Consider the following 57,671-nt stretch of genomic DNA (forward strand, 5'->3'; position numbering starts at 1 on the left):
CTCCTCAAAGAAGCTGTACCGGTTTCAACAGCAAAAGACTCAATATGCTGCTGGCGGTTCTCGAGAAAAGAGCCGGTTTCAGACTGGGTGCAAAAGATGTATTCCTGAATATTACCGGAGGGATCAATGTCGACGACCCTGCCATTGACCTGGCAGTGGTAGCTGCGGTGCTTTCATCTAATGAAGACACTCCCATTCCACGTGATATCTGCTTTGCCGGGGAGGTCGGGCTGGCAGGAGAAATTCGTCCGGTGCAACGTATCGACCAACGGATCAGTGAATCTGAAAAGCTCGGATTCTCAACGATCATCATTTCCAAACAAAGCAAGGTTAGTCTGAACAAACCGGGTATCAATATTCGCAAGGTCTCCCGTATAGAAGATGTCGTTCACTATCTTTTTGAATAAGTACCGGATCAGGGAGCCGGATTTGGAATCTCGTTATGAATCACACTTATCTCCTTAAGAATTTCAGGATCTAACTCTATATCTATACTAGCTATATTTTCCTTTAGTTGTTCCATCGAGGTGGCTCCAATGATATTGCTGGTCATAAAAGGTTGTTGATTGACAAAGGCCAAAGCAAGGTGAGTCAGGGAAAGTCCATGTTCCCTTGCCAGCTTATCATAGCGCTCTGTAGCCGCCACGCCCTGAGGTTTGCTGTAACGATTGTAATTAGGGAAAAGCTTGATACGTGATCCTTCCGGCATTCTCCCTCCCAGGTATTTTCCGCTGAGCGTCCCGAATCCAAGAGGTGAGTAAGCCAGCAAACCGATATTCTCTCTCATGGCTACCTCAGCATTACCCGTTTCAAACAACCTGTTTAACAGGTTATAGGGATTCTGAATGGTGATCATTCTCGGTAAATCATGATTCCTGCTTTCCTCAAGGAATCTCATCACGCCCCATGGATTTTCATTCGACAGCCCCACATGTCTGATCTTCCCGGCCTTTACCAATTCCTGCAGACTCTCTAGAACGCTCCTGAAATTATCATTCCAGCTCTCTTCCGGATCGTGAACATAGCCTCGCTGCCCAAAATAATTTGTATTTCTTTCCGGCCAGTGTAATTGATACAGGTCGATATAATCTGTCTGCATTCTTTGCAGGCTTTTATCTACAGCATCGAAAAGTTCTTCCCGTTTAAAGCCACCTGTTCTTATATGCTTTGTCATGGGAGCAGGACCTGCGATCTTCGAGGCGAGGATAATATCTTTTCGCTTTCCTGTCTTTTTGAACCAGCTTCCTATGATTCGTTCTGTCTCTCCCTGGGTTTCAGCCCGTGCAGGAACAGGGTATAATTCTGCCGTATCAAAAAAATTGATTCCCTGATCCACAGCATAATCCATCTGTTGATGACCTTCCTCCTCATTATTCTGCTGTCCCCAGGTCATGGTTCCAAGACAGATCTTGCTTACAGATATATCAGTATGTGGTAATTTCGTGTATTTCATATTTCAATTATGCGTTTAATCTAACTCCACTAAAACGGGACAATGATCACTGTGTCTGGCCTCAGGCATCATAACGGCCCTGCTAAGGCGATCTTTGAGAGAATCGGCGACCAGATTATAATCGATGCGCCATCCTTTATTATTATTGCGGGCATTAGCTCTGTAACTCCACCATGAATACTGGTGAGGTTCCTCATTAAAGAACCTGAAGCTATCGACAAAACCACTCTTTATAAAATCATCGAGCCATGCTCTCTCTTCCGGCAGGAAACCAGAAACCTTTGCATTTCTAACCGGGTCGTGAATATCGATAGCCCTGTGACAGATATTATAGTCACCCGAGATGATCAGATTGGGCACTTCCTGCTTAAGAGCGTCTATGTAATCCCTGAAATCATCCATATAACTGAACTTACGATCCAGTCTTTCGATATTGGTACCTGAAGGCAAATACATACTCATCACAGAGACATCATCAAAATCGGCCCTGATGTTTCTCCCTTCCTCATCCATATAACCGATCCCTGTGCCATACACTACACGATCAGGCTCTGTCTTTGAAAGAATAGCCACCCCACTATACCCTTTTTTCTCTGCGCTGTACCAGTAATGATACGGGTACCCGGCCTCCTCAAAGATATTCAGATCCAGCTGTTCAGGCCTGGCTTTGGTTTCCTGGATACATACCACATCAGGAGATGCGGCTTCCAGCCATTCAATAAAGCCCTTTCTAACCGCTGCTCTTATTCCGTTTACATTGTAGGAGATTATTTTCATAGCAATCAAGATTGAGTTCGCTAAAATAAGGATTATTAATGGCTTTCCCCACAGCCATCAACACCCCTGCGCCCCACAGGCTTTGAATTAAATATGTGTATTTTTATCTCATGAAAAAACTTTGCCTGCTACTTCTTTTTGCCGGGTTCCTGACCTGTGCCTGGTCGCAACAAACCACCGATACCCTGTCTGCCGTAATTCTGGAATCTGAAAAGCTGGAACGCCCCAGGCAATTAGTGCCGATGGCAGAAATATCGACTGCTTCATTTCAGCGCTATAATCCGGCCGATCTGATCAACCCATTAAATGAAACCCCGGGTGTATATGTTTTTTCGGGAAGCTTAAACACCAACCGACTAACCATAAGAGGAATCGGGTCCCGCACCCCCTTTGGAACCAACAAAGTAAAGGCATACATCAACCAGATACCCGTTACTAACGGCGTAGGTGAAACCTCCTTTGGAATTTTCGATCCCGAAGCCCTGCGATCAATCGAGGTAATCAGGGGGCCGGCATCAACCGTTTACGGGGCTAATCTTGGCGGTACCCTTTTGTTAAACCCTTTTCTCCCCGCCAAAGGAAGTTCTTTTATCAGCAGCAGCCAGACACTTGGCTCTTTCGATCAATATAAACAAAACACCCAGGCAGGGATTTATGAGAATGATATGGCCATACTGTTTTCCTATGATCACCTGCAGCAACGCGGGTACAGAGATAACAACCGGTATAACCGAAACGGCTACCTTCTCAATATCAGGAAATCATTCAGTGAAACCTTTAACCTGAAGCTGCTGATCAACCATATCGATTATTTTTCAGAAATACCCAGCTCATTAAACCGTGATGACTACCTGAATAACCCTACAAAGGCGGCAGACAACTGGGCGGCAGCTCAGGGATACGAAGATGATAACACCACCCTCGCAGGAATTACGGCTGAAACACGAATCGCTCCACGACTACTGAATACCACCAGCCTGTTTATGACCTACAACGATCATTACGAACCCCGCCCTTTTAATATCCTGGATGAAACTACACTGGGATCAGGATTCAGAACTCTTTGGCAATATGCGCTCTCCAACAGCTTACAAATCAATGCCGGTGCTGAATACCTGAAAGATCGTTATGAATGGAACACCTATGAAAATCTTTTCGAAACAGATAACAATGAAGGAAGCGTACAAGGCTCTCTTCTGAGTCAAAACCGGGAGTACAGGAGGTTCTTCAATACCTTTGCAGAGCTCAAATGGGAGCTGGAACGCTTTAGAGTGCAAGCCGGTATCAATTACAACAACACCCTCTTTGAATTCAATGATCTCCAGTCAGCAGGGCCTGACTCAATGATCGAACGAGATTTCAGCGGGGTTTGGTCACCTAACCTTACCATCGCCTATCAGATCACCTCGCATCTCAGTCTGTTCGCCAATACAGCGCACGGTTACTCATACCCCAGTCTCGAAGAGACACTTAACCCGGAAGGCACCATCAATCCCGAGATCAAGCCCGAATCGGGATGGAATCATGAGATCGGCTTTACACTGGAGGACTACGGATTCAACCTGAAGTCATCACTTTACTACATGAGAGTGAGCAACCTCCTGGTGGCAGAGCGCACGGCTGAAGATCAGTTCATAGGCCGTAATGCCGGAAAAACCGATCATGTCGGACTGGAATATTCACTTTTGAAAAGCCTTCTCTCACAACCGGGCTATAAGTTGGATGTCTTTATCAACGGGAGCCACAACTGGCACCGATTCAGCCAATTCGTCGACGATGGAAATGATTTTTCTGGCAATAACCTGACAGGGGTGCCTTCGTATGTTGTTGTTCCGGGCCTAATGGCTAACCTGGCGAATCACTACTACCTAAATATAACCGGTCAGTTCGTAGGTGAGGTACCCATTACTGATGCCAATGATCTGTACAGCGAGTCATACGGCATCATCAATTTGAGGGGCGGTTATACCACTTCGGTGCTTGAGAATTTATCTATAGTTATAAACGGAGGCATCAATAATCTGTTTGACAAGAAATATGCCTCTTCCGTACTCATAAATGCCACAGGATTTTCAGGCGCTGCTCCCAGGTACTACTATCCCGGACTGCCGCTGAACTACTTCATCAACTTAAGACTTCGATGGAACCTATAAAAAAACCCCGGGGTAACCGGGGTTTCTGAATTTACTTTGACTTACTGAATTCGCTTCAGCCAGCTGCTCATAGCTGTTTCTTCATCGATTATTCCTTTCAGGTCTGAAATAGGAACCCTTTTCTGCTCCATACTGTCACGGTGTCTGATAGTAACCGTTTCATTATCCAGAGTTTCATGGTCTACAGTAATACAGAAAGGCGTACCTGCAGCATCCTGTCTTCTGTAACGCCTTCCCACGGCATCCTTTTCGTCGTAGTCAACGTTGAAATCCCATTTCAGTTCATCAAATATCTTTCTCGCTATCTCAGGAAGGCCGTCTTTCTTAACAAGCGGTAAAATGGCCGCCTTGTAAGGAGCCAGTACAGCCGGAAGCCTCAGTACCGTGCGGCTTGTGCCATTCTCCAGTTCTTCTTCCTGAAGAGCACTGGAAAATACAGCCAGAAACATACGGTCAAGACCAATAGACGTTTCGAGCACGTAAGGTATATAGCTCTTATTTTCTTCAGGATCGAAATATTGCAGCTTTTTCCCACTGAATCTCTCATGGCTGGCAAGATCGAAATCGGTACGGGAGTGGATCCCTTCCAGTTCTTTAAACCCAAAAGGAAAACGGAATTCGATATCAGAAGCAGCATCGGCATAATGAGCCAGCTTTTCATGATCGTGATAGCGGTAATTCTCCTTATCGATTCCTAGTGACAAGTGCCATTTCATACGATGTTCCTTCCAGTACTCGTACCATTCCTGCTGAGTGCCCGGCTTGATAAAGAACTGCATCTCCATCTGTTCGAACTCCCGCATTCTGAAAATGAACTGACGCGCTACGATTTCATTTCTGAAGGCCTTACCTATCTGGGCGATACCGAAAGGAATTTTCATCCTCCCTGTTTTCTGCACATTGAGGTAATTCACAAAAATACCCTGGGCTGTTTCAGGCCTTAAATAAAGATCCATTGCCGACTCGGCGGTTGCTCCGAGCTTTGTACCGAACATAAGGTTAAACTGCTTGACATCTGTCCAGTTTTTACTACCTGTATCAGGATCAGCAATACCCAACTCTTCGATGAGAGCCTTAACGTCTGCCAGATCTTCCTTCTCTAGGGATCTTCCCAGTCGCTTTAAAATGGTATCGATCTCTTCCTGGTACCTGAGCACTCTTGGGTTGGTAGAGAGAAACTGCTCCTTGTCGAAATCAGCTCCGAAACGCTTTTCGGCCTTCTTCACTTCCTTTTCGATCTTAGCTTCGATCTTGGCTGCATGATCTTCTACCAAAACATCGGCCCTGTAACGCTTCTTGGAATCTTTGTTATCTATCAAAGGGTCATTAAAAGCATCAACGTGCCCTGATGCCTTCCATGTGGTAGGATGCATAAAGATCGCAGAATCAACGCCCACGATATTTTCATGCATTTGTACCATGGCCTTCCACCAGTATTCCTTGATATTTTTTTTCAGTTCAGCACCGTTCTGACCGTAGTCATAAACAGCGCTTAGACCATCATATATTTCACTTGAAGGAAAAATATACCCATACTCCTTGGCATGGGATATTACTTTCTTGAATGATTCTTGTTCGTTTGCCATGCCGCAAAAATATGGTTTTTAACAAAAAAGGAATCCTATTTAAGGGTAAAAACTGAAGAAGCAATCAGGTTTTCACCATAAAAGAGATTAACGCGATATTCCCCGGCATCCTGCAGATCATCAACAATGATATAATCGCAGATACCCATAGGCTTATTCTCATAATCGACCACGATCTTTTTGCTGTAGATCAGCTTCTTATTACCGATCATATTGAAATCCTTCTTACCCAGAATACGTTTTTTAGGGTCGATGAACTGAAGATAAAATTCTCTTTCTCCGGGTTTGATGAGGGTAGTGGGAGCAAGGTTGAAGCAAGCTCTGAGCCTTTCGGTTTTTGCAACCCGATCGGTCTCCAGGACTTTTCCGTTTGACCGAACCTTATAGGCTGTCCCCTCAAGAGAACTTACATTCAGCAGGTTTCCCCCCTTAACCCTGGCCGCCAGTTGTATATTCTCATTGATGAGTGAATCTGTAAACTGGGTAAGGTCTTCGTTCTCCGACTTCAGGGCATTACTGTAGCGTTCGAGTTCAATATACCGGAGATTGGTGCTGTCGATCTCACGGCTCAGCAGGTAATTCTGCCTTTGAATACTGTCTGTTAACCGCTTCAATTGCTTATTCTCTTCTCTCATTGCAGCCAATTCCCTCCTGTATCGCCCCAATATCTGGTAATCGACCTCCATATGCTCTATAGAGTCAAGAAGCAGGGCAATGCGTCGTCTGCTGTAATCGATCTCTTCGATATGCGACTCGTTCTCCCTGGCAAGGGTCTCAAGATCGGTCTCGATCTCTTTAAGATCTTCAACGATCATACCCTTGGCATTCTCCAAAAAGGATACCTTTTCTTCAGTCTCGATGTAGTTCAGATAGGAAAAAGCGGTCAGAGCGGCAATACAAACCAGCAACACCCCTAAGATCAATTTCTGGCCTAACTGCTTTCTTTGTACACTCATTAAAAAAATAAGTAGATTTGAGAGTAAGTTATTCCCTGACTCCGTGATTGATTCGGTAAATATAATAAATGATCTTCAATATCTGTTTTTCCCTGATTGCTGTCTGGGTTGCGAAAAGATCATCACCAAAAAAGCCTACCCCCTTTGTGTGCATTGCCGGCATGAATTACCCCTTACCTCGTATAATCGTCTCACCGAAAACCATACAGATCGTATTCTCTACGGGAGGGTACGACTGAGGCACGCCTACTCCCTTTTGTGGTATCACAGAAACAGCCTGGTTCAGCGAATCATCCATCAAATAAAATACAGGCATCAGGAAGCAGCGGGAGCGTTTTTCGGACGGTGGATCGGCCACCAATTACTGGAATACCCGGAACTGACTTCTGTCGATATGGTCATACCCGTTCCTTTACACCCTGAAAAGAAACGCAAACGAGGGTATAATCAGACCGAGAAGATGGCCTGGGCCATGGCTGAAGTATTGCAAGCAGAATTCAGGAAAGACATTCTGAAAAGAACCGCAGGCAAACGCACACAGACGAAAGTCAATCGCATCAACAGGAATTTCAATGAAGACAACCCTTTTATGGCCGAACCCCGCGTTGACCTGAGAGGAAAGCATATCCTGTTAACAGACGATGTGATTACAACCGGAGCGACACTCGAATTCTGTGCCCATGCACTCGCTTCACATCCCGAAGTCACCCTGAGTATTGCGACCCTTGCAATTACTGCCTGAATTGTGTTTCTGGAGAAAAATATCGTTATTTTGCAGCTCTAAATACATCTGATGAATTACAGTCGAGCCATACGAATACTGGCTGCATTAATGCTTTTTATAGGGGTCACCAATTGTGCCAAGAGAGGAAACCCAACCGGCGGCCCGAAAGACGAAACTCCGCCTGAAATCATTTCAGCACGACCTGAAAATGGTTCAACGAATTTTCAAGGGGATGAGTTTCGTATCAACTTTGACGAGTTCATCAAACTCCAGGACCTGCAGAAGAACCTGGTGGTATCACCTCCCCTTGCCTACCAGCCTATCATCTATCCGCAAAGCGGTGCAGGTAAATATCTCAATGTTGAGATCATAGACACTCTGAAAGAAAATACCACCTATGTTTTTAATTTCGGACAAGCCATCGTAGATAACAATGAGGGAAATCCCTACCCCTTCTTCACATATGTATTCTCGACTGGTGATTATATCGACTCTTTAACTCTCGAAGGGTTTGTATCTGATGTACAACTGAAACAACCCGACCCTTATATTTCAGTGATGCTCTGGGAGATGGACTCGACTTACACAGATTCGGTCATTTATAAAAACCCGCCAAAATACATCACTAACACCCTTGACAGTTCTGTCACTTTCAGGCTTACCAACTTAAAGGCCGGTCGGTATAAGATGATCGCACTGCTCGATGAAGCCAATAATTATGTTTTCGACCCGAAAACCGACAAGATCGGATTTGTAGAAGAGCCGATTACCCTTCCAAACGACACCCTTTATGAGATCGAATTGTTTATGGAAGAGACCGAATTCAAGGCACTGCGACCTTCCCTGCTAAAAAAGAACAAGATTGCATTTGGCTACGAAGGAGACCCTGAAAAAATGGCTGTCAACATACTTTCAGAAGTCCCCGATGATTTCAGAAGTAAAACCATCAAAAGCATCAAGTCAGATTCGCTGTATTATTTCTTTACTCCTTTTGAGACCGACTCTCTTGTTTTTGAAGTATCACGGGAAGTACCTGTCGACACTTTTACGGTACGAATCAGAGACCTCTATCCCGATTCATTGAATATCTCACAATACGAACAACAGAAGTTCGGAGTGAACAATCCCTTCCAGCTCCACGCCAGTATACCTGTGATAAAGGTTGAAGACAGCCTTATCGGCCTGATCGACCAGGATTCAACACAACTGGAGTTCACTTATACCCTTGACAGCCTGAAAAACCTGCTCATCTTCAACTGGAATAAGGAGCCTTCGCGTAAGTATAATATTTCGCTTAATCCGGGAGCCATCACAGATTTCTTTGGCAACACCAACGATTCACTCTCTTATCTTGTGAGCACCAAGAGTCTGGCTGACCTCGGAAGTATCACGGTTAACATCGGTAATGCAGATCAGTTCCCCCTGATACTGCAACTCACAGATGATAAAGGAGAGGTAAAGTATGAAGCGACCATTAGAGAAGAAAACCCGTCGCATTCTTTCAGAAACATTTCTCCGGGAAATTATCTTATCAGGGTCATACACGACACCAATGGTAACGGGAAATGGGATACAGGAAGTTTTTTAGAAAACCGTCAACCTGAAAAGATCAGTTACATGGCACAACCCGTCGAGTTGCGACCAAACTGGGAGATCGATCAGACCTTTACTTTAGAGTAAATTCATCGCGATCATTAAGGAATCGCAATTTCTTTCGTGTTTTCATCATTTTCTCATGATCGAGAGTTACCCTGAAAACACCCTCCTGCTCTGTATAAACCAGTGCATTTCCAAGCGGATCAATAGCGGCAGAATGCCCGGTATACAAATGTTTGTTGGGATCTTTTCCAATACGATTTACACCCACACAATACGCCATGTTCTCAATGGCACGAGCTCTTAGCAGGATATCCCAAGCCTGTACTCTCTTATCCGGCCAATTAGCCACATAGATACAGAGATCATAATCACAGGTGTTTCTTGACCATACCGGAAATCTCAGGTCATAACACACTTGTGGTAATATCTTCCACCCTCTGAGTTCGAGGACATTGTTGGATGCTCCGGGTTCATATACCTTTTCCTCACCAGCAAGGGTAAAAAGATGTTTTTTATCATAATAACCTCTGATCCCCTCTTCCTCGACCATTAAAAATCGATTGTAATACTTGCTATCTTCGGTGATTACCAGGCTTCCTGCTATAGCCATATCATAATCAGCAGCCATCCTGATAAGCCACTGTACTGTTTCGCCATCCATCTCTTCAGCCACCTCAGCAGGACTCATCGTAAAACCCGATGCAAACATCTCAGGTAATATCAACAGGTCAACAGAAGCCCCTTTCAGATCGGCATTTTCCATTAAAGCTTCTATATGATCGCGGTTGGTTTTTGCATCATGCCATTCCAAAGAGGTCTGAAGCAAAGCCACTTCCAGGGTTTTATTCATATTCATTTTATTTCGCTTAAAGATAAGCAAATCAATGTTCTCCCGGATCATAACCCACAGGTGCTGTCAGTAACGAATCTTGTGTCGCTCCGACAACCTCCCATTCAGACAGGTTAAAAATGTTGCTGCTCTGCAATATTCCTGCCTTACGTCTTGCTCTGCCATCCTGAAAATCCCATAGAGTACCGGTTCCGTCTGTTCCCGGTTGTCCGAATATATCCACGCGGTTTCCATTGCCGTCTATCAGCTCAATACTGTCATCACCGTTAGAATCTGCAGGACCTCCCGCATCGCCTTCGATATCGGGGCTGAAGCCATAGATCATTTCGAACTCGACAGCATTTGCAGCAATGACCACGGTCTCCTTTGGTTGTATATAACCCGACAATCTTATGACGCTCGAAGAAGTATACGAGCTATTCGCATTGGTATATCTTCTGAGCTCCCAGCGATCAAGACGAACACCCTTTTCTGACGCATTATATAATTCCAGGAATCTTCCGTTTGACCCGGATATGGTATTAGCCGGATCGGCGATCTCAGAAATCAAAACCGATGAACTAGTGCGTACCATACTGCAATCAACAGGTGGATCAGCAAAGTTCAGGTCATTCATGTTTCTAAGGTGAAGAAGATCATTCATGTAAATACCGCTAACATTTCCTGATCCTTCAGGGAAGCTCTGATCAGCAAAATTCGCCTGTTCAGGTACAAATAATGCCAGGCTATTGTAGCAATCTTCTACAGAGTTTGAACTCACGGGAAGTAATATATCCACAGCTGCAACACCGGTGATCGTTATTAATTCTCCCTCCTGCAAAGACCCTAACGAATCTTCCAAAGTCAGTGATCTCGGTTGAAAATCAACGAACCCTGAGCCCGCACTTATCCTGTCAATGGGAATTTCGTACAGATGAATTAATCCTCCGGTTTCATCAATTCTTACGTTCAGAAGGGCCAGCTTAATTTCTGAATCCTGTGCGATGCTATGAGCCTCATTAAAATGTACCAAAACGGGCTTTGTTCCCACTTGCATCATCATCATTTCCTGAGGAAAGTGACCTGAAACATAATCAGAGGTCACCACGCCCTCAATGACGATATTTTCAGTGATCCTGTCGGCTCCCACCAGCTCATCTAACTGTTCGCCACTGATTGATCCGGCTCTTTCAAATATATCACAGGTTTTGTTTGTCAGGCCTGAAAAATCACCTGTATTACGAACTCTTAAACCTATACCTTCCTCTGACCTGACCACTATACCCAAAACATTGCCGTGCAGATCAGGTACGGGCTCGTTCGATCCGCTAAAACCGTTTTCTATGATTACGGGCATTAAATCTCCTTTACAATCTGCCAACATCAGAGTGCTTTGTTGTTCAAATAACACGGTCTGAAAGGTCTCAAAATGCACATTTTTCAACATGGCCAGAGTACCGGCATGTTCTTCAGAGATCTGGTCGATCTCCAGTTGTTTCACGGTGACCGAATCAGTTTTATCACTGGTGTAGAAATTTCTGTAGTGCCTGGCTTCAGGCAACATCTCATACGCAGAATCTGAGGCATCCCTGTATCCAATTTGTAGTTCCTGATGCTCTTCGTATAACCATAAGTCATCTCCGGACACAACCATGGTTTCACCGGTTTTGAACTCTTTTGATCCTGTCCCACCCCTCTCGAGATTTAATCTGATACCCGAATTCTCTTCCTGCATATATACCCTATCAGGAAAATTGCCGAAATGATCAGTTGCTGTTACCGTAGCTTTGAAAACCATCCCATTCAAACTTAAAGGAGTCCCCTGGTAAAGCGACCTGATTTCTGCAAGGGATGTATTAACAGCAGGAGGCGAACAGGCATAAGCAAAATTATCACATCGCTTTCCTGCCAATTGAATGTCAGACTCCTGATTGATTTTTAAAAAGTAACCCCTGGAATCCCTTTTCAAAATGCCGTTAACTGAAAAACTGCCTGTTGGCGGAACAGCATTAAAAAATTCAGCGTATCCACTGCTTTCCAGGGGAAGAACAGCTCCATGACAATCGAGCAGCTTTAAACGGGTTTGCTCTTTTTCAACAGCAAAACTGCGGCAGAGATCTTCAGGTGCCAATTCTGCTTTTTCGATTTGTATCCAGGTATTTAGATAGGTATCAGATAAACGGGTAATTTCCACCTTTTCAGGAGCCAGATCGATAACAGGGTCACAAGAGAGTACCAGGTGTTTGTCAATGGCGGCAGCAGGCAGTCTTCCGACAGACGGCTGTCCGAAAAAGTGGGTAATCCCACCCACCTCAAGGGCACCATACCGTTTATCAATGTAAAGGTCTTTCATGTTTATCCAGATTCGTGAGCCCTTCGGATATCGCAGATGCAGATCGGGCAGGTCCAGCTTTATAAGTATCCCCGCTGTCTCGCCTCCTGAGTTATCCTGCATATACAATTCCCCGAAGTGATTCCCCGCAGCATCATCGGAAACAACCACCCCACTCAGCACCATATCCTCCATTATTCGTTCCGGACCTTCCTGATAGTCTTTTTCCAATAGCTGTAAAACACCGGTAACGGCATACTCCCCAACATCGCATGCAAAAAGGGGTTGATAGTCATCGGTTTTAATACACGAGCACAAAACAGAAAAAACAATAACAGTTAAGACCGGTTTCAGACAATGCTTCATCACTATTGTAGATTCAGGCTAAGATTTATAAAGAATGTTCTGCCGTAGCCCCGCCAATATTTATTACCGAACCGGGGTAAGCCGGTCAATTCATCTGACCGGAACTGAGCATAGTTCCCGTTTCTGTTTTGTTCAAATCCACCGGTAAAATACATCTGGTCAAACAGATTATTTATACCAATGAACAAACTGAGATAAGCAGAACCCATAAGCCATGACTTTCCACCTGTCAGATTAAGTAAATAGGCAGACGGTAATTTTTCCTGAATCAATGCATTCTGCAGCTGCAAGGAAGATACCTGCTCTGTATTTCCACTCTCAGGGTTAATAAGAAAGGCTGAGGTTCTGCGATTATAGGAGATCGCCACATAATTATCTTCCAGCAGATTCGCCGTCGCGGCGAACCACCAGTAGTCGGGAGACCTGTATTCAAGGCCGGCTGAAAAAGCCTTTTGCGGACCGGAGGAAACCCGGTAACCGGTAATAGCTGCGGTACCCAGAGATGCAAATCCTAGGTCATTGATAGACTCTGAAGAATCTTCACCGGGATCAAAATTCACAGCCACCTCCGGATCGCTTGTATAGCGATAGTCACCGTACCCTATCACCGCAGAGCATGATAAAGAGGAAGTGATCTGATATGATGCAGACCATTCCATACCGAGGTGTCGCTGACCTATACCGGTCACTACCTCCTGCACAAAATCGCTCCCCATCCCACTGTCCATATAGAAATAGTTGATAGCTCTGTGATCTGTGAGATTCGCACCATAAAAAGAGAACTTAGCGGTAAGATTTTCAAGCCTCAGGTAGTAATTAAGATCGATATAGGATACTTTTTCGAGTTCCGGCCCATCGACGATACGATCGTTTTCACGTACATTCACATAAAGGTCGGTTATGGGCGGGGGATCGTTTAAAACAGCCAGATTCACGTCAAATATATGCCGTCCTGTATACTTAAACCGTACTCCTGCCTTATATCCGGAAAAACCCATTTCCTGTTTTTCACCTTCACCAAATGAATCGTCAGGATATTTTTCATTTAAAAACATTCCCGTTCTCCGGTAGCTCGCAAGTCCGTATTTCCCGGCCATATAGGCCTCAAATTGATTGCCTTTGTAATACACCTGAAGAAAGGAGTGCCCTTGTTTATAGCCGATCTGATAGTGATACCCGAAAATATCGTCAAGATATTTTACATCAGACCCGTTCAGGTCATTACGACTTCCGCTGAACGGGTCAGAATCTGAGTGATACTCAGCACCCAGCAGATCGTTGATACGGGCATGTTGATCGTAGTTGTTGTTTCCAAGAATGATACCCCCTTCGAAATGAACCAATTTCCAGGGCCTGAAGAGAAAGCCGGTAAATGCCTTAATGTTATTGACCAGCGTACGATCGTCATAAATCATATAAGCTGCCTCTCCCTGTTTGTTTAAGTTTACCTGATAGAGAGAGGCCCAATCAATCTGAGGGGATTCCATCAGTGCGTTTCTCGCTAAATCAGCTGCTTCGAAATTTGCACCGGAGAACGCACTCAGATAAAAGCCCGGCATATACCTGTAATAAACAGGGTCAGGATTAGGAGCATTGTAATAACCTAACCGTTCACGATCCCGTGATCCGAATGTATAACTTACAGCAGAGCGCAGTTCAAAACCAGCTTTAACATATGTATAATTAAACTGAAAAAAAGGCTGTTTATATCTTCTCATACGGCTGCTTCTGATCTCGCCATCATGCAAACCCCAATAAGGATTATAGCGTCGTCCGAATAAGTCTATGCTCTCTTTTGTGAGCGATGCAGAGCCTCCCCTTTTTACCGGGGTGTACCATCCCAGAAGGGTGAATGTGTGCCGCTTCAGGCGAATCTCAGTCTGAGCAAAAAAAGCATGCGCATTGTAAGGCGTGCCGTCAACATAGCCCTGTTCTGCCCATCTCTTCGAGGCGGAAACAGTTTGAAACCAGGTTCCCTTTTCGTTTGCATGAGTATAGGTCAGGGCGATTCTGCCCAAATAGGTTCTATTGGCCGCAGAGGATGTCAGTCTGAGACCCGGACGTTGTTTTGAAGATCGGGTATCGATCGAGCTACTGCCTGTAAGTCCTCCAAATGTAAATGGTACATATTGCAGTCCGGGGGAATTCTCCCGCACACGGAAAACATCGTTCAATCCGCCCATTATATTCCATTCAGGACTTCCCCATAACAGATCGTTCAAAGGCAGCCCGTTCAGATTCAAAAGAGTATGTTTTCGATCCAGCCCCTTCACCCTGTAAAATGCCTGGGAAAAATCAAAAGCAGCTCTGCGGGTAAATACATCATCATTGGCATTAAGCATGAGTATATTGCCACTTACATCCTGTTCTGTAAGCTCTGCTTCACTGAGGGTAATGATCTCCGGTGATGCTAAATCAACCTTTAAAGGGGTTAGCAGTACCGGGCCCAGATCTGTGATCTCTGATTCATTGACCTGAGCAGATAATCGTAAGGTTTCATACCCCTCTGCTTCAACTGTGAGCACATAGGTTCCCCCGCTTAGCTGATTAATTTGAAAATAACCCCGCTGATCAACAAAAGATGAAACCATTGATCCCTCCAATTGCAACACGGCGAATGAAACAGGTCGATGGTCAAATTCACTTAGCACCTGACCTGCTATTAAAGCATTCTGAGCGAAACAGCAGCCTCCGGCAATAAAAAGAGATATTGAAGAAAATAAACGAAACATTTTACTATTTTACTGTATTAATGTAGTTTATTTTCTATATTAGAAAGATGAAATGGGATGTTATTTCGATGAAAAGTATTTATTTATCGCTTTTATTCGGTTTTACAGTGACCTGCTTACCCGCTCAAACAGTCAGGGAATACCAACCTTACCTCTTTGTATTTTATAACCTTGAAAATCTTTTTGACACGAAAGATGATCCTGAAACAAAAGATGACGAAAGAACACCGCAGGGGAGATACCGATGGTCTGAGAAAAAATATCTCACCAAACTGCATGCGATTGCCGATGCCCTCATGAAATTGGGAAAACAAAAGGAACAGATGCCATCTCTTATTGGCCTTGCAGAGATAGAAAACAGAAAAGTACTGGAAGATCTTACCACTCTGACCGATCTTTCTGCATATAATTATAAGATCATACAGTTCGATTCTCCCGACGAAAGGGGAATAGATGTCGCCTTGTTATATCAGCCTGATCATTTTATTGTGAACAACAGTGTACCGGCCAGACAGCTCATGCATAATGAATACGGATATATTGATGAAACCCGCGATCAGCTTGTCGTCACCGGTTACCTGTCAGGTACGCTTTTAGCTATTGTTGTGGTGCACTGGCCTTCCAGAAGCGGCGGAAGACAACGCAGCAATGCCATGAGAAACCAGGCAGCCTTTCGAACCAGTGGTATAGTTGATTCCCTCAGGCTCAGGCATGATCAAATTCCTGTTATCGTAACCGGTGACTTCAATGATAACCCGAAAGACAACAGCCTGGCGGTTATTTCCGTTTGTGACAAAGTAAGGGCACAAAAGTCAGATAAATTATACAACTTGATGTGTGCCCTGTATAACAAAGGAATTGGCAGCATCGGCTACAGAGACCAGTGGCATCTTTTCGATCAGTTCCTCGTCTCTCATAATATGATCACAGGAAGTGGCGATTTTCTTTATTGGAAAGCAGGGGTATTTAACGATATGTCCCTTCAGCAATCTGCAGGCCGCTACAGATCATACCCGAAGCGGTCATACTCCGGTGGGAGATTCACCGCCGGATACAGCGATCACTTTCCAATTTATATGTTTCTATTGAAGCCTGTCTCAGGAGAGCCAGATGTCGTAAGGAATACGCAGCAGGATCAATAAGAGACCAATACCGTAGAATAACCCGATACGGGCAAATTTCTTTTTGGAGGTCAGTGCCTTCTTATGCTTGCTCCAGCCAATGGTTATCAGGGCCACTGCAATGATATTGGTAAGGGGATGTTCCAGTAACAGCAGTCTGAGCAGACTATTACCCATCACCTCTCCGGTTCCCCAGGCGTTCAGGTTTGGGGTCACGAAATACAAAATCAGACCGATTACCAGCTGAATATGAGTGAAAATCAATGCGAAAAGACTAATTCTTAAGTCTTTTGCAAGGCTGAATTCCTTGTTTTTAAAATACCCGACTGCCGCATTTAATACAGCGATTATGAGTACAAAAAGTGTGAAATAAGCCCAGTATGAGTGAAGTACTTTGATGGTTGAATACATATCTTGAGAAATTAAGAAATTCAAATGTAATAAAATTCTAACATAAAAAACCCCGCACCAGGCGGGGTTTCTTGTAACTATATTTCAGATCAGTTAAATAAGTAACGTACTCCGAATTGAATCTGCCATCTTGAGCTTTGAATCCCTGCATCATCCAGCTGAATGATACGATCAGGCAGGCTTGGATTAAAGGTGAACTCAGGATCCGGACCACCTTGTTCTGTAGTGATCAATCCAACCTCTCCAAATCCAGGCACAAATTTCTTCTTACCCCAATCTTTATTGATCAGATTGGTGAAGTTGAAGATATCTGCTGAAAGCTGGAGGGTATGCGATTTCTGTCCGATGTTCAGGGTGAAATCCTGAAGCACTTTCAGGTCAATGATATTGCTCCATGGCCCCCATTCACCGTTACGCTCGGCATACTGACCTCTGCGGCCTCTCAGGTATTCATTCCCCTCGATAAAGGCATCCAGAGCCTCCCACTGCTCCTGAGCTGTGGTTACGGTAGCACCATTATCGAATGAGGTGTCGATCAGGTTGATCTCATCCTGGCTGGCAGGTACATAGATCAGCGCATTATCTCTTGAATCGTCGTTCAACAGGTCACGCCCTTCATTATAGATGTATGTGATCGGTTGAGACTGTGATCCTTCATAAAACAGACCAATGGTGGTCTTCACATTTTCATTCCAGTTCAATGCGTATGAAACATTGGCGATCACACGACTTCCCTGAGCAAAATCAGAACGGGTGGTTGGAAGATTCGAGTTTTTACCATTAACCGTCTGGATATTTCTCCATTGAGAACTGTTCTGTGAAGAAGTTCCGTCGAAGATAGCACGTGCATCTCCGTAGGTATAGGAAACACTACCACCGAACCCGTTACTGAATGGCTTGGTAAGCGTAAAGGTGGTGTTCCAGCTATAGCCTTCACTGGTATTCGAAAGCAGGTAAATACCTCCGTATGTAGGATCGATAAGATCGAATCTGTTGTAGAACGGTCGATTATCAGCCCCGTTTAGAGTACCTACAGGCCCCTTGATGTTTAGGTTCTCGTAATAAACGGCATTGATGTTGTCGTTCCAGATCCCCTCAGCTGTAAAAACAAGATCCCAGATCGGAAGTTTCTGATCGATCGCCAGGTTGGTTTTAAAAACCTGTGGCAACATAAAGTCTGAAGCGATAAGGTCGATATTTCCACCTGTTCCCCCTGAACCGGGCTCTACATTTACGGGCTGGTCATTAACATCAGGGTTGAAGCTGTCTACATCGGTATTAAATGAAGCGGCAAATCCACTGGTTATACCGTTGTTATTATAAGCTCCTCCTGGCCATACCAGAGGAAGTCTTGAAGTAAAGATACCGAACCCTCCACGTACCTGGGTGGTACGGTTTCCGAACACGTCCCAGTTAAATCCTGCACGAGGCGATACGTGAATGATGGTGCTTACCGGCTGACCGACTCTTGCACCCTGCAGGTCTTTCCCCTGAGCCTCGAGCAGATCTACCGTACGATTGTTAAAATCATTGTTTACCGGTCCTTGATCCCAGAAAGGAGTATCAAAACGAATACCCGCCGATACCCTTAAATTATCACTTACCTGCACCTGGTCCTGTACATAGAATCCTAATTGGAAAATTGAGAATTCTGCAGCACCGGCAGAGGCATCACCTACTGTACCGTCACCTACGAGTGAATAACCGTGCTGATAGAAATCGAGTGCATCAGGATCGTTATTTATGAATCCCTGTACACTGGTATAGGTATAGTCTCCGTAGTTGAAAGGGAAGAACAGGTTTTTCGAATTTGAATACTCATTGTGGGTACCCAGTGTGATGGTATGTCTTCCTTTATAGATCTCGAAGTTATTGGTAAAGGTAAAAATATCCTGGTCAAGCAGGTTCGCCGTAGAGAAAGGCTCAGACCCCAGGCTGATGAATCCTTCACCGTCGAAGATATCAACCGTTGGGAAAGGCTGCCCTGAAGGATCCCGGTCATCACGAACCTGGGTGTATCCCATGATCAGGCTGTTTGAATATTTATTACCAGAGTAGTTCCACTCTATCGAGGTAGAATTGGTCTTTGAAATAAATTCTTCTGATCCGTTGATAAAACCGATATTGGAATTCCCTGAACTTCTCGCTTCCAGGTTATCTGCTCCCACATAACTGTGTTTGAACATCAGTTTATTACGATCATTAATGTTCCAGTCGATACGGGCAGTGATTTTATCACTGACCAAAGTACGGGTATTGTCTGCATAACCACCCGGATCATATCCGTAAGTGTTTATAAGGAACTGACGAAGGTTTTCAAGCTCGGCAGCCCCGCTGTCTCCCCTGTAATTGGAAAGATTGAAGGGTTGAGGAGTCTCATCATCCTGACGCTCGTAGTTCACGAAGAAGAACAATTTGTCTTCGATGATCGGTCCGCCCAGGCGGAAACCATATGTCTGAGCTGAAAAGTCACTCAGCCTTTCACGGGTTTCACCCTCTCCGACAAGCGAAGGCGGGGTCTTACCAGCCAGCGATTCATTACGCAGGAAATAATAGGCAGACCCTTCAAAATTGTTATCTCCAGATCGGGTAATGGCACTGATCGCACCTCCTGAGAATCCGGAAATTTTCACGTCGAAAGGCGCAAGCTGCACCTGAAATGATTCGATCGCATCCACAGAAAACGGGTTTACCCCGGTTTGTCCTCCGTTGGTACCTGAACCTGCAAGTCCGAACACATCGTTATTCACCGCACCATCAATATAGATCGCATTGTAACGGTTGTTCTGACCACCTACTGAAATAGAGAATCCGTCGTTACCTTCAGTAATAGACGCCTGAGGAGTTACCCTCACAAAGTCAGCGATCGATCTTGAGGCAGCCGGAATGGTCTGCACCTCTCTGTTGGTAATGGTGGTTTCTGCACCTGTTTTGTTGGCACTGAAAATACCGGTAGAAGTCCCGGTTACAACAACCTCATCAAGCTCAGTGGCAGATTCCTGCAATTGCGCGTTGATTCTTTCTGTCTGCCCCAGTTGCAGGTAAAGATCTGACTGGGTTGCATCCTGGAAACCAATATAAGAGATGGTTACCTGGTAAGGTCCGCCCGGTCTCATACCCGAAAGACGGTAAAATCCGTCAAAGTCGGTAGTCGCACCATAAGTGGTACCTGACGGAAGGTGAACAGCTACGACATTGGCTCCCGGTAAGGGTTCACCATTATTGTCTTCTACCTGCCCACCCATAGAGGCAGTTGTTACCCCTTGAGAATAACCTGCGATTGCCGTAAAAAGCATTACGACCAGCAGGCACAATCGGTTAAAATTACTCATGTTAATCTGATTTTAGTTAGCGATGCAAAAATGCGGCTCAAAAATACGATAAGTTTTAACTTAACATTAACCATTTTAAAAAAAATAAAGGACTCAATGCCTGATAAGTATGACATTAAGCCCTTTCGTCGATGGATTTTTACAGAAGTTACTTAAAAGTTAAGCTTTCAAAAATCTCGCGATCAATTTTTGTGTTGAAGCATCATGATCATGTGTGGATTTCCCCTCAAACTCTTCCAGAATAACATTTGCCAGCTGCTTACCGAGCTCGACACCCCATTGATCATAACTGAAAATATTCCATACCACTCCCTGTACAAATATCTTATGTTCATAAAGGGCAATTAGCTCTCCCAGTGCCTGGGGGGTCAATTTGTCAAAAAGGAATGTATTGGTTGGCTTGTTTCCTTCAAATACCTTAAATGGTACCAGATCAGCCACCTCATCTTCAGATTTTCCTTTCTGCCTGAACTCATCAAGCACGGTGTCCCGATCTTTACCCGTAAGCAGGGCTTCAGTCTGTGCAAAACAATTAGCCATGAGCTTTTGATGATGCCCGCGATCGCCATACAGAGATTCACTGAAACCTATGAAATCTGCAGGTATCAACTTAGTTCCCTGATGAATCAACTGGAAAAACGCATGCTGCGAATTGGTTCCCGGCTCTCCCCAGATGATGGTTCCTGTTTGATAATCTACTTTATTTCCGGAACGATCCACACTCTTACCATTGCTTTCCATTATGCCTTGCTGCAAATAAGCCGACAAACGATGCAGATACTGTGTATAGGGTATAATGGCTTCGCTTTCTGCGTCGAAGAAATTATTATACCAGATACTGAGCATACCCAGTACCACCGGTATGTTTCTCTCAAAAGGTGTTTCCCTGAAATGCTGATCCATGGCATTGGCGCCATTCAGCAAGCGGTCAAAGTTATCATAACCAAGCCCAAGAGAGATCGAGAGACCAACGGCACTCCATAAAGAAAAACGACCACCAACCCAATCCCACATAGGGAATACGTTCTCATCGGCTATACCAAACTCCCTGATCTTTTCAAGGTTAGTCGATACAGCTACAAAATGTTTGCCCACATCCTGCTGTGTTCCGGCCTGTAAGAACCAGTTACGAATGGTTATTGCATTGCTCAGGGTCTCCTGAGTCGTAAATGATTTGGAAACGATAATAAACAGGGTGGTTTCCGGATCGAGATCCTTTATGGCTTCCATTACATGATCACCATCCACGTTGCTTACAAAATGTACCTTCAGGTGATTGCGGTAATAGGCCAGGCTCTCCATAACCATAGCCGGCCCCAGGTCAGAACCACCGATACCGATATTGACCACATCTGTAAATGCCTTCCCCGTAAAACCCTTTTTTTCTCCTGATATCACCGACTCAGAGAATGTTTTTATCTTCTCTTTCACTTCATAGACCTCAGGAATTACATTTTCACCATCAACGGTCACCTTTTCACCTGATCTGGCCCTTAAAGCCGTATGCAAAACTGCCCGGCCCTCGGTTTCATTGATGATATCTCCGGTAAAATATTTGTTGATCGCCTCATCCAGCTTGCATTCATTTGCCAGTTCGATCAAGATATCCATGGTCTTCTGATCGATCCTGTTCTTGGAATAGTCCAGATACAGATCGTTCCACTCGAGGGCAAATTTCTCTGCCCGCTGTGGGTCATTTTTGAAAAGGTCCATCATGTGGACCTCTTTCATATCTTTAAAATGCTCCTGAAGTGCTTTCCAGGATTTGGTTTCGGTGGGGTTAGTTGCTGCTAATGCCATCTTCTTCTTTTAATGTTATCAATTCAGATTCCAGACTCTCATCCTTTTGTACTGTTTTAAACTCAATCTTATCCAGTTGAGTTTTCACAGGTGCAATAAAGTCCAGGTAACGGGTCTTCAGGGAATCACTTATAGGCTCGGCATCAGGGAGGTCCTGTTTGAACGGGTCAACCTGACGACCGTTCTTCCAGAATCGGTAACATACGTGCGGACCACTGGTATTTCCGGTCATACCGACCGTACCGATCACATCACCTTGTTTTACAAAATCACCCACTTTAACCTTTCGTTTCTGCATATGCAGGTATTGGGTGGTATATGTAGCATTATGTCTAACCTTCACGTAATTACCGTTCCCTCCTCTTCGGGTTGATTCGATCACCGTCCCGTTGGCTGTGGCGAGTATGGGTGTTCCTACAGGAGCCGCAAAGTCGGTGCCTTTGTGTGGTCTGATTCTGTTACCGTAATACGCAATTCGTCGCTTGAGATTATATCTCGATGAAATACGGCTGAATTGTACCGGCGCCCTCAGAAAGGCTCTTCTCAGGTTCTTGGCATCCTCGTCAAAGTAATCGACAATTCCTTTGGTCGAATCGGTCATAAACCTGAAAGCATAGATCGGTTTCCCCCTATGTTCAAAATACGCCGCATGTATTTTATCAACCCCTGCGTATATGGTATCATCAATGTATTTCTCAGTATAAACTACTTTAAACCGGTCTCCCTGATCGATGCGGAAGAAATCAATGGTCCACGCATAGATATCAGAAAGTCGGTAAGCTACATTCACATCCATATTATTATCGGCCAATGTCTCATACAACGAACTGTTGATAACTCCCGAAGCCTCTCTTTGAACGAGTTTTACCGGCTTCTTTCCCTTAACCACCTGGGTGGAATCACTAAAATCGACAACCACGTAGTCAATACTGTTCGGCTGGTAGATAAAGCACCTTGGGCGCTGCAGGCTATCACCTTTGGAACACAGCAGGGTATATGGCTTACCGGCCTGGAGACTGGCAATGTTAAAAGAGTCTTTCACTTTTTCAACGATGTGATAGATCTCGGGATACTCCATCTTGTTGCGTTGAAGGATCTCTCCGAAACTGTCGCCAAACTTAATGGTATCCCTGATCACTATATAATCGTTCAGGTTATAACCAAACTCCCTGATCTCTACAGGTTCGGCCTTCTGTTCAGGCACCGTTACGGTTTCCTCCATTTCAGCTGATTGCTTTTCCTTCTTACATGCTGACATCAAAACGATCATCAGCAATCCTGCCATAACACTTCTTGTCATTTATTCATTCGTTTGAGGATTAAAAATATGCTCTACCCACTGTTTGCCCCAGTCGGCTTTTTCTTTTGCGCTCCAAAATTCAGGAAAAAAGATGATTTTCTGAAAACTGGGTGGTAAATATTGTTTCCAATTCGTTCCGCCTGTGGCATCTATGGTCTTTTTTTCCTTGCTGAGATGCCTGTAGGCCGCCCCCATATGCATAAGGTTCCAGTTCACATTGGCATTTACATCGAGATGCCTCATCGCTTCGATCAGCAACTCATTCTCCCGAACTTCTTTGGGAAGAGACAGGTATTTTTCATAAAGAGTCACCCCTTTTACTTCCTTTGCAATACGGATAAACCTGGGGGTATACCTGTATTCGAATTGTTTGAGGGTGAGTGTTTTTTCACCTGTCTTGCTATCGATCGCCCCTCTCTTCCAATAGATATTTTCGTAAAGTGTTTCTACCGGATCATCAGGACTGAACTCCCCCTGAGCAGATTCAGGCAAAAGATTATAAAGGGGAGTAGAATAAATCTCGATCATTCTGAACTGAGCCGACTGAAATCCACTGGCCGGTAATAACGACATTCGATACCTTAAAAATTGCTCACGCTCCATCCCGTTTATCATGATATCAAATGACGATATCAATACCCGGTAATAATTATTGATTCGATTGATCTTTTGAATGTAGAAGTCAGCTTTTTGCAGGCGGTCGTCGATCAGTTGCTTTTGCTCATGTATGATCAACTTGAAGTACAACTCAGTAATCTGGTGATACATGATAAAAATTTCCTCGTCAGGAAAATGGGTCCGGGGAACCTGTATGCTCAACAAGGTATCCAGGTGAATATAGTCCCAATACGTGAGATATCTTTGATACAGGAGGCCGTCAAGATAAGAACCCAGGTCCTGTCCCGAGTTCCGGTACTTTTCCTCCAGTTTTCTTATACGCCCTTCGATCTCGGGTTTTACAGACATTAATCGGCTACTATTTTAAATTGATGTTTCAGTCCCTTAAAAGCGTTGAGATCAGCCTTCAGAGATCCGATCATAAGATCAGCCTGTATTCTGACAGGCACACGATTTTCATCGTCAGATACCCAAAGGGTCACACTCTCCTCTTCTTTAAAGACCCTTCCTGATTGCACGTAAGGCCTGAATTTCAAACACTGAATTTTTCCGAATTTGGTATTGAGAGTCTCTCGTCCCAGAAATCTCAGTTTGAACTTAAAGGTCTCATCATCATCATAAAGCAGGTCCAGTTCAATCTCTTTCCCCTTGTAAAGGTCATCGGCCGAATACTGACTGCGCAAATAATAAAAGGCAGAAAGCAGATCCTGTATGCCCGAAGGGGTATGTATAACCTTCACTGTTCCCTTTTTATTGTTTGTCACCACGGCTTCTTTTTCACTGTGATCGAAATCGATCTCCAGGTCTTTGGTATAACCGCCTTCATCGATTTGCCTGATGAAACGATAGGGCTTCATGTCTTCCTTGCCGAAATAGCTTTCATAGTTGTCGTCAACCTTAAAGAACCAGTTGGCGATTCCGGTTGTTTTTCCCTGTCCGACCACGTGATATACATCACGACCATCCAGCTTTTCCTCAGTCAGGGTGAGACTTGCAAAACTGGCGTTCAATATCCCGTAATGTATGCGGAACTGAAACCATTCACCCCCTTTAAAATTGGGATCAATAATGGTCTCATCGCGCTGAACGGAAAATGACGTCAGTAACAAAATCAATAAAAAAGGGGCTGTTTTTTTCATGACTGAAAACTTGGCGTAAAAATAATAAATTCAAACACATCTATGATGCTAACGCTCTAATTTACAATTATTGTTCCAAGAAATACGGACAATAAAAAACCCGGCGTAAAGCCGGGTTTTCCATTAACCAACCAAAAACTTTAAATTATGAAAACTTTACTTAAAGTATGCAAAAGGGCACCACCCACTTTTGCGACTGCAAATATACACCTGTTATCAGGTTCTCACAGTCTTTACGGAAAGTTTAACTATGTGTCTGTGAATCTGTCAAAAGCTTCACTTTATAATTGTCGAAAATTCAATAATGAGCGTGTTTTTACAAAGTACCTCTCATTTCCTGTTCCCTTTCTATCGCTTCGAAAAGCGCTTTAAAGTTTCCTTTTCCGAATGATCGCGCCCCTTTGCGCTGAATGATCTCAAAAAACATGGTAGGCCTGTCAAGAACCGGTTTGGTGAACAGTTGAAGCAGATAGCCTTCATCATCTCTGTCGATCAGGATTCCTAATTCTTTGAGCGGCTCCAGGTCTTCGTCTATCTCACCAACACGATCCAGCACGGTATCGTAATAAGTCTCCGGCACATACAGGAACTCAACACCGCGTTCTTTCAGCTGTTTCACCGTTTCGATGATATTATCGGTAGCAACTGCTATATGCTGAACTCCGGCCCCGTTATAGAATTCGATATACTCCTCTATCTGAGATTTTTTGCGCCCGGTAGCAGGTTCATTAATAGGAAACTTGATCCTTCCGTTCCCGTTGCTCATAACCTTACTCATCAGGGCGGTATACTCGGTAGAGATATCTTTGTCATCAAAAGAAACCATCTGTGCGAATCCCATCACCTTGGCGTAGAACTCACACCATTTGTTCATTTCATTCCAGCCTACATTACCCACCATATGATCGATAAACTTCAGACCTACTTCTGAGGGTTTGTACTCAGGGTCCCACTTTCTGAAACCGGGCATAAATGCTCCTTTGTAATTCTTTCGTTCCACAAAAATATGAACGGTTTCTCCATAGGTATGTATCCCGGAAAGCACTATTTCACCATGCTCATCCTTTAAGGTATGAGGCTCCATATAACTTTCAGCTCCGCGTGCGGTGGTTTCTTTATAACTCTTTGCGGCATCATCGACCCAAAGGGCTATAACCTTAACCCCATCTCCGTGCTCTTCGATATGCCTGTTGACCTCACCTCCTTTTGTCAGTGGAGAAGTAAGCACCAATCGTATTTTATCCTGCTGTAACACATAAGATACACGGTCTTTTTTACCGGTTTCCAGACCTGAATAAGCCACAGGCTGGAACCCCCATGCCGACTGATAATAATGAGCAGCCTGCTTGGCGTTACCTACGTATAATTCCACATAATCTGTTCCCAGAATCGGCAGAAAGTCTTCCGCTTCCTGCATCTCTTTATTTAGTTTTAATGATGTTGTATCTGTTGCCATTGTTCTTTTATTTTAAAAAATTCATTCTGCACTTTTCTGTTTTCATGTATTCCCTATTCACACCTCACCACATGGCTCTCAGATGGGGTGTGATATCAACGCGATAAGCCAGCATATTATTCCAACCAGGATTTATAATAAGATTCATCTGCTATCTTCATGGCATCCTCTGTTACCATAAGCGGTTTAAAAGTGTCTACCATTACTGCCAGCTCATCGGTTTTGGTCTTTCCGATACTTCGCTCCACCGCACCTGGGTGAGGCCCGTGAGGAATTCCGGCGGGGTGCAGTGAAATGTGACCTGCTGCTATATCATTCCGACTCATGAAGTCTCCGTCTACATAATAAAGTACCTCGTCAGAATCTATATTACTGTGATTATAAGGCGCAGGTATACTTTCCGGATGGTAATCATACAGTCTGGGTACAAAACTGCATACCACAAAGGCATCGGTCTCAAATGTCTGATGCACCGGTGGCGGTTGATGAATTCGACCGGTTATAGGCTCAAAATCATGTATGCTGAGTGCATACGGAAAGTTAAAACCGTCGTAACCCACTACGTCAAACGGGTGGGTGGCATAGATCATATTAAAGATCTCATTTTGCTTTTTGATCTTCATAAGGAACTCACCCTTCTCATCATTTGTCTCCAGCTCATGTGGGGGCCTTATATCCCTTTCGCAATAAGGAGAGTGTTCCAACAACTGGCCGAACCAGTTACGGTATCTCTTAGGCGTATAGACAGGCCTGCGTGATTCAACAATAAACAGCCTGTTATCACTGGTATTGAAATCCAGCTTATAGATCACTCCTCTGGGTACTACCAGATAATCGCCGTATTTAAAATCGATATTCCCCAGGTGAGTCCTCAGCTTTCCTTCACCGCGGTGAATAAATATAATCTCGTCGGCATCGGCATTCTTAAAAAAATAGTCTTTTGTCGATTCCTGCGGAGCGGCCAGGTAAATGGTACAGTCGCTGTTCGTCAATACAGGCTTACGGCTCTGCAGGTAATCTTTTTCTTCAGGAACCTTAAAGCCATGAAAGCGATATGATTTGATATTGTTCTCAAATGCTATTTTTGGCGTCACATCGACCTTTCCTTCTATCTCCCTGACCTGCGTGGGCCGGTGAACATGATAGAGATTAGACGACATCCCGTCAAAGCCGATCGTACCGAAAAGCTGCTCGTAGTAGAGGTTACCGTCAGGTTTCTTAAAAATTGTATGTCTTTTATGGGGAATATCCCCCAACTTATGATAAAATGGCATTTCTCAATCGTTTGATTACTGACAAATATCGGAATAATTAATCGAGTTGTCAATTTTAGCTGTCTAAAACCAAAAACCTACATTGAAGACCCACAGGTCATTAGAAGCCTCCGGCGACCAGGTGTATTTCACCTCCAGTGGTCCCAGAAATGATTCGAAACTATAACCCACCGCATAACCGGTATAATCGGGCAGGGTAAACCATTCTCCGGTTTTAAAAATCCCGTCTGCGGCATTCGAGAAATTGGCCTTGAAGTTCAGGTGATTATTGCGAATGAACTCCCAGTCTGTGGTAAAGGTCGCTTTTACGTAACTGTCACCACCAAAGCTTATAAAATCATATCCCAGAAAAGGGGTAAAGTTATTGATAAGGTCATTTCCATAACCCCCAAGAATGAAATCGAGTGAGTTCACATCGGTATTCCCGATATAGAAGCCTCCTTCAGTAAAAAAGTTAAAAGCCAGGTTTCCTGTAATGGGAAAAGCAAATCCCATGCGGGCCTTTGCGATAGAGAACTCATTAAAATCCTGGTCATCGAAATCTGTTGAAAGAAAGTACAGGTGAAAGTCACCATCAAAAAAGAAACCGGTAGTGGGAAAATACTTGTCGTCGAGGGTATCCAGCTTTAAAAAGCCATAGGTACTCAGGTAGTTGCTGTTATTGAAGACTATGAAATCATCCTGCTCGTCGATGATGGTCTTGGTTTCCAGCTTCAGATATTTGTGCTCCAGACCCAATCCGAAAACGAACTGTTCTCCCCAGAGGGTCTGCACATAGAATTGATTGGTAAAATCACGTACTTCGAGGTCTATTCGATTCACCCCGGGTATGTCACCCCCGGGATTACGAACATTGGCAAAATTAAAATCTATATCCTGAACAAAGCTATTGAAACGGGAACGAAAGCCAAGACTCCAATAGGTTCCTTTATCTATAAAATACTCTAATTCATAACGTATCTGATCACCCAAAACAAAATCAAAAGACAGGGCATCATCACTAACGAGCAGGTTTTTTCGGGTAAGGTTGATCAAACCTCCGGTACCATATAATCCATCATAATGCACCCCTAGTTTCAGGAACATATCGGTCTGGCTCTCCCTTAATTTCAGATTGACATTATACCCTTCGCCCTCAGGCCGTATCACATAACGCACGCTTTCGAAATTATTGGTAGCTACAAGGGTGTTAATCCCGTTTTCAAATTCATCAAAATTTGTAGGTTCGTAGTTCTCATAGCGTATCTTTCCCTTTACGTAAGCACGGGAATATTTTTTATTCCCGTCGATAAGTACATGTGCGATTTGAAATGAATCTTTCAGCCTGGTATTTATCGAAATATCCCTGTTGAACCCCTGACGAGAGGCTATGCTCTCTAATTCACCCTTATGCTTTAAAGCCTGACGATACCCGCTTTTGATGATGCTGTCACTTTGACTAAACGAAATGACTGAGTATTCTTTTATATCAGGCTTGATGTAGAGGTCGGTTCGCGATCGCTTTTGTTCCATGTCCCGAACGGTCCGGTAATTATTGATCTGCATCAAAACTCCGGTTGCCGATTTAAGATCTTCTCTTTTAGCCAGGGCATCCTGTACATCGACCCCTATCACTATATCGGCTCCCATGGCCCTGACGCTGTCTATTGGATAATTATTAACCACCCCGCCATCAATAAGTAGTCTTCCGTCGATATCGACAGGTTCAAAAAGCGAGGGGAAAGCGCCACTGGCACTGATACTTAAGGGAAGGTATCCGCTATCCAGCTTAACGGGATCACCGGTCTCCACATCGGTAGCCATACAAAAAAATGGGATCGGCAGCTCATTATAATCCTCTATATCATTCACATGAAACAACACCTCAGCGAATCTGTTGTAGATCTTCTGTCCTGTAGATATGGACTGAGGAATGCTGATTTTAAAATTGTTAAAAGGAAGGGTCAATGCATATTTTTCAGCATTCTGCTTTTCGTAAAACGACATAGAAGATCTGGGTACATTACCCTGAATAAGTTCCTCCAGATCAGAATTGCTGAAAATGGAATCGATCTGTTTGGCACTGTAACCTGAAGCATACAGAGCACCCACTATGGCCCCCATACTCGTTCCACCTATATAATCAACCCGCACCCCGGCTTCCTCCAGTACTTTTAAAACACCAATATGCGCCAGCCCTTTAGCGCCTCCTCCACTGAGTACAAGCCCAACTTTCAGGTCTTCTTCCTGAGCGTTCACAAGACTTAAACACAACAGTAGGATCGATATGGTAAAACGAAGGCGTATCACAAAATACAAAGTTAGTTAATGAAAGGCCTCATAGACCTTTTGGGCTTTCGAAGGACCGATAATTTCAGTGAGATCGTGCAGGGAAGCCTCTTTAATTCTTTTCAGGGATTTAAACTCCCTCAGCAATTCTTCAGAGGTCTTTTCTCCAATTCCCTTTATAGTGGCAAGTTCAGAATTAATCGCTGCTTTACCGCGCTTATTACGATGAAAAGTGATCCCGAATCGATGTGCTTCATTTCTGAGATGCTGAATGATTTTAAGGGTTTCTGATTTCTTATCAAGGTACATGGGCACAGGGTCTCCGGGGTAAAAGATTTCTTCAAGTCGCTTGGCGATACCAATTATGGCAATCTTTCCTCTTAGCCCGAGGCGATCTAAACTTTTCAAAGCAGCATTTAATTGCCCCTTCCCCCCGTCAATAACAATCAATTGAGGTAATGAAGCGTCTTCCTCCAGCAACCTGCGGTAACGTCGATGAACGACTTCCTCCATGGAGGCATAATCATCGGGCCCTTCAACGGTCTTGATATTATAATGCCGGTATTCTTTCTTACTGGGTTTTCCGTCTTTAAAAACAACGCAGGCAGCAACCGGGTTTGTACCTTGTATATTCGAGTTATCAAAACATTCTATATGTTTTGGCTCGCGACTCAGTCGAAGGTCCTTTTTCATCTGTTCCATGATACGGCTAACATGACGATCGGGATCTGTGATTCGTATCTGCTTGAGTTTATCCTGTCGATAGAATTTGGCATTCCGCTCTGAGAGCTCCACTATACGCTTTTTATCCCCCAACTTGGGAACCGTCACTTTCACGTCTTCACCGATGTCTACGGGAAAGGGCACGAATATCTCACCAGATTTTGAATGAAATCGGTTGCGCAATTCAACGATGGCCAATTCAAGTAGCTCCTTGTCATCTTCCTCCAGCTTCTTTTTGATCTCAATGGTATGTGCCCTGATGATCGAACCATAGGAGAGCTGCAGAAAATTCACATAGGCGTATTTATCATCAGATATAATACTGAAAACATCCACATTGCTGATCTTCGGATTGACCACCGTAGACTTGACCTGGTAGTTTTCCAGCACCTCAATCTTTTCTTTTACCTTTTGAGCTTCCTCAAAGCGCATCTCCCCGGCCAGACTTTTCATCTGTTCTTTGAATGATTTTAGGGAGTCTTTAAAATTTCCTTTTATGATTTCCCTTATCGCTGCCACCTGTTCATCATATTCAGCCAGTGATTGCAGACCTTCACAAGGTCCCTTACAATTTCCAAGGTGATACTCGAGGCAAACTTTATATTTCCCCGAGGTGATTTTCTCTTCAGACAGATCATAATTACAGGTGCGAAGAGCATACAGTCCTTTGATCAATTCCAGCAGCGTTCTGATTGTCTTCATACTGGTATAGGGCCCATAATATTCTGAGCCGTCCTTTATCAGCTTACGGGTTGGGAAAATTCTTGGAAATCGTTCATTCTTTATGCAGATCCAGGGATAAGACTTATCGTCTTTGAGCATCACGTTATAGCGAGGCTGGTATTTTTTAATAAGATTATTCTCCAGCAGAAGGGCATCTGTTTCTGTTGGCACCACCACATGCCTGACTTCCTCGACCTTACGCACCATGACTCTGGTCTTCCCATATTCATGACGCTTGTGAAAGTATGACGATACCCGCTTCTTCAGATTCTTAGCCTTGCCTACATATAACAGTTTCCCGTTCTTATCGTAAAACTGGTATACTCCCGGTCCGGAGGGGAGTGACTGCACCTGGATATCCAACGAATCTTTACTCATAATTCTTTCACTAATATACTACAGTTATGCCACAATGAAGAAGGGTTTCGGAAGGCAATAATGGTCAATAGCATCTCATCATACCCCAAAGCTGTCAATATACCCCGCTTATGGGCCATCACTTGAAATTTCTCTTTATATTAGCAATAAGCCGGATGAAAATTGAATTGATAAGACTATGGACAGAACTATTGATTTAACCTGTATAGTATGTAATGACGAGCAGTACCTGGAGATCGCTTCAAGGTTTTACGATATCAATCAGTTTTTCAACCACATCACTACTTTTCAGAATCCCGAAAAAGCTTTGGAGTTCTTTAAGAATGTCCTGGAACAGCAAGCAGAGCCTCCTGCCAACATCCTTCTTGACCTCTGTATACACATTGACAAAGTTCCTGAGTTCATGGACGCTTTTTGTGAGATCGAGAACATATCAGGAAGTCCTGTAAACATTTACCTGGTACAATCAGGCATCAATCGGGTTGAGGTCGAAAGACTCAGGGAATATAATTCCAGAAGTCCTTTTAATCTTATGGCGGTAAGCCTGAAGGAGGTGCAGGGACTGGTCACTGAACTTCCATAAAAGACAATGATGCCGACTAAGCCTGAATTACGTAAAAAATACAGGGAATTAAGAAGTCAGCTCTCCCTCGAGGAAATCGAAAAGAAAAGTCTGGCCATCGCCAACAGGGCTCTTTCTGAAGATATCTGGAAAGGAACTTACTACCATCTTTTTCTCAGCATTGCGCAAAAACGAGAGATCGATACCGGTTTTATGCTATCTGTTTTACATGGAAAAGATAAACAGGTGGTGGTGCCAAAAAGCGACTTCCGAAATTATACTCTCGAACATCTATTACTGGAGGAAGAGACCGTACTTCGTATCAAATCGTATGGAATACCTGAGCCGGATTCAGGCGAACCCGTAGATCCCGAACTCATCGATGTTGTGTTTATTCCGCTGCTCGCCTACGATAAACGAGGCTACAGGGTTGGGTACGGAAAAGGCTTTTACGATCGCTTTTTAAAAGACTGCAGAAAAGATGTCATCAAGGTGGGGTTATCATTCTTCGGTCCGGAAGAAGAGATCCCAGACATTAATCCGCACGACATACCCGTTGATCTGGTCGTAACCCCTGACAGGTGTTACAGATTCTCAACCTGAGTCTCCTGTTTTTCTTCTTTCTTCGGAAAGGCCTTTTTGTTAAAAACCAGCAAAATACCCACTCCTACGCTGATGGCAGAATCAGCGATATTGAACACGGGCTCGAAAAACCTGAAGTTATTGCCTCCTATAACCGGAACCCAGTCAGGCCAGGTCGTATCTATCATAGGGAAATGAAGCATATCAACCACCTTTCCATGAAACAGCGAACCATATGGTTCCTCAGGAAATATTTCGGCCACAGTACCATAACTGTCACTGAATATCACTCCGTAAAATACCGAATCGATAATGTTTCCAAGTGCTCCTGCAAAAATCAGCGATACGGCCAGGGTTAGCGTAGTATTGCCATTCTTCCTGATGATATCATAAAGCCAATAACCGATCCCACAAATGGCAAACAATCGGAACACCGTAAGCATAAGCTTTCCTGTTCTTTCAGAAACGAATGGTAGAATATCACTGATCTTCGTGCCCCAGGCTGCTCCTTCGTTCTCTATAAACAAGATCTTAAACCAGTCGAAAACCTCAACGTATTCCCCAAGGGTAAAATGAGTCTTTATATAGATCTTTGAAATCTGATCGACCAGTAAAACAAGGACGATAAGTAATGTGGCTTTTTTTAGTGACATATCATATTCGTTGTAAATCCCGGCATACCGAAAAAGCAAAAGACGGTTAAGGCCGGCGCCAAAAATAAGAATATTATTCCTTATGGTTCAGGTAAACATCTCCCTGTACGGTCGAAAGTTTTACCCTGTCTGCTCCTGATTGAAATGGTTTCCCGTAAATACGACCGAATTTACTCAATACTTTCATATCGGCCCTGCCTCCATTCCAGATAATATCACCCGTAAGCGTTTCGACAGTAATTCTCCCTGAAACATCACGAAGCCTCACGGGTCCCGATTCATTCCAAATACTTAGCTGCTCAAAATCTCCAGAAGTTTCCACGGTGGTGTTACCTCCCTGAATTACGCACATACGGGATGCCGGAACATATATTATGAGATTGACTGAAATGACCTTATGGGCACTTAGCTTATCGCCTGGGTTCTCAAATGCCGGACTGAAAGACGTTCCCAAAACCAGTGTACTGCCTTCATGCTGCTGGCTCAGAATCACATCTTTCCCGATCTCGCCCTCGGTATGAGCCGTTATCTGAACCGTGTTCTTTTCATGAGTATGCAGCTCTATTCGGTAGGCCCTTCTCGCATCAATCTCCACAGTTCCGATTCCTGTGGCATCCAGTTCTTTATCATATTGCTGTTGTCCCCTGCAAAATGCAGCGAAAAACAACAAGAGCATTAAAATTCTTTTCTGCATAAAAAAACGCTCCCTCGAGAGCGTTTAGATTTTATCAGGTTTGTTAATGATCTATTTCGATTGCATATTTTTAGCCTCGATACTCAGTGTTGCGTGAGGAACGAGCTTTAAGCGTTCCTTATTGATGAGCTTCCCGGTTACGCGGCATATCCCGTAGGTCTTGTTTTCGATCCTGACCAATGCATTTTTAAGATCGCGAATGAATTTTTCCTGCCTTATCGCCAGCTGGGTATTCGCTTCACGACTCATGGTTTCTGAGCCCTCTTCGAAAGCTTTAAATGTCGGAGAGGTATCATCTGTTCCATTGTTCCCGTCATTCTTGTACGAGCTCTTTAATAGCTCCAGGTCCTGTTTGGCCTTTTCTATTTTCTGTTCGATAAGAACTCTGAATTCTTCCAGCTCCTTATCTGAGTACCTTGCTTTAACATCTGTGTCCATAGTACTAATGTTTTTGAATAAACAATTTGGTTTTCACCTCATCAAAAGCAACTTCGGTGCCTGATTCAAGATGATCTTCAAAATTGAGCTGGGCGGCCAGGGTCTCTGTTTTGATATATTCAAGATTACTCCTTACTGCGTTTTCTACAACTCCGTCTTTTTGAAGCTTAACATCGATCTTGTCGGTCACCTCAAATCCTGAATCTTTTCTCAGGTTCTGAATGCGGTTTACCAACTCACGGGCAACTCCTTCCTTTCGTAAATCTTCGGTAATGGTCACATCAAGTGCAACGGTTATATTACCTGAACTGGCTACCAGCCAGCCTTCAATGTCCTGAGATGAAATTTCTACTTCATCGATTCCTAAAGTAATACTTTTTCCATTAATTTCAATAGAAATACTACCGTTCTGCTCGATTTCCTGTATTTCTTCCTGACCGAATTTACTTATCTCGCTGGTTATCAATCTCATATCCTTCCCGAAACGAGGTCCCAAAACTTTGAAATTCGGTTTGATCTGCTTGATCAATATATCTGAAGCGTCATCAAGAAGCTCGATCTCCTTCACATTTACCTCAGACTTGATCAGGTCTTCAACAGCTCTGATCTCTGACTTCTGCAACTGGTCCCTGACGGGAATCATCACTTTCATCAGCGGCTGCCTCACCTTGATACCTTCTTTCTTACGAAGTGAAAGCACCAGGGAAGATATTCTTTGCGCTTTTTCCATCCGGCTTTCCAGCTGATCATCAATATACTTTTCTTCACTCACCGGGAAATCGGCCAGGTGTACACTCTGAAATTTCTCCTTTCCGGTGGCCTTTATCAGGTCGGTATATAAACGATCCATATAGAATGGTGCAATCGGAGCCGCCAGTTTGGCAACCGTTTCGAGACAGGTGTAGAGCGTCTGGTAAGCAGAGATCTTATCCTGACCATAATCACCCTTCCAGAACCGCCTTCTGCTCAAACGTACATACCAGTTACTGAGATTCTCCTGAACAAAATCAGAAACGGCACGTGCAGCACGGGTAGGCTCGTAATCAGAATATGCTTCATCTACCTTTTTGGTCAGGGTATTCAACTCTGATAATATCCAGCGATCGATCTCCGGTCTTTTATCAAAAGGCACATCAGGTTCTGTATAATCAAAACCATCGATATTGGCATAAAGACTAAAGAATGAGTAGGTATTGTATAAGGTTCCAAAAAACTTCCTGCGTACCTCAGCAACCCCTTCAAGGTCGAATTTCAGGTTATCCCAGGGGTTGGCATTGCTGATCATGTACCAGCGGGTTGCATCAGGACCATAGGTATTGATAGTCTCAAAAGGATCTACGGCATTACCCAACCTTTTCGACATCTTTTGTCCGTTCTTATCCAGTACAAGCCCGTTCGATACCACGTTCTTGTAAGCAACCGAATCGAACACCATGGTTCCGATCGCATGCAGGGTGTAGAACCAGCCGCGTGTCTGATCGACACCTTCGGCTATATAATCTGCAGGAAAAGCATCTTTCCCATCGATCATTTCACGGTTTTCAAAGGGGTAATGCCATTGAGCGTATGGCATAGAGCCTGAATCGAACCAAACATCGATCAGGTCGGCTTCGCGCTTCATGGGCTTCCCTGAAGGCGACACCAGCACGATCTGGTCGACCACATTCTTATGCAGATCTATATGATCATAGTTCTCATCGCTCATGTCTCCGATCTTGAAATCGGGAAATATATCTTCTTTCATCAGGCCGGCTTCCACCGCCTTGTTCATTTCTTCCTTAAGTTGCTTTACCGAACCGATGATCACTTCTTCCTTCCCATCCTCGGTACGCCATATAGGTAACGGAATACCCCAGAATCTGGATCGGGATAAATTCCAATCATTGGCGTTCTGCAACCAGTTGCCAAAACGACCTTCACCCGTAGCTTTTGGTTTCCAGTTTATCTGTTGATTGAGCTCGAACATGCGCTCTTTCACTTCTGTCACTTTGATGAACCAGGAATCAAGGGGATAATATAAAACAGGCTTATCGGTACGCCAGCAGTGCGGATAACTGTGAACATATTTCTCAACCTTGAAGGCCTTATTCTCTTCCTTCAGCTTGATGGCGATCTCAACATCAACCGATTTTTCAGGTGCTTCGAGACCTGTGTAATATTCGTTCTTTACGTATTTACCTCCTATTTCCGGCAGCTCTTCCCGAAATCTACCCTGAAGATCTACCAGTGGAACGGGGTTATTCTGATCGTCAAGCACCAGCATAGGCGGAACCTCGGGCTCTGCCTCTCTGGCCACTTTGGCATCATCTGCCCCAAAGGTAGGTGCCGTATGCACGATCCCGGTACCGTCTTCTGTGGTAACGAAATCGCCGGCGATCACTCTGAATGCATTTTCTGCATCGCGGTAAGGCTTTGCATAATCGAGCAGTTGCTCATATCTTACTCCAAGCAAATCAGAACCTTTAAAGGCTTTAATCACCAGGTAAGGCACTTTTTTGTCTTTCTCTGTATATGATTCCAGATCGGCTTCATCTTTGGCCTTTCTGAACTTACCTGAAAAGACAGAGTTTACCAGATTCTTCGCCAGCACTACATGAGTTGGCTGGTGGGTGTAGAGATTATACGTACGCACCAGTACGTAATCGATCTTTTTCCCTACGGTAAGGGCTGTATTCGATGGCAGGGTCCATGGAGTGGTCGTCCAGGCAAGCAGATGAACTTCTCCGTATCCACGCAGAATCTCAGGCAGGCTTTCATCGACAGTTTTAAACTGCGCTGTTACGGTGGTATCTGTCACATCTTTATAGGTGCCCGGCTGATTCAGCTCATGTGAACTCAGCCCGGTACCGGCCTTAGGAGAATAGGGCTGTATGGTGTAACCCTTGTATATAAGCCCCTGGTCATAAATGTTTTTAAGCAGCCACCATACGGTTTCCATATATTTGGGCTCGTAGGTGACATAAGGATCCTGCATATCGACCCAATAACCTATCTTCCGCGTCATGTCGTTCCAGATATCGGTATAACGCATGACAGCCTCCTTACAGGCCTTGTTGTAATCTTCAACAGAGATTTTGGTACCTATGTCTTCTTTGGTGATCCCGAGTTCCTTTTCAACACCAAGTTCAACCGGCAGTCCGTGTGTATCCCAACCGGCCTTTCTTTTTACCTGAAATCCCTTCTGAGTCTTATAGCGACAAAAGATATCTTTAATGGCCCGTGCCATCACGTGATGTATGCCGGGAAGTCCATTAGCTGAAGGAGGGCCCTCGTAAAAAACAAAAGGCTCTTTTCCTTCACGGGTGGAAACACTTTTTTCAAAGATGTTATTCTCTTCCCAGTATTTTAGGGTTTCTTCTGCTACCTTCGGAAGTTCTAATGTCTTGTACTCTTTGAATTTCATTATATTGAGATACCTTGTCGATTTTAAGTTGGCAAAATTACTAAATTTCAGCGAATTGATCGCCGCCACCCGTTGCAAACTGCAGTTTCGTCTGTGCTATCAGGCCGGAACGACCTAAAAACTATAATTCAGAGCCAAATAGAAGTTAAAACCGGGCGCAACAATTCCGGAAGAGTAGGTACGGTAACGCTGATCTGTCAGGTTTTCAAGTCCGGCATTCAGGCTAAGCGGAAAATCGAATCTGTACCGTCCTCTTACATTAAGGGTATACCAGGAAGGCGAATAAGGGTTTCCGTTTTCATCGGTTGCATAGATAAAGGGCTTTGACCTCTCAGAAGGAGCGAGATCTTCAAAATCGATACTGCCGTTATAATCAGCATACATATCCATTAACACCTTCCCTTTCTTCCAGATCAGGTGAGTGCTGCCGAAAAGCGGCGGAGCGTGCCTTAAGGGCGCCTGGGTTCCATCATCCTGCTCTTCTGTTCCTCTGGAAAGACTCAGCGCTGAGGTGAGATTCAAGGCATTGGTAATTCTTAGATCAAGGTTGGCCTCGAATCCATAGATTCTGGCCCTGGCAGCGTTCTGAATCGCCTGTATTCGACTTAACTCTCCGTTATACTCGATAAACTCTCTCCCGTCAAGAGAGTAATCCCGGCGTACCATGGCATCTTCCAGATAGGTGTAAAAAACCGCCATCTGAACCACCAGTTTGTTATTGAAATTCAGCTGCACATCAAGATCGGTATTATAGGCATATTCAGGATCAAGATCAGGATTGGGCACCACTACCGATCCCGGCTCTGAATCAAACACTTTCCCGATATCATCTACATTCGGAGCCCTGAATCCGGAGGAGAGGTTCAGCCGCCATCGCAGTAACCTGTTCGGCTGCCAGTTCAGGCCGGCACTACCTGTCACCGCTCCTGTCGAAATATCAGAGGTGACAAACGGAAAATCATAATATTGGTTGTTTTCACTGAAATCTGCGCCCACCCAGAAATGATTATAACGCACCCCTCCTACCAGGGTCAGCCGGCGTGAAGGTTTGTATTCCAGGTTGCTGTAGGCCGCCAGAGACTGCCAGCTCGCACCGTCGGGATACCTGGAAGCCGTAGGCAGTTGTTCTCCTGAATCAATGTCGGTGACATATCCCTCAGAATGCACTTTGTTGAAAATATACTCAAGGCCATAGAAAAGTTTACCCTTACTGCTTAGAATACGTTCCATATCCAGATTCGAAGAATAAACATCCAGCGCCTCTTCGGTGGTAAAACGTTCCACTTCGCCAAAATCCCGGTCATTACGACTTTCTTCATACCGCTGATACGCCTGGGTGAAGCGCATCTCATTATACCAGAAATTATTCTGATGATGGCTCAATTGCAGGCTTCCCAACAACCAACGCTGCGGACCGTAATACCATTCAGCCGAACGCAGCTGATCGCCCCGGTATCTGATCAGCCGGTCATAACGTGGATTATCTCCCGTAGCTGAATAATAAAGTGTCGCTTTATAATCCCAGTTCTCACTTGGTTTGTAGAGAAGCTTATTCAATGTACTGAACTGCTCGAAGCCTGTGGGGACCTGCAGCTCCGGATCTTCGTTCTCAACTACCCGGTCATTACCGTTTACGGTCACTACATATTCCGGTCTCAAATATTCTTCAGGACCATTACTACCCATTTTCAGATCTCCGTAATCTGAGTAGGTCCAGCTCCCCAGATAAGCCCATTTCTTATTTCCCAGGTTGACATCTGCATGCAGGGTAAGCTCATTATTTACGGTTGAGAACCGGGAGTAGGCATTTCCCGAAAATGCCGTATCGTCTCCCTGCGCCAGCTTCGGCTCAAGAAAAGAAAAGCTCATCACTCCCCCGATGGCATCGCTTCCATAAATGACCGACCCCGGACCAAACAACACCTCGGTATTTGCCACCGAAAGGGGATCTATCGAAATCACATTCTGAATATTACCCGACCTGAAGATGGCGTTGTTCATACGAACCCCATCGACGGCCAGCAATAAACGGCTGGTAGAAAAGCCCCTGATCATGGGACTACCCCCACTCAACTGGCTTTTCTGCACATATACCTGCCCACTTCTGCTTAAAAGATCAGCCGATGTTTGGGGACTGCTCAACAGGATCTCTTCCCTGTCGATCTGAGCAATTCTCTGCACGATATCCTGCTTTTCCTGTTTCCACCGGGAGGCCGACACCACTACTGCATCGAGTTCGTTAGACAGAGGTTTCAGGAACACTTTGAAATCCTGAGCCCGAAGGGTATTGATATCGGTAGTGTATGACCTGTAGGCTATGTGAGAGATCAACAAGGTCTGATCACTGCTAAATTCACTTACATCAGCGTTCCCGTTAAAGTCTGTGACTGCGTACAATTGATTATCGTAACTGGATACAGTGGCATTCACCACCGGGTAACCGCTCTCACTGTCAAGCACCCTTAGGGTTTGACCATAACCTTTCAGGAAAAGTAAAATGGCAAAAGCCGCTAAAAATCGTTTCATACTCAGTTAAAAACTTCATTCAGCACCAACAGAGACCTGGGGTTTTGAAATCCCTGCAAATGTAATTTAAAATACATGACCACTAAATTCAGAAGCTCCCTGCGTTCGGTTTTAGTCATATAGATCTGAGAAGATCCCTCAAAATCAGTGCCGAGAAAAGCACGGAAGACCCCGATAAGGTCTTCTGGAATCACAGTATTTTCTGCTGAATCGGTAAAATCGCCCTCTACCAGGTCGAAAAAAGGGAGATGCGGGTTTTGGTCATGTGGATAGAAGCCCAGAAAACGTGTAAGCTGCAATAAAAAACTCAGGTGAAAATTGGCGATTTTGTCATGACTGTCCAGCCAGATCACCGCTTCTGAAAGGAAATTAAATAAAGGGATATTAGATTCTTCCTCCCTCAGAGACTGCGACAATATCTCAGCTATAAACATAGCGACAGCCGTTTTTGCGGGCTGAAAGGGAATCGATTGAAAATGCGCGAGCAACCTGGCTTCTGTAAGGGCTTCCAGGGTTCCCTTGTCTTTGTGACGAGCCACGATATCAAGCAAGGTCAGTGGCTGAAAATAACCACTTCTCAATTTAGCCTTCCGCGAGGCACGTACTCCTTTTAACATGTAGGACCTCATACCGCTTTGCTCGGTAAACAACTTAACGATCAGGCTGCTGTCTCCATATTTCAGCGCACTGATCACAATGGCCCTGCTCTTTACGATCATGCTCGGTTTTATAGATCAAATATAAAAAAACTTCCCCTCAGAAGAGGGGAAGTTTGTTCTATAGATAGGGTTCCTTAGCGGTCTTAAACCACTCCCTGGGCCAACATGGCATCGGCTACTTTCACAAAACCGGCAATATTAGCACCTTTTACATAATTTACATAGTCGCCTTCTTTCCCATAGTCGATACAAGAACTGTGAATATTCTTCATGATATCCTGCAGTTTCTGATCAACTTCCTGACGTGTCCAGCTGTATCGCAGCGAGTTCTGCGCCATTTCCAGACCTGATGTGGCAACCCCTCCGGCATTCGAAGCCTTTCCGGGAGCAAACAGTATCTGCTTGTCATGGAAAACCGCGATGGCCTCAGGAGTACAAGGCATATTAGCTCCTTCACTTACACAGATACAACCGTTATCAACGAGCTTCTTGGCATCGTCTCCATTAAGTTCGTTCTGAGTGGCACAAGGAAGGGCAATATCACAAGGCACCTCCCAAGGGGTCTTCCCTTTATAAAACTCTGCAGACGGATATTCCTTAACGTATTCAGAAATTCTTCCGCGTTTTACGTTTTTAAGCTCCATGACGTACTTCAGCTTATCAGCATCGATCCCGTCTTTATCATAGATATAACCCGAAGAATCAGAAAGCGTAAGCACTTTCGCTCCGAGATGGAGTGCCTTCTCTACGGCATACTGAGCCACGTTACCCGAACCGGAAACCACAACGTTTTTGCCTTTAAAGCCATCACCTTTGGTCTCAAGCATGTTCTGGGCAAAATATACGGTACCATATCCGGTAGCTTCCGGGCGAATCAGCGATCCACCCCAGGATAGTCCTTTTCCGGTAAGCACTCCGGTAAATTCGTTCTTTATCTTGCGGTACATTCCGAACAGGAATCCTACCTCACGGCTTCCTACTCCGATATCACCGGCCGGAACGTCGGTATTAGGACCTATATGTCTGAAAAGCTCAGACATGAAACTGTGACAGAAGCGCATCACTTCGTCATCAGATTTTCCTTTCGGATCAAAATCAGATCCTCCCTTACCGCCTCCCATAGGAAGGGTGGTCAAACTGTTTTTAAATACCTGCTCAAAAGCAAGGAATTTAAGGATACTCATATTCACTGTCGGGTGAAAACGAAGCCCCCCTTTATACGGACCGATAGCAGAGTTCATCTGGATACGATATCCCCTGTTCACGTGTATTTCACCTTTGTCGTCTACCCAGGGCACACGAAACATCACTGCACGTTCAGGCTCTACCATTCTGAGCAGGATATTCTTACCGTTATAGATCTCGTGCTGAGCAATGTAGGGAAGTACGGTTTCTGCTACTTCCTGAACAGCTTGGAGAAACTCTGGTTCATGGGAATTCCTGGCTCGTACTTCAGCCATGAATGCCTCAATTTTCTTGTCCATTGCGTTCATAAATATGGATGATTGAAGATTTAAAAATATGAGCGTAAAATTATGTAATTAATATAATTCAGGAGGTCTTTTTTTCTGAATTTATTAATATGATAGCGAATTTATCCTATAGCCTGTTCCAGATCTGCGATAAGGTCTCTTTCATCTTCGATTCCCACACTCAATCGTATGAGTGAATCGACCACTCCTGATTTTTCACGCACTTCCTTCGGGATCGAAGCATGGGTCATACTCGCCGGATGACCTGCCAGGGATTCAACCCCTCCCAGGGATTCAGCCAGTGTAAAAACCTTCAGGCTTTCGACGATCCTGATGGCCTTCTGAAAGTCATTGTCTTTGGTGACAAAAGAGATCATACCTCCAAAATCTTTCATCTGTGATCGGGCGATATCATGATTCGGATGATCTTCGAATCCCGGCCAGTACACTTTCTCAATGGCAGGATGCTGGGCGAGGTATTCTGCAACGGCTCTTCCATTCTCTGAATGACGCTGCATTCTTATATGCAATGTCTTGATCCCGCGTAATACCAGGAAGCTGTCCATCGGACCGGCAACTGCACCACTGGCGTTCTGAATGAAATACAGTTTATCTGCCAGTTCCTTGTCTTTTACCACCAGGGCTCCCAGCACAACATCACTGTGACCTCCCAGATACTTGGTGGCTGAATGCATCACCAGGTCTGCTCCCAGATCAAGCGGCTGCTGCAGATAAGGTGTGGCAAATGTATTATCTACCGCCAGAAGAAGGTTATGATCCCTGGCGATTTCTGCTACCTTCCTGATGTCAATAATATTCATCATTGGATTGGTCGGAGTCTCGACCCATATCAGCCGGGTTTTTTCATTGATGTGCTCGCTTATTTTTTCGGTTTCACTCATTCCGACAAAGTGAAATTTAACCCCGAAATTCTCAAAAATCTTAGTGAACAACCGGTAACTCCCCCCGTAAAGATCATTGGTAGAGATCACCTCATCTCCGGGTTGCAATAACTTTATCACCGCATCAATGGCAGCCAGACCGCTAGCGAAAGCCAGACCGTAGTTGCCGTTCTCTATACTGGCAAGACTGTTCTCAAGGGCTGTTCTTGTGGGGTTGGCACTGCGGGAATACTCATAACCCTTATGTCCGCCGGGCGTAGACTGTGCGTAGGTAGAAGTCTGATAGATGGGCGGCATTACAGAACCATAAGCATCATCAGGCTTTTGTCCGCCATGTATCGTTTTGGTATTGAATTGCATAGATTTATCTTTCATGTCACTATTGATGTTTACAGCAAAAGTATAGTATGTTTTTACGCAATACAAAGAAGCGTGTATCTTTATGGCCCTAAACAATCTGTGATCTATGAAGCTGAAATACTACCTCCCTGTTCTGTCGTTATTATTCCTTGCCTGTAATACTGAAAAAAATATCAGCTTTAATGAGTATCTTCTGGAAGACCCGGCCTGTGAGTCATGCGCACGGGTTAGCCTTAAATTTCCGAAGACCGATGGAGGCAGCAGAAAGGAGAGAAAGATCGATCATAACGTTACTGAATGGGTGACCAGTATCCTTGCAGCCACCTCATCCAAAGAACCTGGATCGGTGGAGCAGGCTGCCGAAACCTTCAGAAAATCTTACGAAAGAGTAAAAGGTGATTTCCCGGAATATCAGCACAGTTGGGAAGGACAGATCGAAGGTTCTGTATGTTATCAGAATTCAGACATCCTGGCCATCTGCATGAATACCTACTTCTACACAGGGGGAGCACATGGAATTAGCAATACATATTACCTGTTTTTCGACAAGGCAACCGGAGACCGGATGAAAGCAGAACAGCTTTTTAAAGATCACAAAGAATTTGAAAAACTGGCCGAACAAAAGTTCAGAGCCCATTACAAAATTGCTCCCGATGCACCGTTAAACAAATCGGGATTTATGTTTAACAATGATCGCTTTCACCTGCCTGAAACCATTGGCATTAACGGGAACGGCCTGAAACTCATTTACAATCCTTATGAAGTGGCACCCTACTCAGAGGGGCAGATCGTTATCGACATCCCTTTTGCAGAGACGGGCGATCTGCTGAATATTGAAAGAAAAAGCTGATCTTAACTCATATTGACTCCAACCCAAAAACGTACCTTAGTCAGATGAAAAAATTCTATTACCTCAGAACCTGCGACACCTGCAGTCGTATCATGAAAGAGCTTGAATTACCCCAAGAAGTTGAGCTCAGAGAGATCAAATCAGATCCGGTAACTTCTGAAGAACTGCAACAAATGCATGATCTCACAAAAAGTTACGAAGCACTTTTCAATAAGCGTGCCCGCCTTTACAGGGAAAGAAACCTGAAGGAAAAGAACCTGGAGGAAACCGACTATAAAAATCTCATCCTTGAAGAATATACCTTCCTAAAAAGACCGGTTCTTATCATCGATGACCAGATCTTTGTGGGAAACAGTAAGAAGACGGTCGCCGCTGCCAGGCAAGCACTCTCATCATAAACTATGAATAACAGGGTAACAGCCTTATTGGCCGCTTTCGGAGCCAGCGCCATTTACGGAGTCAACCATACGGTGGCCAAAGAGCTTATGCCTGTTTACATCAAACCGTTCGGATTGATACTGCTGCGGGTACTGGGGGCAGCAGTGCTCTTTTGGTTGCTTTCTGTCAGGGGCCCAAAAGAAAAGATAGCTCCTCAAGACTGGAAAAGGCTGATCGCCTGCGCTATATTCGGAATGGTGATCAACATGCTCATGTTCTTTAAAGGACTGAGCCTTTCGACACCCATCAACAGTTCTGTGATCGTTACTCTCTCTCCGATTATTGTGTTTGTGCTTTCAGCTATCTTTATCAGAGAGCGTATTACATGGATAAGGGCCACCGGAATTCTCATGGGCTTCGCAGGAGCGATTTCCCTGGTTTTATTCGGGAACGAAATTCGCACAGATGCTCCTGATATTCCTTTAGGCAACCTGCTTTTCATCATCAACGCTACCAGTTATGCCATATACCTGGTGCTCGTAAAACCCTTAACAGCTAAATACCATGCCATTACCCTGATGAAATGGCTGTTCCTGATAGCTGTATTTATCAACCTGCCGGTTACCCTGAATGAATTTCTGGAAGTACGATGGACTTCCCTGCCATGGAATGCCATATGGCGTATGGGTTATGTCATTCTGGGAACCACCTTTCTTACTTACCTGTTCAATATTTACGCTTTGAAACACCTGAAGGCATCAACCATCGGAGCCTTTATTTACCTGCAGCCGCTAATCGGAATCATTTTTGCCATCGCTGCCGGAGCAGACGAGCTAACGATCGAAAAAACCGGAGCTGCATTATTGGTTTTTGCAGGGGTATACCTGGTGAGCCGAAAGGGAAAAGACTAAATGGGAGCTCCCGGCTTCTTAGCGTATTTGCGGGTATCTTCACGGGTAAGCACTTTGAAATCATCGGGCTTTTCAACCTCATCCAGATAAGCATGAACCTCCTCAGGCAAACCTGTCAGCTTACGGCTTTTCAAATCAATCCACGCCCCCATCATTTCGCAATGAGCCACATTATTTCCTTTATGATCATAATAATTGTGGTGAAACTCAAAAAACATTCCGTCTTCGCTCAGACCTTTGATCTCCAGGCTTACCCTAACCGGCTTTCCTGAAAATACCTCCTTGAAGTAGTAGATATGCTCGTAAAATACCACCGGGCCAAGATTAAATTTAGCCAGAAGTTTGTGGTCAAACCCGTGTTCTATTAAAAAAGACATGCGGGTATGAGCCGCAAATTCAATATATGCCTTATTAGCCAGATGCCGGTTGGCATCCAGATCATTCCATCTTATTTCAAATTCCTTTATATACATCGATCCTAAATTTACTATGCTTGCATAATAAACACAAAGTAAGTTATTTTTAGGCAAAAGGATCGTATCTTTAAATAAAATTACGCGAGCATTTATGCCCATCATTGATTCTTCGTATAACCCTCCCTTCCCTTTCACCATGGGTCATTTATCGACTGTTTATTCAGGTCTGATCAGGCAGGTCAAAGGCGTGAGTCAAATTCGTGAAAGAATAACACTTGAAGATGGAGACTTTATAGACCTTGACTGGAGTTATACCCGCAACAAGCAGCGACCAACAGCAAACCAATTGGTCATTATACTCCACGGGCTCGAAGGGAACGCACAGCGACCGTATGTTACGGGAACTGCAAAAGTATTCAACGAAAACGGCTTCGATGCCTGCGCAGTGAACTTCAGAGGCTGCAGCGGTGAAGACAACCGGCTCTATCGCTCTTATCATTCAGGGGTAAGTCAGGATTTAGAACAAGTGATCGGGCATATCATCAAAAACTATGACTATCAACAGATCGTTCTGAAAGGGTTCAGCCTGGGCGGTAATGTCATGTTGAAATACCTCGGTGAAACCCCGCAGGTACCTGATCAGATAAAGGCCGGGGTGGCCGTTTCTGTTCCCTGCTCCCTCTACCATTCCATGCTGTCACTGCATCGCTTTGAAAACACACTGTATGCACGCCGGTTCAGAAAACACCTGATTGAGAAGCTCCGAAAGAAACAGGAAAGGTTTCCCGATAAGGTCACCAATGAAGATCTGCGAAAGATCAAACTGCTGAAAGATTTCGATGATGTCTACACGGCCAGGGCACACGGTTTTAATAATGGTCTTGACTACTACGAAAAAGCAAGCTCTCTGCCCCTCCTCAGAAACATTACCATTCCTGTGTTGCTGCTCAACGCTAAAAACGACAGTTTTTTGAGTCCTGAATGTTTCCCTACCGGGATTGCCGCCTCTCATGAACATCTCTTCCTTGAAATGCCGCAAGCGGGCGGACATGTAGGATTCTACGAGCCAGATAATGTCTACTACAATGAAAAAAGGGCTGTTGAGTTTATCAATAAGGTCAAAGCCGGGGTAATCTGGAATAAGTCATGAATCTTTACTATGTCGCCATTGTTGTTCCTGAACCACAGGCTACCGGGATCACACGGCTGAAAGAAGAAATGGCCCACCGCTATCAGGCAAAACACGCTCTTAAATCACCACCACATATTACCCTGCAAATGCCATTCAGAAGATCTTCTGATGCTGAAAAAGAAATTTCACGTGTATTGAATCACCTGGCTCTTGAAATGCAGCCCTTTGAAACCCTTTTGAAAGATTTCGGTTTTTTTGAGCCAAAAGTTATATATGTGAAGGTCGACAATCATGAACCATACGAGAAACTTCATCAGCAACTGAGATCCAGACTCCTCAGCGAACTGAACTTTGCTAAAAAGGAAACAAGTCAAAGGTTTCACCCTCACTGTACGATCGCCCATCGGGATCTTAACAGGGAAGATTTCTACCTGGCTCAAAAAGAACTCAGGGAAAGACACTTCGAAACCACATTCATGGTAACAGCCTTGCATTTGCTCAAACACGACGGTAAAAGATGGCAGGTTCATAAAGCCTTCCCTCTTGGCTGAAAAAAGTCATTTATTCCTTATATTCGTGTTTGTAATTAAATCATTAAGGAATATGACATTACTGAATAAATTCATGACACTTCTGGCCATTACTGCGCTTGTAGGATGCGGTGAATCAAAGAAAAAGGAAGAAAACAAGGGCTTCGAATACGAACAACCTTCAAATGACGCCGGTACGGCCGAAGCACCTGACCTGGAACCTATCAGCAACACCGTTACCATCACCGGTAATGATCTTATGAAGTACAACAAAAAAGAGATCAAGGTAAAAGCCGGAGAAAAGGTTACTCTTACCCTGAAGCATGTCGGAAAACTCGACAAACAGGTAATGGGACACAACTGGGTATTACTCAAAAAAGGAGTTGACCTCGTTGACTTTGCCACCGAAGCTCAGACAGCCGTTGATAACGGTTATATTCCCGAAGGAACCGATGATGTTATCGCGCATACAAAAATGCTGGGCGGCGGTGAATCTGACACTATCGAATTCGAGGCTCCGGAACCGGGAACATATCAGTTTTTATGCAGCTTCCCAGGACATTATGGGGTGATGCAGGGTGAATTCATCGTAGAAGACTAAGAATCTTGTTTCACAGATATTCTTTATGCCTGTTCCTTTTACTACTGATCATCGGTTGTAAAAGGAACAGTTCATTTAAGGCTACTGAAAAGAGCATGCCAGAAGGCAGAGAACTTTTCAACGGTCGGGACCTTGAGGGATGGACTCCCAAGATCAGCGGGCAGCATGCCGGTACTGATTCTTTAAATACCTTTCGGGTGGAAGATGGAAGCATCGTGGTTTCTTACGACAACTACGACTCCTTTGATAATCAGTTTGGCCATCTGTTCTATAACGAACCGTTTACCTCCTATCTGCTCGAGTTGGAATATCGTTTTACAGGTGAGCAAATGGCAGATGGTGAGCCATGGGCAAACCGTAACAGCGGAGTTATGTATCATTCACAATCTCCCCAAAGCATGCTTAAAGAACAAGCTTTCCCCGTGAGTCTTGAGGGACAGTTCCTGGGAGGCGTCAACGAGGAAAACAGACCGACCATGAATCTTTGTACCCCTGGTACGCATGTCTTCATTGCAGATACCCTTTTCACGCCGCATTGCGTGAACTCGTCTTCTGAAACATATTTTGACGATCAATGGGTTCGAGCCTCCTTTCTGGTTCTGGGCGATTCCCTTGTTCAGCATTTTGTGAATCATGAAAAGGTACTGGAATTTACCAAACCTCAACGGGGAGGAGAACTGGCAGAAGATGCTGCTGCTGAATTCAAAAAACCCGCTCCTTTAAAAGATGGCTACATAGCTCTTCAGAGCGAAAGTCACCCTGTAGCATTCAGAAAAATTAAAATTTTCGATCTCGAGGGAAGAGAAAATGACACTGAACTGATAGAAAGTCTTCTTTTCTTGAGAGATTCTTCAAATGATTAAAAAAGTAAGGGGAAATCAGGAAATGAGATATCCCTTCTTGCCTAATGAGGCGATTTTCGGTATATCATCTCCTCCTATCATTCCGGGTTCCAGCAGAAAATTCTTCTCATACATCTTTCCATCATGAAAGAAGGTGACCAGATACTCATTTCTGAAGCTTAACAGATCATCGGGCAAATACTCAAGACGAGCAAGCGTATCGGGAGCCATACTGTCAATGCTCCTTCTTATGACCGAGGTCTTCCTCTCCTGATCAGCACCGCGGGAAAGAACAAGTATGGTTTCGATTGCCTCCTTACGCCGGTTCAACAGATATACCTGCCATATCTTGTCTTCAAAATCAGGATGATATTCATGTAATACCGCCAGGTACAAGCCTTCAGCCTTAGGTATTTCGATATCTTTTTTCATTTTCTCAGAGTTAGAACGAAGCCTTAAACTGTTGTAAAAAACGCAGATCGTTTTCGCTTAACATACGTATATCTGAGATCTGGTATTGCAACAGGGCAATACGGTCTATTCCCATTCCAAAGGCGTAGCCGGAATACTCATTGGGGTCGATACCGCAATTTTGAAGAACATTCGGATCCACCATACCGCATCCCATGATCTCCAGCCAGCCGGTTCCCTTGGTCATACGGTAATCGGTTTCGGTTTCAAGACCCCAGTAAACGTCAACCTCTGCACTCGGCTCGGTAAAAGGAAAATAAGAGGGTCGTAGTCGTATCTTTGATTTGCCGAACATCTCTGAAGTAAAATACTGCAAGGTCTGTTTCAGATCGGCAAACGAAACCCCTTTATCTACATAGAGCCCTTCTACCTGGTGAAAGAAACAGTGCGATCTGGCAGAAATCGCTTCATTCCTGTAGACCCGTCCGGGAGAAATGGTACGAATAGGAGGTTTATTATTCTCCATATACCTTGCCTGAACAGATGAGGTATGAGTACGCAAAAGCATATCGGGATTTGTCTGAACAAAAAAGGTATCCTGCATATCACGAGCCGGGTGATATTCGGGAAGATTCAGCGCTGTAAAATTATGCCAGTCATCTTCGATCTCAGGTCCTTCTGAAACATTGAAGCCAATTCGGGAAAAAATATCAATGATCTGATTCTTAACGATCGAAATCGGGTGACGGGATCCGATTTCTATCGGATATCCCGGACGACTGAGGTCCCCATAACGCTTTTCATCTGCCTTGGCATCGGCAAGGCGCTCCTTGAGTTCCTGAACCCGATCCTGAGCCAGGTTCTTCAGGCGGTTTATGGTTTGTCCGTATTCCTTCTTCTGTTCGTTGGGAACATCCTTAAAAGCGGCAAACAGGTCGTTCAGCACACCCTTTTTACCCAGGTATTTAATTCTGAAGTTCTCCGCTTCTTCCAGAGTGTGAGCATTGAAGCGCTCTACCTCTTCGATATGTTCCTTAATTTTTTCGATCATTTTTTATCTTCCCTTTGAAGCGGCAAATTTAACGAATTATTACAGATTTGAAACCCTGATCAGCTTGCGGTTTGCAGTTTCTTCTGATCCCTGTAAATGAAGGTCAGAAGATAAAATACAGCCAGGCCACCGAAAATATGCCACAGCCAGTGTGTGCCGATCTCCAGAAAATCCTGCCGCCGGTCAAAAAACCGGAAGCCCAGGGCGATCATAAAACAGAGAACAGCCCACAGAACGGGTCTCCAGTTACTCCATTGAGTCTTTCGCATATAAAGAAACAATGGCAGAAGCAAGGTAATAGCTGTTATCACATAACCGATGGTATGACTTACTTTTTCAGGAATCGGCAATGCCCGTACCCCGAGTGAAAGGCCGATGATCAGCAGGGCCAAAGTGAGACGCCAGTACCATTTATGAGTGATCTTATTGACAAAATAGATCACTGCAGCAAAGCACAAGACAAGTATCGGCACCCAGTCCATGAGTAACCAGATCTCGTGACTACGCGTGGCATGAAAGATCGTTCCTCCTATGAAACCAACAGCCAGAACCGGCAGTACAAAAGCCAGGAAAGGTTGTTTTCCCGGCGACCGGTATACCCTGACACCCCAATAGATCAGGATAAAGAGAAAGATCAGGTTGCTGGCCGTATTAAAAGGCTCCACCGGAAAGCCGGTCGGGTCGGTCTCTGTATAGATCGGCCCGGTATCGTTCACTTCATTTCTGAGAATCAGCATAAGATTATTCGATATATTTCTTTTCAATAAAGTACTGTACGATAGCTTCCTTCATAAGCACCGATTGCTCACCGGCCTTAAGTGTGGGAAGCGACTCCACCAGAGTGTAGTGCGGCCAGCCGTCTTCATCAAAAAAATCGAACTCATAATACCCGTAAGGCTCCAATAACCTGCAAATGGCAATATGCATCAGGTTAACCTTCTCATCCTTTTTAAACCGGCGGTTCAGTTGTCCGAGTTCCTGAACCCCTATCAGGTAAATCACCCCGTCAAGATCAAGGGGATCACCATCTGAAAATTGTTTGCTTAATTTTTGCAGCAGGGTATCCCACCGCTGTCTCAGAAGCTCATCTCTGGCCATAGCTTTTTACGCAAAAATAAAAACTATTAATCACTTATATTTGTTTTAAAGGCACACCTATGAATTTTATCGATATTGTAATGATCTGCCTGATAGCATTCGGGCTCGTAAAAGGAATCATGAAGGGACTCTTCGTTGAAGTGGCTTCCCTGCTCGGTCTTATCTTAGGCGTTTACGGAGCTATACACTTTTCACACTTCACCGGAAGTATCCTGAAAGATCATGTAAGCTGGGATGAGGCCACGATCAGCCTCAGCGCCTTTGCCCTCACCTTCATGGGAATCGTTGTTGCCGTGGCTCTTGCCGGAAAGATCCTTACTAAAATAGCTGATTTTGCCGCATTGGGATTATTCAATAAGATACTTGGCGGTCTGTTCGGCGCTGCAAAAATCACCCTGCTGCTCGCTATCATAATCCTTTTCTTTGAACGTATGAATCAAAATTTTGAGTTCGTTGAAAAAAATAAACTTTCAGAGTCGGTCATGTATGTACCGGTAAGGTCTATAGGAGCCTACCTTTTTGAAAGCCTGCTGGATAATAATTTACCCGCCGCATCAGATTTCACTGGCTGATCTCATCGATCATTTGTCAAAATTCAGGGAATCAGTAAAACGATGCCCCCGTCAAATACAAAAACCTCCGGTCTTAGCCGGAGGTTTTTTGTTGAACTATCTATGTATAAGCTGATCAATCCAGGTGATAGATCTCCATGATATTTTTAAGTATCCCCTCGAAATCTATCTTGAGGTCGATCAGTTTCCCGGTATGAATATCAAAAACCCATCCGTGCACCTTGAGACCTCTTTCACGATAAGCCTTTTGCACACAGGCGGTCTTGATCACATTCACGCATTGCTCCTGAACGTTAAGCTCGACCAGTCGGTCATATCTCTTTTCCTCGTCTGCAATACCATTTAACTCATCTTTGTGTATTCTGTACACATCTCTGATATTCCTGAGATAGGGATTCAGCAAGCCTAGATATTCAGATTGCATGGCGGCTTTCACCCCTCCACATGAATAATGACCACAAATAGCGATATGCCCCACTTTAAGGTGGGTCACGGCATACTCGATCACTGAGGCGGCATTCAGGTCAATACTGATGACCATATTGGCGATATTACGATGAACGAAGACCTCTCCCGGCCCCAGGCCCATCATTTCTTCGGCCGTTACCCGGCTATCGGAACATCCGACATATAGTAGCTCCGGGCTTTGTCCTTTCCCCAGTTCACTGAAGAAATCTTTATCGGTGGCTAATTTTGATTGTATCCATTGCTGGTTGTTCTCAAATACTTTTGCTAACTCCATTCCTGTATTTTTTTATTGATTAGTCGGTTGATGCTGTCATTTTATCTTTCAGATCCCGTGATTTGGATCGCATTCTGAAAAACTCGGTAACGCTATGAGGGTTATCGATTTCGCCGTGTTCAGATATCAGCTTGATATGGATATCCCGATTTCCTGCTGTTTTTCTGAAATCTTCAAATATCTCGATCACGTCATTATCCAGATAGGTTGTATTGGTAACGTCCAGTTCAAGATACGTTTTTTCAGGCAGTTGATCCAACTCTCTCAGGATGGCTGCTTTATTGAAGAAAGTCACCTCTTCTGCCAAAGTCATTTGTATACGGTGTCTGCCGTCATCACTCTTATCTTTGATATGAAGGAAGTGAGAATTCTGGTAACTTTTGATCAGGATCACAAAGATCCCCACTACCAGTCCCATTCCGATACCGATGAGAAGATCGGTAAAAACGATTCCCAGGATGGTCACCATAAAGGGTATGAACTGTTTCCATCCCAGTTTAAACATTTGCTTGAACAGTGAAGGTTTGGCCAGTTTGTACCCGACCAGAAATAAGATGGCTGCCAGAACTGAAAGCGGAATCATATTAAGAATGGTCGGAATCAGAATCACCGAAATCAATAACAGAAACCCATGCAAAATAGCCGACATCTTCGTCTTGGCTCCTGATTGAATATTGGCCGAACTTCGAACGATTACCTGGGTAACCGGAAGACCGCCGATAAATCCTGACAACATATTACCTGCACCCTGAGCCAAAAGTTCCCGGTTAGTGGGGGTGATTCTCTTTTCCGGATCAAGCTTGTCTGTTGCTTCCACACATAGCAGTGTTTCCAGGCTGGCCACAAGGGCGATGGTAAAACCAGTAACCCAGACTTCGGTCGATCCTATCACTGCGAAATTCGGAAACCTGAATTGGGCAAAAAATGAAGTGGCATCTTCAGGAACCGGAACGGTAACCAGGTGATCGGCACTGATGGCCAAAGAGGTATCACGGGTAAAGAGATAAAACAATATTCCCACTACCACAGCGACGAGTGGCCCTTGTATAAGCTGAAAGATCTTGGCTTTTTTTGATAAAACCTGCTCCCAGAGAACCAGGATGGCAAGACCGGCCATTGCAATGATCGTCGGGCCTAAGCTGATATTGCCAAATGCATTGATAATACTTGAAAAGGTATTCCCCTCATCGACCTGTATAAATGCAAAATCCCCTTCGGGGTCTGCATCATAACCGAAGAAATGAGGTATCTGCTTTAAAATTATAATGATCCCGATACCGGTAAGCATCCCTTTGATCACTGAGGAGGGAAAGTAGTACCCGATAATACCGGCCCTTAGCACTCCGAAAGCGATCTGTATCACTCCACCGAGCACTACGGCCACGAGAAAGTTTTCAAAGGAACCAAGGGTGGCTATAGCGCTGAACACAATAGCTGTAAGCCCTGCTGCAGGTCCGCTAACCCCGATATGTGATCCACTTATGGCACCTACTACGATACCTCCTACGATACCGGCGATCAATCCTGAAAATAATGGGGCTCCACTGGCAAGAGCAATTCCTAAACAAAGGGGAATGGCAACAAAGAATACAACGACACTCGCCGGTAGGTCGTTCTTTATATGCTTGAACATATGATATAAAATTTATGGATTAAAAAAGTATCCCGAACGATTTTCGGGTAAAAAACACAAAATCTATATCAGTGCTTCAGGTGGGGGTGAAAAGACGGGCAGAAAAATCCCGTAAGCCATTGCAGTATTTAGCGCAACCGGAAGCGGACTGTTACCTTCCGAAGAAAAAGAAACTTCTTCAGAGGAAAAACAGACAAATTCTTTGGTCTCGCCTTCATTTTCATTTTCCTTGTTTTCTTCTTCCTCCGCTGCACTGAAAAATGCGATCGTATCGGCCTCATTGTCTACTGTAAGCATTACAAGGGAAGGGCCGATAAGGAAAAAACAAAATAAGGAAAGAAAAATGCAGGCATATAAGCGCACATTATCTTTCAATTGGCCAGGCTTTTGGTCAAATATAAGAGAAAAGTGGCGCTTTAACGACGAATCACATGGTAAAATCTTTGATCTCGCGGAGTTCTGAAGCAGGTAACCAGCCGGTTTTTCCATCAGCCAGCCTGATCTCCTTCCAACGATCGAGAGAATTGATCACCTGCACCTTCGTACCTTCATGCAGGGTGAAGACCTCTGTACTTCCCGGATTCGGCTCAGACTGCACAGCCACTTCTTCGGCAAAAATGATCGCCGGGTTTCTCGATGCTTCATACCCGTACTGCTGGTAAGCGAATGTCACAGCTATTAAACAAAGGAACAAACAACTCATGGCCGCCACAAAAAATCCTCGTTTTCGCAGCTGTTCGGTAGAGAAATAATAGACCAGAAAAAAGATCACGAACAGGTTAACAAGTATGATCGCTGCAATACCCCATTGATTGTATGAAAGCGCCCCGATATAGTCTCTGCTGAAACGACTCCAGCCTGTCTCTGGTAATTCTTCAATGGCATCAATAGTCATATTGCGGGCAAATGCCAGGTTGTTCCTGACATCGTCGTTTTCGGGATCCAGCAACAGCGCCTTTTCATAGAAATAAATGCTGGGTGCTATTTCATTCAGTTTGTAATAACTATTGGCCATATTATAGTATACGGCCGCCGAATGTTCTCCCTGCTGTAAGATCTGCCTGTAGGCATCTATGGCCTTATCGTATTCCCCCTGGTTATACAGGTCGTTCGCCTGCTCAAAAAGAAGCCGCTCTTCCTGCTGAGCCTGAAGAGAATTCAGGGTCAAAGCAAAAATGAGAGTAAACACCGTTAAACATCTCCTGGCAATCATGCGTGTACCGTTATTTAATCTGTTTATCTATAGCTGAAATGACCTCTGCTGCCTGCTCATAATCTTTTTGCATAGCCGCATGCGACCCGGGGGTATACCGCGCCAGTTCGCAACTGTTCAGCAGGCCGGTAAATTCACCGATCTGAGGTTGATCAACGCCTTTTTCACTGAGCAGCAAACTGATTCGCTCTTTGCTCAGATCTGAGGTTTCCAAATGAAGCTTAGCTTTCAGGTAATTGTGCAATGCCCTTTCAAGCGACTCGTAAAAACCTTCCTTGTCCCCCAGTTTTTTCCTTGCTTCAGAAAGATATTTCCGGGCAAGCCGGTTAGCCTGCCGTCGCTTTCTTCCTTCCACATCCTGTGCCAGTGCATCCTTTCTTCTACCGATCAAAACAGCTACCGGAATGAGTAATAATGGAGAGAAGAACAGCACATAGAACAGATTCGAACCAAAGAAAGGTTCTTCCCCTATAGGTTTCAGGTCAGCGTCAAGCATAAGAAAGCGAAAGCTTGCCCCACTGCCCAGCACGGGTTTTTTACCCATGGCGGTTACGGCAGTACCTGTATCCTCTGTACCTGAAGGTCCCTCATAAACATTGATGAGTGACTGAGGAGAACTGATGGTCATGTACTTCTCCTGTACAGGATCGAAATATGAAAATTCAACCGAAGGAATGGGGTACTTCCCTTTCAACTGGGGTACTATGGTATAATTCTGGGAAACCTTCCCGCGCATACCCTGAATGGTGGTGGTTATCTGCTCTTCGAATTCAGGCTCATAGACTTCCAAAGCACTTGGCAGGCTGAGCTCCGGCAGCTCGAACAACTTCAGGTTTCCGTTGCCACTAACCACCAGCCTGGCGGTTAATGATTCATTGGCCTTCAGATCGTTCTTACTGGTGATCATATCAAAATCGAACTGCCCCACCGCACCCCTGAAACTGGCGGGTTTCCCCTCTTGCGGAAGGCTTTTCACACTGATGGTTCTCT

50 protein-coding genes (2 of these 50 cut by a window edge) are annotated in these 57,671 nt (G+C 44.5%); 15 read left to right on the plus strand and 35 right to left on the minus strand.

Translation table 11 applies throughout. The features are described from left to right. A protein-coding gene (gene radA, locus K7R10_RS07875) for a DNA repair protein RadA (RefSeq protein ID WP_224484133.1) crosses the window boundary here: on the plus strand, positions 1 to 407 show its 3' portion. Its footprint begins 955 nt before the window's first position; only the last 407 of its 1,362 coding nucleotides appear in the window; its start codon lies off the left edge, out of view; the stop codon is at positions 405 to 407. Between the two features lie 8 nt (positions 408 to 415). Here the strand turns inward: radA and K7R10_RS07880 are convergent, their stop codons facing one another. Next, the gene (locus tag K7R10_RS07880) at positions 416 to 1,453 is read right to left on the minus strand and encodes an NADP(H)-dependent aldo-keto reductase (protein ID WP_224484134.1); all 1,038 of its coding nucleotides are present in this window, start codon (positions 1,451 to 1,453) and stop codon (positions 416 to 418) included. Positions 1,454 to 1,468: 15 nt separating this feature from the next. Beyond that, on the minus strand, positions 1,469 to 2,230 hold the full coding sequence (locus K7R10_RS07885) for an exodeoxyribonuclease III (protein WP_224484135.1): 762 nt from the start codon (positions 2,228 to 2,230) through the stop codon (positions 1,469 to 1,471). 110 nt (positions 2,231 to 2,340) lie between these two features. Between K7R10_RS07885 and K7R10_RS07890 the strand changes: the two genes are divergently transcribed. Then, entirely contained in the window at positions 2,341 to 4,383 is a 2,043-nt protein-coding gene (locus K7R10_RS07890) for a TonB-dependent receptor (protein ID WP_224484136.1), read from the plus strand. Between the two features lie 41 nt (positions 4,384 to 4,424). Here K7R10_RS07890 and K7R10_RS07895 read toward each other — a convergent pair whose 3' ends face one another. Further along, the gene (locus K7R10_RS07895; protein ID WP_224484137.1) at positions 4,425 to 5,969 is read right to left on the minus strand and encodes a glycine--tRNA ligase; all 1,545 of its coding nucleotides are present in this window, start codon (positions 5,967 to 5,969) and stop codon (positions 4,425 to 4,427) included. 35 nt (positions 5,970 to 6,004) lie between these two features. Next, the gene (locus tag K7R10_RS07900) at positions 6,005 to 6,925 is read right to left on the minus strand and encodes a DUF8428 domain-containing protein (RefSeq protein ID WP_224484138.1); all 921 of its coding nucleotides are present in this window, start codon (positions 6,923 to 6,925) and stop codon (positions 6,005 to 6,007) included. 43 nt (positions 6,926 to 6,968) lie between these two features. Here K7R10_RS07900 and K7R10_RS07905 point away from each other — a divergent pair, with 43 nt between their 5' ends. Both K7R10_RS07905 and K7R10_RS07910 read left to right on the plus strand, forming a co-directional pair. Next, positions 6,969 to 7,667 (plus strand): ComF family protein, encoded by a 699-nt coding sequence (locus tag K7R10_RS07905; protein ID WP_224484139.1) that lies wholly within the window; start codon positions 6,969 to 6,971, stop codon positions 7,665 to 7,667. A 51-nt stretch (positions 7,668 to 7,718) separates the two neighbouring features. Then, positions 7,719 to 9,329 (plus strand): Ig-like domain-containing protein, encoded by a 1,611-nt coding sequence (locus K7R10_RS07910; RefSeq protein WP_224484140.1) that lies wholly within the window; start codon positions 7,719 to 7,721, stop codon positions 9,327 to 9,329. On the opposite strand, the gene K7R10_RS07915 is transcribed toward K7R10_RS07910, so the two are convergent. The 3 genes from K7R10_RS07915 to K7R10_RS07925 are packed head-to-tail and all read right to left on the minus strand — an operon-like array spanning position 9,316 to position 15,507. Beyond that, on the minus strand, positions 9,316 to 10,098 hold the full coding sequence (locus K7R10_RS07915) for an amidohydrolase (protein WP_224484141.1): 783 nt from the start codon (positions 10,096 to 10,098) through the stop codon (positions 9,316 to 9,318). The two genes, K7R10_RS07910 and K7R10_RS07915, sit on opposite strands and share 14 nt — an antisense overlap. A 31-nt stretch (positions 10,099 to 10,129) precedes the next feature. Then, positions 10,130 to 12,775, minus strand: a complete 2,646-nt coding sequence (locus K7R10_RS07920; RefSeq protein WP_224484142.1) for a DUF5689 domain-containing protein — start codon at positions 12,773 to 12,775, stop codon at positions 10,130 to 10,132. 2 nt (positions 12,776 to 12,777) lie between these two features. Further along, positions 12,778 to 15,507: a carboxypeptidase regulatory-like domain-containing protein gene (locus tag K7R10_RS07925; RefSeq protein ID WP_224484143.1), complete on the minus strand. Its 2,730-nt coding sequence runs from the start codon at positions 15,505 to 15,507 to the stop codon at positions 12,778 to 12,780. A 47-nt stretch (positions 15,508 to 15,554) separates the two neighbouring features. On the opposite strand from K7R10_RS07925, the gene K7R10_RS07930 reads away from it, so the two are divergent. Continuing rightward, on the plus strand, positions 15,555 to 16,649 hold the full coding sequence (locus K7R10_RS07930; RefSeq protein WP_224484144.1) for an endonuclease/exonuclease/phosphatase family protein: 1,095 nt from the start codon (positions 15,555 to 15,557) through the stop codon (positions 16,647 to 16,649). Here K7R10_RS07930 and K7R10_RS07935 read toward each other — a convergent pair. From K7R10_RS07935 to uvrC, 10 genes are all read right to left on the minus strand, one after another. Continuing rightward, on the minus strand, positions 16,605 to 17,039 hold the full coding sequence (locus K7R10_RS07935) for a hypothetical protein (RefSeq protein WP_224484145.1): 435 nt from the start codon (positions 17,037 to 17,039) through the stop codon (positions 16,605 to 16,607). The genes K7R10_RS07930 and K7R10_RS07935 overlap by 45 nt on opposite strands. A gap of 89 nt (positions 17,040 to 17,128) precedes the next feature. Next, entirely contained in the window at positions 17,129 to 20,371 is a 3,243-nt protein-coding gene (locus tag K7R10_RS07940) for a TonB-dependent receptor (protein ID WP_224484146.1), read from the minus strand. Between the two features lie 159 nt (positions 20,372 to 20,530). Beyond that, positions 20,531 to 22,171 carry a glucose-6-phosphate isomerase gene (gene pgi / locus K7R10_RS07945; protein ID WP_224484147.1) on the minus strand — a complete coding sequence of 547 codons (1,641 nt, stop codon included), beginning with the start codon at positions 22,169 to 22,171 and terminating at the stop codon, positions 20,531 to 20,533. Continuing rightward, on the minus strand, positions 22,152 to 23,471 hold the full coding sequence (locus K7R10_RS07950) for a peptidoglycan DD-metalloendopeptidase family protein (protein WP_224484148.1): 1,320 nt from the start codon (positions 23,469 to 23,471) through the stop codon (positions 22,152 to 22,154). The genes pgi and K7R10_RS07950 overlap by 20 nt, the downstream gene beginning before the upstream one ends. Beyond that, the gene (locus K7R10_RS07955; RefSeq protein WP_224484149.1) at positions 23,472 to 24,437 is read right to left on the minus strand and encodes a tryptophan 2,3-dioxygenase family protein; all 966 of its coding nucleotides are present in this window, start codon (positions 24,435 to 24,437) and stop codon (positions 23,472 to 23,474) included. Then, positions 24,437 to 25,228 carry a DUF3108 domain-containing protein gene (locus K7R10_RS07960; protein WP_224484150.1) on the minus strand — a complete coding sequence of 264 codons (792 nt, stop codon included), beginning with the start codon at positions 25,226 to 25,228 and terminating at the stop codon, positions 24,437 to 24,439. Before K7R10_RS07960 ends, K7R10_RS07955 begins: the two co-directional genes overlap by 1 nt. Positions 25,229 to 25,544: 316 nt before the next feature. After that, positions 25,545 to 26,684 carry a 4-hydroxyphenylpyruvate dioxygenase gene (hppD, locus tag K7R10_RS07965; protein ID WP_224484151.1) on the minus strand — a complete coding sequence of 380 codons (1,140 nt, stop codon included), beginning with the start codon at positions 26,682 to 26,684 and terminating at the stop codon, positions 25,545 to 25,547. 116 nt (positions 26,685 to 26,800) lie between these two features. Beyond that, entirely contained in the window at positions 26,801 to 27,958 is a 1,158-nt protein-coding gene (locus K7R10_RS07970) for a homogentisate 1,2-dioxygenase (protein WP_224484152.1), read from the minus strand. Positions 27,959 to 28,021: 63 nt separating this feature from the next. Further along, positions 28,022 to 30,247: a patatin-like phospholipase family protein gene (locus tag K7R10_RS07975; protein WP_370631306.1), complete on the minus strand. Its 2,226-nt coding sequence runs from the start codon at positions 30,245 to 30,247 to the stop codon at positions 28,022 to 28,024. 15 nt (positions 30,248 to 30,262) lie between these two features. Beyond that, positions 30,263 to 32,050, minus strand: coding sequence for an excinuclease ABC subunit UvrC (uvrC, locus tag K7R10_RS07980; RefSeq protein WP_224484153.1), 1,788 nt, complete (start codon positions 32,048 to 32,050; stop codon positions 30,263 to 30,265). A 178-nt stretch (positions 32,051 to 32,228) separates the two neighbouring features. Here uvrC and K7R10_RS07985 point away from each other — a divergent pair, with 178 nt between their 5' ends. Together K7R10_RS07985 and K7R10_RS07990 are read left to right on the plus strand one after the other, a co-directional pair. Next, on the plus strand, positions 32,229 to 32,633 hold the full coding sequence (locus tag K7R10_RS07985; RefSeq protein WP_224484154.1) for a hypothetical protein: 405 nt from the start codon (positions 32,229 to 32,231) through the stop codon (positions 32,631 to 32,633). A gap of 6 nt (positions 32,634 to 32,639) precedes the next feature. Next, positions 32,640 to 33,215 carry a 5-formyltetrahydrofolate cyclo-ligase gene (locus K7R10_RS07990; protein ID WP_224484155.1) on the plus strand — a complete coding sequence of 192 codons (576 nt, stop codon included), beginning with the start codon at positions 32,640 to 32,642 and terminating at the stop codon, positions 33,213 to 33,215. Here the strand turns inward: K7R10_RS07990 and K7R10_RS07995 are convergent. The 8 genes from K7R10_RS07995 to K7R10_RS08030 all read right to left on the minus strand — a co-directional run bounded on the left by K7R10_RS07995 (position 33,197) and on the right by K7R10_RS08030 (position 44,316). After that, a complete protein-coding gene (locus K7R10_RS07995; protein ID WP_224484156.1) occupies positions 33,197 to 33,847 on the minus strand; it encodes a lipoprotein signal peptidase in 651 nt (216 codons plus the stop codon). The genes K7R10_RS07990 and K7R10_RS07995 overlap by 19 nt on opposite strands. A gap of 73 nt (positions 33,848 to 33,920) precedes the next feature. Further along, on the minus strand, positions 33,921 to 34,523 hold the full coding sequence (locus K7R10_RS08000; protein WP_224484157.1) for a DUF4097 family beta strand repeat-containing protein: 603 nt from the start codon (positions 34,521 to 34,523) through the stop codon (positions 33,921 to 33,923). Between the two features lie 69 nt (positions 34,524 to 34,592). Beyond that, positions 34,593 to 34,979, minus strand: coding sequence for a TraR/DksA family transcriptional regulator (locus K7R10_RS08005; protein ID WP_224484158.1), 387 nt, complete (start codon positions 34,977 to 34,979; stop codon positions 34,593 to 34,595). Positions 34,980 to 34,983: 4 nt separating this feature from the next. Beyond that, entirely contained in the window at positions 34,984 to 38,382 is a 3,399-nt protein-coding gene (ileS, locus tag K7R10_RS08010) for an isoleucine--tRNA ligase (RefSeq protein ID WP_224484159.1), read from the minus strand. 114 nt (positions 38,383 to 38,496) lie between these two features. Then, the gene (locus tag K7R10_RS08015; RefSeq protein ID WP_224484160.1) at positions 38,497 to 40,908 is read right to left on the minus strand and encodes a TonB-dependent receptor; all 2,412 of its coding nucleotides are present in this window, start codon (positions 40,906 to 40,908) and stop codon (positions 38,497 to 38,499) included. Between the two features lie 2 nt (positions 40,909 to 40,910). Next, positions 40,911 to 41,627: a DNA repair protein RecO gene (gene recO, locus K7R10_RS08020; protein ID WP_224484161.1), complete on the minus strand. Its 717-nt coding sequence runs from the start codon at positions 41,625 to 41,627 to the stop codon at positions 40,911 to 40,913. 83 nt (positions 41,628 to 41,710) lie between these two features. Further along, positions 41,711 to 43,051, minus strand: a complete 1,341-nt coding sequence (gene gdhA / locus K7R10_RS08025; RefSeq protein ID WP_224484162.1) for an NADP-specific glutamate dehydrogenase — start codon at positions 43,049 to 43,051, stop codon at positions 41,711 to 41,713. 110 nt (positions 43,052 to 43,161) lie between these two features. Next, complete coding sequence (locus K7R10_RS08030; RefSeq protein WP_224484163.1) at positions 43,162 to 44,316, minus strand: cystathionine gamma-synthase; 1,155 nt, start codon at positions 44,314 to 44,316, stop codon at positions 43,162 to 43,164. A gap of 91 nt (positions 44,317 to 44,407) precedes the next feature. On the opposite strand from K7R10_RS08030, the gene K7R10_RS08035 reads away from it, so the two are divergent. From K7R10_RS08035 to K7R10_RS08045, 3 genes are read left to right on the plus strand one after another with little or no spacing between them, the layout of a single operon-like run. Next, entirely contained in the window at positions 44,408 to 45,151 is a 744-nt protein-coding gene (locus K7R10_RS08035; RefSeq protein WP_224484164.1) for a DUF3298 and DUF4163 domain-containing protein, read from the plus strand. 44 nt (positions 45,152 to 45,195) lie between these two features. After that, positions 45,196 to 45,549, plus strand: coding sequence for an arsenate reductase family protein (locus K7R10_RS08040; RefSeq protein ID WP_224484165.1), 354 nt, complete (start codon positions 45,196 to 45,198; stop codon positions 45,547 to 45,549). A gap of 3 nt (positions 45,550 to 45,552) precedes the next feature. After that, positions 45,553 to 46,440: a DMT family transporter gene (locus tag K7R10_RS08045; RefSeq protein WP_224484166.1), complete on the plus strand. Its 888-nt coding sequence runs from the start codon at positions 45,553 to 45,555 to the stop codon at positions 46,438 to 46,440. On the opposite strand, the gene K7R10_RS08050 is transcribed toward K7R10_RS08045, so the two are convergent. Then, on the minus strand, positions 46,437 to 46,913 hold the full coding sequence (locus K7R10_RS08050; protein WP_224484167.1) for an acyl-CoA thioesterase: 477 nt from the start codon (positions 46,911 to 46,913) through the stop codon (positions 46,437 to 46,439). The genes K7R10_RS08045 and K7R10_RS08050 overlap by 4 nt on opposite strands. 94 nt (positions 46,914 to 47,007) lie before the next feature. Between K7R10_RS08050 and K7R10_RS08055 the strand changes: the two genes are divergently transcribed. The 4 genes from K7R10_RS08055 to K7R10_RS08070 all read left to right on the plus strand — a co-directional run bounded on the left by K7R10_RS08055 (position 47,008) and on the right by K7R10_RS08070 (position 49,982). Continuing rightward, on the plus strand, positions 47,008 to 48,006 hold the full coding sequence (locus K7R10_RS08055; protein ID WP_224484168.1) for a YheT family hydrolase: 999 nt from the start codon (positions 47,008 to 47,010) through the stop codon (positions 48,004 to 48,006). Continuing rightward, positions 48,003 to 48,539, plus strand: coding sequence for a 2'-5' RNA ligase family protein (locus K7R10_RS08060; protein ID WP_224484169.1), 537 nt, complete (start codon positions 48,003 to 48,005; stop codon positions 48,537 to 48,539). The genes K7R10_RS08055 and K7R10_RS08060 overlap by 4 nt, the downstream gene beginning before the upstream one ends. A 52-nt stretch (positions 48,540 to 48,591) precedes the next feature. Beyond that, a complete protein-coding gene (gene azu, locus K7R10_RS08065) occupies positions 48,592 to 49,119 on the plus strand; it encodes an azurin (protein ID WP_224484170.1) in 528 nt (175 codons plus the stop codon). A 95-nt stretch (positions 49,120 to 49,214) separates the two neighbouring features. Beyond that, on the plus strand, positions 49,215 to 49,982 hold the full coding sequence (locus K7R10_RS08070; RefSeq protein WP_224484171.1) for a 3-keto-disaccharide hydrolase: 768 nt from the start codon (positions 49,215 to 49,217) through the stop codon (positions 49,980 to 49,982). A gap of 15 nt (positions 49,983 to 49,997) precedes the next feature. Here the strand turns inward: K7R10_RS08070 and K7R10_RS08075 are convergent, their stop codons facing one another. The 4 genes from K7R10_RS08075 to K7R10_RS08090 are packed head-to-tail and all read right to left on the minus strand — an operon-like array spanning position 49,998 to position 52,521. Next, positions 49,998 to 50,393: a hypothetical protein gene (locus K7R10_RS08075; protein ID WP_224484172.1), complete on the minus strand. Its 396-nt coding sequence runs from the start codon at positions 50,391 to 50,393 to the stop codon at positions 49,998 to 50,000. Between the two features lie 10 nt (positions 50,394 to 50,403). Beyond that, positions 50,404 to 51,423, minus strand: a complete 1,020-nt coding sequence (gene pheS / locus K7R10_RS08080; RefSeq protein ID WP_224484173.1) for a phenylalanine--tRNA ligase subunit alpha — start codon at positions 51,421 to 51,423, stop codon at positions 50,404 to 50,406. 59 nt (positions 51,424 to 51,482) lie between these two features. Continuing rightward, positions 51,483 to 52,160, minus strand: a complete 678-nt coding sequence (locus K7R10_RS08085; RefSeq protein ID WP_224484174.1) for a ceramidase domain-containing protein — start codon at positions 52,158 to 52,160, stop codon at positions 51,483 to 51,485. Between the two features lie 4 nt (positions 52,161 to 52,164). Further along, complete coding sequence (locus tag K7R10_RS08090) at positions 52,165 to 52,521, minus strand: hypothetical protein (protein ID WP_224484175.1); 357 nt, start codon at positions 52,519 to 52,521, stop codon at positions 52,165 to 52,167. 59 nt (positions 52,522 to 52,580) lie between these two features. On the opposite strand from K7R10_RS08090, the gene K7R10_RS08095 reads away from it, so the two are divergent. Next, on the plus strand, positions 52,581 to 53,093 hold the full coding sequence (locus K7R10_RS08095) for a CvpA family protein (RefSeq protein WP_224484176.1): 513 nt from the start codon (positions 52,581 to 52,583) through the stop codon (positions 53,091 to 53,093). Between the two features lie 115 nt (positions 53,094 to 53,208). Here the strand turns inward: K7R10_RS08095 and K7R10_RS08100 are convergent, their stop codons facing one another. The 5 genes from K7R10_RS08100 to K7R10_RS08120 form a co-directional block, all read right to left on the minus strand. Next, positions 53,209 to 53,835, minus strand: coding sequence for a carbonic anhydrase (locus K7R10_RS08100; protein WP_224484177.1), 627 nt, complete (start codon positions 53,833 to 53,835; stop codon positions 53,209 to 53,211). 19 nt (positions 53,836 to 53,854) lie between these two features. Next, positions 53,855 to 55,468, minus strand: a complete 1,614-nt coding sequence (locus K7R10_RS08105; protein ID WP_224484178.1) for a SulP family inorganic anion transporter — start codon at positions 55,466 to 55,468, stop codon at positions 53,855 to 53,857. Between the two features lie 63 nt (positions 55,469 to 55,531). Next, entirely contained in the window at positions 55,532 to 55,843 is a 312-nt protein-coding gene (locus K7R10_RS08110) for a hypothetical protein (protein WP_224484179.1), read from the minus strand. Between the two features lie 52 nt (positions 55,844 to 55,895). After that, a complete protein-coding gene (locus K7R10_RS08115) occupies positions 55,896 to 56,636 on the minus strand; it encodes an SH3 domain-containing protein (protein WP_224484180.1) in 741 nt (246 codons plus the stop codon). A 55-nt stretch (positions 56,637 to 56,691) separates the two neighbouring features. Continuing rightward, a protein-coding gene (locus K7R10_RS08120) for a BatD family protein (RefSeq protein WP_224484181.1) crosses the window boundary here: on the minus strand, positions 56,692 to 57,671 show its 3' portion. The gene runs 802 nt beyond the window's last position; the window shows 980 of its 1,782 coding nt (coding positions 803-1,782); its start codon lies off the right edge, out of view; its stop codon occupies positions 56,692 to 56,694.

This window comes from Robertkochia aurantiaca (genome assembly GCF_020166495.1).
Taxonomy (GTDB): domain Bacteria; phylum Bacteroidota; class Bacteroidia; order Flavobacteriales; family Flavobacteriaceae; genus Robertkochia; species Robertkochia aurantiaca.

Bases quoted from the DNA above. Each gene is read 5' to 3' on its own strand.
- K7R10_RS07880 (WP_224484134.1), bottom strand. From the start codon at position 1,453: ATGAAATACACGAAATTACCACATACTGATATATCTGTAAGCAAGATC.
- K7R10_RS07885 (WP_224484135.1), bottom strand. From the start codon at position 2,230: ATGAAAATAATCTCCTACAATGTAAACGGAATAAGAGCAGCGGTTAGA.
- K7R10_RS07890 (WP_224484136.1), top strand. From the start codon at position 2,341: ATGAAAAAACTTTGCCTGCTACTTCTTTTTGCCGGGTTCCTGACCTGT.
- K7R10_RS07895 (WP_224484137.1), bottom strand. From the start codon at position 5,969: ATGGCAAACGAACAAGAATCATTCAAGAAAGTAATATCCCATGCCAAG.
- K7R10_RS07900 (WP_224484138.1), bottom strand. From the start codon at position 6,925: ATGAGTGTACAAAGAAAGCAGTTAGGCCAGAAATTGATCTTAGGGGTG.
- K7R10_RS07910 (WP_224484140.1), top strand. From the start codon at position 7,719: ATGAATTACAGTCGAGCCATACGAATACTGGCTGCATTAATGCTTTTT.
- K7R10_RS07915 (WP_224484141.1), bottom strand. From the start codon at position 10,098: ATGAATAAAACCCTGGAAGTGGCTTTGCTTCAGACCTCTTTGGAATGG.
- K7R10_RS07920 (WP_224484142.1), bottom strand. From the start codon at position 12,775: ATGAAGCATTGTCTGAAACCGGTCTTAACTGTTATTGTTTTTTCTGTT.
- K7R10_RS07925 (WP_224484143.1), bottom strand. From the start codon at position 15,507: ATGTTTCGTTTATTTTCTTCAATATCTCTTTTTATTGCCGGAGGCTGC.
- K7R10_RS07930 (WP_224484144.1), top strand. From the start codon at position 15,555: ATGAAATGGGATGTTATTTCGATGAAAAGTATTTATTTATCGCTTTTA.
- K7R10_RS07935 (WP_224484145.1), bottom strand. From the start codon at position 17,039: ATGTATTCAACCATCAAAGTACTTCACTCATACTGGGCTTATTTCACA.
- K7R10_RS07940 (WP_224484146.1), bottom strand. From the start codon at position 20,371: ATGAGTAATTTTAACCGATTGTGCCTGCTGGTCGTAATGCTTTTTACG.
- pgi (WP_224484147.1), bottom strand. From the start codon at position 22,171: ATGGCATTAGCAGCAACTAACCCCACCGAAACCAAATCCTGGAAAGCA.
- K7R10_RS07950 (WP_224484148.1), bottom strand. From the start codon at position 23,471: ATGACAAGAAGTGTTATGGCAGGATTGCTGATGATCGTTTTGATGTCA.
- K7R10_RS07955 (WP_224484149.1), bottom strand. From the start codon at position 24,437: ATGTCTGTAAAACCCGAGATCGAAGGGCGTATAAGAAAACTGGAGGAA.
- K7R10_RS07960 (WP_224484150.1), bottom strand. From the start codon at position 25,228: ATGAAAAAAACAGCCCCTTTTTTATTGATTTTGTTACTGACGTCATTT.
- hppD (WP_224484151.1), bottom strand. From the start codon at position 26,684: ATGGCAACAGATACAACATCATTAAAACTAAATAAAGAGATGCAGGAA.
- K7R10_RS07970 (WP_224484152.1), bottom strand. From the start codon at position 27,958: ATGCCATTTTATCATAAGTTGGGGGATATTCCCCATAAAAGACATACA.
- uvrC (WP_224484153.1), bottom strand. From the start codon at position 32,050: ATGAGTAAAGATTCGTTGGATATCCAGGTGCAGTCACTCCCCTCCGGA.
- K7R10_RS07985 (WP_224484154.1), top strand. From the start codon at position 32,229: ATGGACAGAACTATTGATTTAACCTGTATAGTATGTAATGACGAGCAG.
- K7R10_RS07990 (WP_224484155.1), top strand. From the start codon at position 32,640: ATGATGCCGACTAAGCCTGAATTACGTAAAAAATACAGGGAATTAAGA.
- K7R10_RS07995 (WP_224484156.1), bottom strand. From the start codon at position 33,847: ATGTCACTAAAAAAAGCCACATTACTTATCGTCCTTGTTTTACTGGTC.
- K7R10_RS08000 (WP_224484157.1), bottom strand. From the start codon at position 34,523: ATGCTCTTGTTGTTTTTCGCTGCATTTTGCAGGGGACAACAGCAATAT.
- K7R10_RS08005 (WP_224484158.1), bottom strand. From the start codon at position 34,979: ATGGACACAGATGTTAAAGCAAGGTACTCAGATAAGGAGCTGGAAGAA.
- ileS (WP_224484159.1), bottom strand. From the start codon at position 38,382: ATGAAATTCAAAGAGTACAAGACATTAGAACTTCCGAAGGTAGCAGAA.
- K7R10_RS08015 (WP_224484160.1), bottom strand. From the start codon at position 40,908: ATGAAACGATTTTTAGCGGCTTTTGCCATTTTACTTTTCCTGAAAGGT.
- recO (WP_224484161.1), bottom strand. From the start codon at position 41,627: ATGATCGTAAAGAGCAGGGCCATTGTGATCAGTGCGCTGAAATATGGA.
- gdhA (WP_224484162.1), bottom strand. From the start codon at position 43,051: ATGGACAAGAAAATTGAGGCATTCATGGCTGAAGTACGAGCCAGGAAT.
- K7R10_RS08030 (WP_224484163.1), bottom strand. From the start codon at position 44,316: ATGAAAGATAAATCTATGCAATTCAATACCAAAACGATACATGGCGGA.
- K7R10_RS08035 (WP_224484164.1), top strand. From the start codon at position 44,408: ATGAAGCTGAAATACTACCTCCCTGTTCTGTCGTTATTATTCCTTGCC.
- K7R10_RS08040 (WP_224484165.1), top strand. From the start codon at position 45,196: ATGAAAAAATTCTATTACCTCAGAACCTGCGACACCTGCAGTCGTATC.
- K7R10_RS08045 (WP_224484166.1), top strand. From the start codon at position 45,553: ATGAATAACAGGGTAACAGCCTTATTGGCCGCTTTCGGAGCCAGCGCC.
- K7R10_RS08050 (WP_224484167.1), bottom strand. From the start codon at position 46,913: ATGTATATAAAGGAATTTGAAATAAGATGGAATGATCTGGATGCCAAC.
- K7R10_RS08055 (WP_224484168.1), top strand. From the start codon at position 47,008: ATGCCCATCATTGATTCTTCGTATAACCCTCCCTTCCCTTTCACCATG.
- K7R10_RS08060 (WP_224484169.1), top strand. From the start codon at position 48,003: ATGAATCTTTACTATGTCGCCATTGTTGTTCCTGAACCACAGGCTACC.
- azu (WP_224484170.1), top strand. From the start codon at position 48,592: ATGACATTACTGAATAAATTCATGACACTTCTGGCCATTACTGCGCTT.
- K7R10_RS08070 (WP_224484171.1), top strand. From the start codon at position 49,215: ATGCCAGAAGGCAGAGAACTTTTCAACGGTCGGGACCTTGAGGGATGG.
- K7R10_RS08075 (WP_224484172.1), bottom strand. From the start codon at position 50,393: ATGAAAAAAGATATCGAAATACCTAAGGCTGAAGGCTTGTACCTGGCG.
- pheS (WP_224484173.1), bottom strand. From the start codon at position 51,423: ATGATCGAAAAAATTAAGGAACATATCGAAGAGGTAGAGCGCTTCAAT.
- K7R10_RS08085 (WP_224484174.1), bottom strand. From the start codon at position 52,160: ATGCTGATTCTCAGAAATGAAGTGAACGATACCGGGCCGATCTATACA.
- K7R10_RS08090 (WP_224484175.1), bottom strand. From the start codon at position 52,521: ATGGCCAGAGATGAGCTTCTGAGACAGCGGTGGGATACCCTGCTGCAA.
- K7R10_RS08095 (WP_224484176.1), top strand. From the start codon at position 52,581: ATGAATTTTATCGATATTGTAATGATCTGCCTGATAGCATTCGGGCTC.
- K7R10_RS08100 (WP_224484177.1), bottom strand. From the start codon at position 53,835: ATGGAGTTAGCAAAAGTATTTGAGAACAACCAGCAATGGATACAATCA.
- K7R10_RS08105 (WP_224484178.1), bottom strand. From the start codon at position 55,468: ATGTTCAAGCATATAAAGAACGACCTACCGGCGAGTGTCGTTGTATTC.